At 67.9% G+C, this 57,671-nt stretch carries 48 protein-coding genes and 2 pseudogenes (1 of these 50 running past the window's edge); 25 read left to right on the forward strand and 25 right to left on the reverse strand.

The features are described 5' to 3' along the window. Positions 1-127: 127 nt before the first annotated feature. From K7396_RS00005 to K7396_RS00020, 4 genes are all read left to right on the forward strand, one after another. Positions 128-562 (forward strand): DUF6283 family protein, encoded by a 435-nt coding sequence (locus tag K7396_RS00005; RefSeq protein ID WP_086719981.1) that lies wholly within the window; start codon positions 128-130, stop codon positions 560-562. Between the two features lie 423 nt (positions 563-985). Next, on the forward strand, positions 986-4,636 hold the full coding sequence (locus tag K7396_RS00010; RefSeq protein ID WP_223659496.1) for a LamG domain-containing protein: 3,651 nt from the start codon (positions 986-988) through the stop codon (positions 4,634-4,636). Positions 4,637-4,788: 152 nt separating this feature from the next. Next, entirely contained in the window at positions 4,789-11,277 is a 6,489-nt protein-coding gene (locus K7396_RS00015; RefSeq protein WP_086719978.1) for an RHS repeat-associated core domain-containing protein, read from the forward strand. Then, positions 11,267-11,641 (forward strand): SCO4402 family protein, encoded by a 375-nt coding sequence (locus K7396_RS00020; protein WP_425275735.1) that lies wholly within the window; start codon positions 11,267-11,269, stop codon positions 11,639-11,641. The genes K7396_RS00015 and K7396_RS00020 overlap by 11 nt, the downstream gene beginning before the upstream one ends. A 258-nt stretch (positions 11,642-11,899) precedes the next feature. Here K7396_RS00020 and K7396_RS00025 read toward each other — a convergent pair whose 3' ends face one another. The 7 genes from K7396_RS00025 to K7396_RS00055 form a co-directional block, all read right to left on the reverse strand. After that, positions 11,900-12,514: a hypothetical protein gene (locus tag K7396_RS00025; RefSeq protein ID WP_086719976.1), complete on the reverse strand. Its 615-nt coding sequence runs from the start codon at positions 12,512-12,514 to the stop codon at positions 11,900-11,902. A 246-nt stretch (positions 12,515-12,760) separates the two neighbouring features. Beyond that, positions 12,761-13,633, reverse strand: a complete 873-nt coding sequence (locus K7396_RS00030; RefSeq protein ID WP_107421206.1) for an IS3 family transposase — start codon at positions 13,631-13,633, stop codon at positions 12,761-12,763. Then, positions 13,630-13,938 carry a transposase gene (locus tag K7396_RS00035; RefSeq protein ID WP_223659499.1) on the reverse strand — a complete coding sequence of 103 codons (309 nt, stop codon included), beginning with the start codon at positions 13,936-13,938 and terminating at the stop codon, positions 13,630-13,632. Before K7396_RS00035 ends, K7396_RS00030 begins: the two co-directional genes overlap by 4 nt. A gap of 1,805 nt (positions 13,939-15,743) precedes the next feature. Further along, complete coding sequence (locus tag K7396_RS00040; protein WP_086718981.1) at positions 15,744-16,244, reverse strand: hypothetical protein; 501 nt, start codon at positions 16,242-16,244, stop codon at positions 15,744-15,746. A 5-nt stretch (positions 16,245-16,249) separates the two neighbouring features. Then, positions 16,250-21,079, reverse strand: a complete 4,830-nt coding sequence (locus K7396_RS00045) for an RHS repeat-associated core domain-containing protein (RefSeq protein WP_158101145.1) — start codon at positions 21,077-21,079, stop codon at positions 16,250-16,252. Between the two features lie 189 nt (positions 21,080-21,268). Beyond that, a complete protein-coding gene (locus K7396_RS00050) occupies positions 21,269-21,535 on the reverse strand; it encodes a YrhB domain-containing protein (protein ID WP_086718979.1) in 267 nt (88 codons plus the stop codon). Further along, positions 21,532-21,903 carry a toxin glutamine deamidase domain-containing protein gene (locus K7396_RS00055; RefSeq protein WP_143589132.1) on the reverse strand — a complete coding sequence of 124 codons (372 nt, stop codon included), beginning with the start codon at positions 21,901-21,903 and terminating at the stop codon, positions 21,532-21,534. Before K7396_RS00055 ends, K7396_RS00050 begins: the two co-directional genes overlap by 4 nt. A gap of 766 nt (positions 21,904-22,669) precedes the next feature. Here K7396_RS00055 and K7396_RS00060 point away from each other — a divergent pair. Then, positions 22,670-22,936, forward strand: coding sequence for a hypothetical protein (locus K7396_RS00060; RefSeq protein ID WP_143589142.1), 267 nt, complete (start codon positions 22,670-22,672; stop codon positions 22,934-22,936). A 17-nt stretch (positions 22,937-22,953) separates the two neighbouring features. On the opposite strand, the gene K7396_RS00065 is transcribed toward K7396_RS00060, so the two are convergent. Further along, entirely contained in the window at positions 22,954-23,268 is a 315-nt protein-coding gene (locus K7396_RS00065; protein ID WP_223659500.1) for a hypothetical protein, read from the reverse strand. Positions 23,269-23,419: 151 nt separating this feature from the next. On the opposite strand from K7396_RS00065, the gene K7396_RS00070 reads away from it, so the two are divergent. After that, a complete protein-coding gene (locus K7396_RS00070) occupies positions 23,420-23,701 on the forward strand; it encodes a hypothetical protein (RefSeq protein WP_223659501.1) in 282 nt (93 codons plus the stop codon). Between the two features lie 271 nt (positions 23,702-23,972). Here the strand turns inward: K7396_RS00070 and K7396_RS00075 are convergent, their stop codons facing one another. From K7396_RS00075 to K7396_RS00095, 5 genes are all read right to left on the reverse strand, one after another. Beyond that, positions 23,973-24,605, reverse strand: a complete 633-nt coding sequence (locus K7396_RS00075) for a hypothetical protein (RefSeq protein ID WP_143589141.1) — start codon at positions 24,603-24,605, stop codon at positions 23,973-23,975. Next, positions 24,602-25,129: an RNA polymerase sigma factor gene (locus K7396_RS00080; RefSeq protein WP_086719069.1), complete on the reverse strand. Its 528-nt coding sequence runs from the start codon at positions 25,127-25,129 to the stop codon at positions 24,602-24,604. Before K7396_RS00080 ends, K7396_RS00075 begins: the two co-directional genes overlap by 4 nt. Then, on the reverse strand, positions 25,126-25,407 hold the full coding sequence (locus K7396_RS00085) for a hypothetical protein (protein ID WP_086719068.1): 282 nt from the start codon (positions 25,405-25,407) through the stop codon (positions 25,126-25,128). Before K7396_RS00085 ends, K7396_RS00080 begins: the two co-directional genes overlap by 4 nt. 393 nt (positions 25,408-25,800) lie before the next feature. After that, complete coding sequence (locus K7396_RS00090; RefSeq protein ID WP_143589140.1) at positions 25,801-26,013, reverse strand: hypothetical protein; 213 nt, start codon at positions 26,011-26,013, stop codon at positions 25,801-25,803. Further along, positions 26,010-26,225: a hypothetical protein gene (locus K7396_RS00095; RefSeq protein WP_143589139.1), complete on the reverse strand. Its 216-nt coding sequence runs from the start codon at positions 26,223-26,225 to the stop codon at positions 26,010-26,012. The genes K7396_RS00090 and K7396_RS00095 overlap by 4 nt, the downstream gene beginning before the upstream one ends. A gap of 623 nt (positions 26,226-26,848) precedes the next feature. Between K7396_RS00095 and K7396_RS00100 the strand changes: the two genes are divergently transcribed. Beyond that, positions 26,849-27,460 carry a hypothetical protein gene (locus tag K7396_RS00100; RefSeq protein ID WP_223659502.1) on the forward strand — a complete coding sequence of 204 codons (612 nt, stop codon included), beginning with the start codon at positions 26,849-26,851 and terminating at the stop codon, positions 27,458-27,460. Positions 27,461-27,691: 231 nt separating this feature from the next. Here the strand turns inward: K7396_RS00100 and K7396_RS00105 are convergent, their stop codons facing one another. Further along, the gene (locus K7396_RS00105) at positions 27,692-27,907 is read right to left on the reverse strand and encodes a hypothetical protein (RefSeq protein ID WP_143589138.1); all 216 of its coding nucleotides are present in this window, start codon (positions 27,905-27,907) and stop codon (positions 27,692-27,694) included. A 610-nt stretch (positions 27,908-28,517) separates the two neighbouring features. Between K7396_RS00105 and K7396_RS00110 the strand changes: the two genes are divergently transcribed. Next, positions 28,518-29,504, forward strand: a complete 987-nt coding sequence (locus K7396_RS00110) for an SDR family NAD(P)-dependent oxidoreductase (protein WP_086719065.1) — start codon at positions 28,518-28,520, stop codon at positions 29,502-29,504. 689 nt (positions 29,505-30,193) lie between these two features. On the opposite strand, the gene K7396_RS00115 is transcribed toward K7396_RS00110, so the two are convergent. After that, positions 30,194-31,090: a LysR family transcriptional regulator gene (locus tag K7396_RS00115; protein ID WP_086719064.1), complete on the reverse strand. Its 897-nt coding sequence runs from the start codon at positions 31,088-31,090 to the stop codon at positions 30,194-30,196. Between the two features lie 103 nt (positions 31,091-31,193). Between K7396_RS00115 and K7396_RS00120 the strand changes: the two genes are divergently transcribed. Beyond that, the gene (locus tag K7396_RS00120; RefSeq protein WP_086719063.1) at positions 31,194-32,117 is read left to right on the forward strand and encodes an EamA family transporter; all 924 of its coding nucleotides are present in this window, start codon (positions 31,194-31,196) and stop codon (positions 32,115-32,117) included. Positions 32,118-32,362: 245 nt separating this feature from the next. After that, complete coding sequence (locus K7396_RS00125) at positions 32,363-32,800, forward strand: VOC family protein (RefSeq protein WP_086719062.1); 438 nt, start codon at positions 32,363-32,365, stop codon at positions 32,798-32,800. A gap of 640 nt (positions 32,801-33,440) precedes the next feature. On the opposite strand, the gene K7396_RS00130 is transcribed toward K7396_RS00125, so the two are convergent. Beyond that, entirely contained in the window at positions 33,441-33,938 is a 498-nt protein-coding gene (locus K7396_RS00130) for a hypothetical protein (RefSeq protein ID WP_086719061.1), read from the reverse strand. Between the two features lie 230 nt (positions 33,939-34,168). After that, entirely contained in the window at positions 34,169-34,510 is a 342-nt protein-coding gene (locus tag K7396_RS00135) for a hypothetical protein (protein ID WP_143589137.1), read from the reverse strand. A 1,584-nt stretch (positions 34,511-36,094) separates the two neighbouring features. On the opposite strand from K7396_RS00135, the gene K7396_RS00140 reads away from it, so the two are divergent. Together K7396_RS00140 and K7396_RS00145 are read left to right on the forward strand one after the other, a co-directional pair. Further along, complete coding sequence (locus tag K7396_RS00140; RefSeq protein WP_086719059.1) at positions 36,095-36,535, forward strand: VOC family protein; 441 nt, start codon at positions 36,095-36,097, stop codon at positions 36,533-36,535. A gap of 326 nt (positions 36,536-36,861) precedes the next feature. Beyond that, positions 36,862-37,527, forward strand: coding sequence for a GNAT family N-acetyltransferase (locus K7396_RS00145; RefSeq protein WP_086719057.1), 666 nt, complete (start codon positions 36,862-36,864; stop codon positions 37,525-37,527). Between the two features lie 280 nt (positions 37,528-37,807). Here K7396_RS00145 and K7396_RS00150 read toward each other — a convergent pair whose 3' ends face one another. Next, a complete protein-coding gene (locus K7396_RS00150; RefSeq protein WP_174886819.1) occupies positions 37,808-38,821 on the reverse strand; it encodes an NADP-dependent oxidoreductase in 1,014 nt (337 codons plus the stop codon). Between the two features lie 114 nt (positions 38,822-38,935). Here K7396_RS00150 and K7396_RS00155 point away from each other — a divergent pair, with 114 nt between their 5' ends. Then, positions 38,936-39,520, forward strand: coding sequence for a TetR/AcrR family transcriptional regulator (locus tag K7396_RS00155; protein ID WP_086719493.1), 585 nt, complete (start codon positions 38,936-38,938; stop codon positions 39,518-39,520). A gap of 70 nt (positions 39,521-39,590) precedes the next feature. Here the strand turns inward: K7396_RS00155 and K7396_RS00160 are convergent. Both K7396_RS00160 and K7396_RS00165 read right to left on the reverse strand, forming a co-directional pair. Next, positions 39,591-39,834, reverse strand: a pseudogene (locus K7396_RS00160) (TetR/AcrR family transcriptional regulator); the annotation flags it as partial. Continuing rightward, positions 39,831-40,526 carry an SDR family oxidoreductase gene (locus tag K7396_RS00165; protein WP_233476758.1) on the reverse strand — a complete coding sequence of 232 codons (696 nt, stop codon included), beginning with the start codon at positions 40,524-40,526 and terminating at the stop codon, positions 39,831-39,833. The gene K7396_RS00165 and the pseudogene K7396_RS00160, both read right to left, overlap by 4 nt. A 364-nt stretch (positions 40,527-40,890) precedes the next feature. Between K7396_RS00165 and K7396_RS00170 the strand changes: the two genes are divergently transcribed. After that, positions 40,891-41,748: a calcium-binding protein gene (locus K7396_RS00170; RefSeq protein WP_086719495.1), complete on the forward strand. Its 858-nt coding sequence runs from the start codon at positions 40,891-40,893 to the stop codon at positions 41,746-41,748. Between the two features lie 193 nt (positions 41,749-41,941). On the opposite strand, the pseudogene K7396_RS35845 reads toward K7396_RS00170, so the two are convergent. Next, positions 41,942-42,056: pseudogene (locus K7396_RS35845) on the reverse strand (aldehyde dehydrogenase); the annotation flags it as partial. A 351-nt stretch (positions 42,057-42,407) separates the two neighbouring features. On the opposite strand from K7396_RS35845, the gene K7396_RS00175 reads away from it, so the two are divergent. The 7 genes from K7396_RS00175 (at position 42,408) to K7396_RS00205 (ending at position 49,660) form a co-directional block, all read left to right on the forward strand. Then, positions 42,408-44,276: a virginiamycin B lyase family protein gene (locus K7396_RS00175; RefSeq protein WP_152104256.1), complete on the forward strand. Its 1,869-nt coding sequence runs from the start codon at positions 42,408-42,410 to the stop codon at positions 44,274-44,276. 204 nt (positions 44,277-44,480) lie between these two features. Next, positions 44,481-45,377, forward strand: a complete 897-nt coding sequence (locus K7396_RS00180) for an aminoglycoside phosphotransferase family protein (protein ID WP_086716575.1) — start codon at positions 44,481-44,483, stop codon at positions 45,375-45,377. 103 nt (positions 45,378-45,480) lie between these two features. After that, positions 45,481-45,699, forward strand: a complete 219-nt coding sequence (locus K7396_RS00185) for an EF-hand domain-containing protein (RefSeq protein WP_086716574.1) — start codon at positions 45,481-45,483, stop codon at positions 45,697-45,699. Between the two features lie 205 nt (positions 45,700-45,904). Beyond that, on the forward strand, positions 45,905-46,567 hold the full coding sequence (locus tag K7396_RS00190; protein ID WP_086716573.1) for a chloramphenicol phosphotransferase CPT family protein: 663 nt from the start codon (positions 45,905-45,907) through the stop codon (positions 46,565-46,567). Positions 46,568-46,837: 270 nt separating this feature from the next. Next, positions 46,838-47,230: a hypothetical protein gene (locus K7396_RS00195; RefSeq protein ID WP_086716572.1), complete on the forward strand. Its 393-nt coding sequence runs from the start codon at positions 46,838-46,840 to the stop codon at positions 47,228-47,230. A 362-nt stretch (positions 47,231-47,592) separates the two neighbouring features. Then, a complete protein-coding gene (locus K7396_RS00200) occupies positions 47,593-48,720 on the forward strand; it encodes a glycosyltransferase (protein WP_223659503.1) in 1,128 nt (375 codons plus the stop codon). Between the two features lie 331 nt (positions 48,721-49,051). Then, positions 49,052-49,660, forward strand: coding sequence for a TetR/AcrR family transcriptional regulator (locus K7396_RS00205; RefSeq protein ID WP_086716570.1), 609 nt, complete (start codon positions 49,052-49,054; stop codon positions 49,658-49,660). 34 nt (positions 49,661-49,694) lie between these two features. Here the strand turns inward: K7396_RS00205 and K7396_RS00210 are convergent, their stop codons facing one another. Beyond that, positions 49,695-50,111, reverse strand: a complete 417-nt coding sequence (locus tag K7396_RS00210; RefSeq protein ID WP_086716569.1) for a Fur family transcriptional regulator — start codon at positions 50,109-50,111, stop codon at positions 49,695-49,697. 542 nt (positions 50,112-50,653) lie between these two features. Here K7396_RS00210 and katG point away from each other — a divergent pair. Further along, positions 50,654-52,885 (forward strand): catalase/peroxidase HPI, encoded by a 2,232-nt coding sequence (gene katG / locus K7396_RS00215; protein WP_086716568.1) that lies wholly within the window; start codon positions 50,654-50,656, stop codon positions 52,883-52,885. A 131-nt stretch (positions 52,886-53,016) separates the two neighbouring features. On the opposite strand, the gene K7396_RS00220 is transcribed toward katG, so the two are convergent. The 3 genes from K7396_RS00220 to K7396_RS00230 form a co-directional block, all read right to left on the reverse strand. After that, entirely contained in the window at positions 53,017-53,964 is a 948-nt protein-coding gene (locus K7396_RS00220) for a GNAT family N-acetyltransferase (RefSeq protein WP_223659504.1), read from the reverse strand. Between the two features lie 418 nt (positions 53,965-54,382). Then, complete coding sequence (locus K7396_RS00225) at positions 54,383-54,793, reverse strand: STAS domain-containing protein (protein WP_086716576.1); 411 nt, start codon at positions 54,791-54,793, stop codon at positions 54,383-54,385. Positions 54,794-54,985: 192 nt separating this feature from the next. Next, complete coding sequence (locus K7396_RS00230; protein WP_086716567.1) at positions 54,986-56,119, reverse strand: glutathione-independent formaldehyde dehydrogenase; 1,134 nt, start codon at positions 56,117-56,119, stop codon at positions 54,986-54,988. A 177-nt stretch (positions 56,120-56,296) separates the two neighbouring features. Here K7396_RS00230 and K7396_RS00235 point away from each other — a divergent pair, with 177 nt between their 5' ends. The 3 genes from K7396_RS00235 to K7396_RS00245 form a co-directional block, all read left to right on the forward strand. After that, positions 56,297-56,491 (forward strand): hypothetical protein, encoded by a 195-nt coding sequence (locus K7396_RS00235; RefSeq protein WP_086716566.1) that lies wholly within the window; start codon positions 56,297-56,299, stop codon positions 56,489-56,491. A gap of 160 nt (positions 56,492-56,651) precedes the next feature. Then, positions 56,652-56,882 (forward strand): DUF6480 family protein, encoded by a 231-nt coding sequence (locus K7396_RS00240; protein ID WP_086716565.1) that lies wholly within the window; start codon positions 56,652-56,654, stop codon positions 56,880-56,882. A gap of 589 nt (positions 56,883-57,471) precedes the next feature. Further along, on the forward strand, positions 57,472-57,671 hold the 5' portion of the coding sequence (locus K7396_RS00245; protein WP_373866873.1) for a carbohydrate-binding protein. The gene runs 931 nt beyond the window's last position; 200 of the gene's 1,131 nt are visible here — the first part of the coding sequence; the start codon lies at positions 57,472-57,474; the stop codon falls past the right edge of the window.

A 57,671-nucleotide genomic window follows, 5' to 3' on the forward strand; every position in this document is an offset into this window, starting at 1 on the left:
TATAGCAGGAAGGGAAGGTTGACGTACGAGGACGGCTCATTCGAGCATTGACTGAAGTTTGAGCTCGGCCGCCTGTTTGCTTTAGGGAGCAACTCCCCGATCATGTCCGCTTGGTCATACTGGCTGCATGTCATCGTCACTTCGTCCTCCGGCACCACGGCCTTGCGAGAGTTGTCCCTATCGACGTGATGTACCCGCGGGCATCTGGGCGAGTGAGGAGTACGAGAAGCTCCGACGCTACGACGCGGACACTCCCAACCAGCCCACAAGGCTTTTCCAGTGCCATCAAGCCGATGGCGACAGCGATAATCGGCGCATCTGTGGTGGCTGGGCTGGGTGCCACGAGGGGGAGGACCTGCTCGCTCTGCGGGTGGCATTGCTCGACGGCGGGATGGATCCCGCCACTTACCGGGCCGTGATCGAGTACGAGTCACCAGTGCCCTTGTTCCCTTCGGGCAGTGAAGCTGCCGCTCACGGCGAGGCGGGCATCGATGCGCCGGCCGATGAGGCCCGTCACATGATCAGCAAGATCTCTCAGACGCGCAGCGACCTTGTGCGATAGGGCCTCTCGCCTCGGGCGGGGCCGGTGCTGCCGCAGCACGGCGCACCGCACCACTGCCTGTGCTGACTGCGGCCACATTGCCCGGGGGATGTGGGCCCGAAGGTCTGGGGGCTGGTGGAGGCGCCATGGCGGTGCGGCTGGGGGCCGCGGGTGGCTGTGGCGCGTATCAGTCATGTGACGGGGGTCACGCTTGACGGTGGAACTTGGGGCGGGGTTAACTCGCGCAGCTGTGAAGTTTCTGTGAATGAACATGAACTCAGGGTGGGGACTGTGAGTTTGGGGTGGGGGCACCGGATTCACGGTGCACGAAGAAGCATGACCAGACGCGGCTTAGCCGGCGTCACAACCACGGCGTTACTGGCGTCGCTTCCGGTGCTCGCGCTCGGGCCACCGCAGGCCACGGCAGCCAGCAAGACCTCGACCATGGCGCAGTCCGCTCTGCAGCGAGCCGCCGCGACCGGCGAGCCGGTGGAGGTCACGTCAGAGCGCACCGAGTACTCGCAGACTGTCGCTAATCCTGACGGAACGTTCACGCTGACACAGTCCACGACGCCCCAGCGTGCAAAGGCACCTGACGGCTCGTGGCAGAACATCGACACCACGCTGGAACGCCGCGCCGACGGGACCGTAGGCCCGAAGTCCGCAGTGGTGAAGCTGGACTTCTCCGGCGGCGGCGCCGGGGCCAGCATGCTGCAGTTAGGCACGGGCGAGCAGTCCATGAAGTTCGGCTGGCCGGGCACGCTACCCACTCCGACGCTGAACGGGGCAACCGCCACGTACGCCAACGTCCTCAAGGACGTTGACCTGCAGCTCACGGCAACCGCCGAAGGATACCGCGAGGTCCTCGTCGTCAAGACAGCCGAAGCTGCGCACAGCCCCGAGCTGGAAAACATCAAACTCACCGCCTCAGCCAAGAGCCTCAGCGTCATCCCCGGTGCCGGCGGCGGCCTGCGCGCCGTCGACGCCGACGGCAACGCCGTCTTCACCGGACCGGCTGGTCAGATGTGGGACTCCGCAGGCGACACACTGCCTCCCGCACCCAAGTCCAAAGCTGCCAAACAGCGAGGCGGGAAGCCCTCACAGCCCACGGCCGCCGAGCAGCCAGGGACCGAAGCAGGCGACCCCACGCACCCAGGGGATGGAGCCGCCAGCGCCGAACTGCCCGTCACCGTCACCGGGGGCGCTGTCTCCGTCGCACCGGACCTGGACCTGCTGCGCGGCAAGGACACCGTCTACCCCGTCTACATCGACCCGCCCGTCGGCCTCGGAGTATCCGAGCGCACCAAACTCTCCTCCGACGGCGACAAGTTCTGGCAATTCGACAAACCCATGGGCGTCGGCAAATGCGGCAACGCCGACGGCTACTACTGCGGCTCCGGTTACACCGACCGCATGTACTTCGAGTTCGCCCCGACCAAGCTCAGCGGCAAGTACGTCATCGACGCCACCTTCCGCGCCCACGAGACCTGGTCGTTCAACTGCACCCCGTACTGGGTCGACCTCAAGCGCACCGACAACATCTCCGAAGGCACCCGCTGGCCCGGACCCAAGACGCTCGACCACATGGGCGACCGCTACATCTCCGCAGGCCGCGACAAGAACTGCTCGCCCGCGCAGCCGGACACCTGGGTGGAGTTCAACGACAACCCCCAGGAGAGCGACGAAAACCTGGCCTCCACGGTCCGCTCCTTCGCCGACGGCAAGATCCACCGCCTGACACTGATGCTGCGCGCAACGGACGAGAGCGAACCACGGGCATGGAAGCGATTCGACGACAACGCCGAGCTCAAAGTCAACTACGTGCCACGGCCAGGCATGCCGACCTCCGTCGGCGCCATCCCCGGAACGGGCACCACCGCCTACTGCCGCACCTCCTCCTCCGACCCGCTGACCGTCACCACCGCCACCCCCACCGTCCAGGCACGCGTCCAAACCAAGGTGCAGCCCAAGGGCGGCGAAGAAAAGGGCTCACTGCAGGCCGAGTTCTGGATGGAACGCAAGAACGGCAGCTCATGGGACAAGGTCTGGAGCGACTACAAGCCCGATAAGGGCTGGGACCCTGACGGCACCCTGGAAAAAGCCGTCACAAGCCAGCGCGCCGACGGCGGCCTCTACCGCTTCAAGTCCCGCACCCAGTCCCACTGGTACTACGGATCCAAGTCCGGCGACCTCTTCTCCGCCTACTCCTCCTGGTGCTACCTGAAGATCGACACCAGCGCCCCCAAGGCGCCACAGATCACCAGCACCGGCCCGTACACCGAATGCACCACCAACCTGTGCGAACCCAAGGGCGGCCCCGGCATCGCCGGCGCCTTCACCTTCAAGCCCCACAGTGGCGAATCCGGCGTCAAGGGCTACCGCTACCGCCTGCTGACCACATCGAAGAAGGGCGCAAAGACCGCCAGCGGAGCCACACCCACCGTCAAGGACGTCACCCCGTCACTGCCCGGTACCCAGGTCCTCTCCGTCGAAGCCACCGACCTCGACGCCGACGGCCGAGTCCGCTACGGACCACCCAACGAATACGTCTTCAAGGCCTCGCCCGCCGAAGGCAACACCGGCCGCTGGCACTTCGACGACGCCCCTCCCGGCTCGACCACCACCACCGCAGCCGACAAAGCCACTGTAGGCACCCGCCACAACGCCACCCTCTACACCACCGGTGCCGGCTGGTCCACACTCGCCCGCCGCGGCGCCCACGACTACTCCCTGTGGATGGACAGCGCCGACCCGAACAAGCAACACGGCTACGCAGCCACCAGCACACCAGCCCTCAACACCGGCGACTCGTTCACCGTCTCCGCCTGGGTCTACCTCACCGACACCACAGCGAACCACGTGGTGCTCACCGAACCGGGCGAACACGCCTCGGCCTTCACGCTGTACTACTCCGCCACCACCCGCAAGTGGGTGTTCAACCGCACCGACCAGGACAGCAAAACCGCCTCCTATATCCGCTCCCTGGCCGACAGCCCCAATCCCACAACGCGAGTCTGGACCCACCTGGCCGGCGTCTTCGACACCCAGCACGACGCCGACCCGAAAAACGACACCATCCAGCTCTTCGTCAACGGACGTCCCCAGGGCCAACCCATCGCCGCAAGCACCGTCAGCACCTACAAGCCGTGGACGGCCTCCGAAGGACTACAGTTCGGCCGCAGCAAGGTCGCCGACACCTACGGAGAGAACTGGCGCGGCCGCATCGACGAAGTTGCCCTGTGGCAACGCCCACTGAACGCCGACGAACTCCACCAGGAAGCCGCCCTAGAGCAGGACGGCATCCCTGCCAACGAACTCGTCGGGCACTGGGACGCCGCCATCTCCCAGGGCACAAGCATCCGCGAAAGCCCCGAAGACCCTGACGACCCCAACAGCACCGGCTTCCCCTACAGCCGCGGCCCGCTGAAGTTCTCCACCACGGGCGCATCCCTCAAGGACGAGGACGGCCAGGACCAGTCCCTGGTCCTCAACGGCTCCACCGGCTACGCCACCGCCACAGGACCCCTCGTCGACGAAACCGGCTCCTTCACCGTCTCCGCCCGCGTCCGCCTGGACTCAGCCGGCCTCGCCAAACAACCCATCGGCTACCGTGCTGCGGTCTTCTCCCAGGCCACGCCGACAGGCAAGGAGTCCTCCTGGGCCCTGTGGGTGGAAAAACCCGCAGCCGACACCTACCTGTGGAAGTTCGGCCGCACTGCCGTCGACACCGCCGGCAAGGTCACCGACACCGGCCTCGTCACAGCAGAACAACCCATCGGCCCCAAGGAACTCAACACCTGGGTGGATCTCACGGGAGTCTTCGACGCCGCCGAGACGTTCACCGATGACGACGGCCAGCAGCAGCTGGGAATGACCCACCTCTACATCGGCCAGTTCAAGCAACAGCCCGAAGGCGAAGCAGGCTTCTCCACCCCCCAGCAAGGCAGCGGAGACCTCACCGCAGGCAACGCTCCCCTGGCGGGCACCACCAGCCACCACCTCTCAGGAGCCCTGGCCGAACTGCGCGTGTGGACCGGAGCGATGACCGCCGACCAGGTCCGCTCCCAGGTCCTCGCAGCCCCGGACGACGCCTGAGCGACGCCACAGCGGTCGGCGGCCCCATAGACGCCGCCGACCGCCGCTGCACCACACGCAGCCCGCCCCACTACCTGACGCTGTCCCGGCCTGCTTCACCACCCGGGGCTGATGACCTGCGCCCAATACAGGCGAGCGCAAGGAGAACCCGCATGCACACCACTGAAATGCCACGTCCCTCGACACACAGAGGACGACGCTGGACGCGGCGCATCGCCGCCACGCTCAGCTTCACGCTCCTGCCGGGCCTGATCTCGCCTGTCGCCTTCGCCGCCGACCCCGACCCACTCGGCCGCCCGAGCCTCACAGCCCCACGCGCCACCAACGTCAAACGCCTCACCGCCAAAGCCGACCCCCACACAGCCGCCCAGATACGCAAAGCAGCAGCAGCTGACACAGCAGCCCAACGACGCGCCCGCACCGACCAGCAACGCACCACCACCTGGCCGACAGCCGGATCCGCCCGCCTCACCGCCACGGCCGCACGCTCCAAGGCCGACCCCGGCCACCTGCCCGTAGCCCTGACCAAACCAGCCAGCCGCAGCTCCAGCACCATCGACGTCACCGTCCTGGGACAGGACACCTCACACAAACTCGGCCTCAAGGGAGTAGTCCTCACCGCCACCGGGCCCGCCCACGGAGGCAGCACTGAAGTCGGCATCAACTACTCCGCCTTCGCTTCCGCCTACGGCGGCGACTACGCCGGCCGACTGCAACTGATGCGCCTGCCGTCATGTGCACTCACCACGCCGGACAAAGCAGCGTGCCGCCACCTGAGCCCGCAGCGCTTCACCAACCGGCGCGCCCGCCAGCAGATCACCGCCCCCCTGACCTTCAAGACAGCACCCGGCGGACAGAAGATGGTGCTCGCTCTCGCGGCCGGCGCAAAGTCCGGGGCGGGTGACTACAAAGCCACCCCGCTCGCAGCCTCCTCCACCTGGGAAGCAGGCGGCTCCTCCGGCTCCTTCACCTGGTCCTACCCCCTGCGCACACCACCTGCCGCAGCCGGCCCGCAACCGGACCTGAACATCTCCTACGACTCCGGCAGCGTCGACGGCCGCACCGCCAGCACCAACAACCAGGGCACCACGATCGGCGAAGGCTTCGACCTCACCTCCTCCTACATCGAACGCAAGTACGGATCCTGCGACGACGATGGCCAGGACGACAAGTTCGACCAATGCTGGAAGTACGACAACGCCTCACTGGTGCTGAACGGCACATCCACCGAACTCGTCAAAGACGACACCACTGGCACCTGGCACCTGAAAAGCGATGACGCCTCCCTCGTCACCCACCACACGGGCGCCGACAACGGAGACGACGACGGCGAATACTGGACAGTCACCACCGGCGACGGCATTACCTACACCTTCGGCCTCAGCAAACTACCCGGAGCCGGAACAGACGACCGCACCGACTCGGTATGGACAGTCCCCGTCTTTGGAGACGACAAAGGCGAACCCGGTTACGACAACGGCACTGACTTCGCCAAGCGCGACAAGAAGCAAGCCTGGCGCTGGAACCTGGACCTCGTCCAGGACACCCACGCCAACGCCATGACCTACTGGTACAAGGCCGAAACCAACAACTACGACAAACTCGGCGACGACAACACCGGCACCCCCTACACCCGCGGTGGCTACCTCCAAGAGATCCGCTACGGCCAGCGCGCCGGCTCTCTGTTCTCCGCCACCCCTGCCGCATCCAACAAGGTTGTCCTCCACTACGCCGAACGCTGCACCGCGGCCGGAGACGGCTGCGACTCCCTGACCAAGGACACTCGCGACAACTGGCCCGACGTGCCCTTCGACGCCGTATGCAAAGACGACGACAAGTGCACCGGAAACGTCGCCCCCACCTTCTTCACACGCAAACGCCTCACCAGCCTTACCACTTACGCGTGGGACGCCACCGCCACCACCCCTGCCTATTCGCCGATCGACGCCTGGGCGCTCAAGCAGCAGTACCTCGACCCCGGCGACACCGGCGACTCCTCTGACCAATCCCTGTGGCTGGACGAAATCAGGCACACCGGCAAGCGCGGCAGCGACATCACCCTCGACCCGGTCAGGTTCGACCACGAATTCCGGCCCAACCGCGTCGACGGAACCAGCGACGACATCCTCTCCCTCGAAAAGCCACGCCTGAAGACCGTCACCTCTGAAGCCGGCGCCCAGACCATCGTCAGCTACGACGAAGCCGACTGCGTCGCAGGCCAGGCCATGCCCAAGGCCGACCAGAACACCCGCAGCTGCTATCCCGTCTACTGGAAGCCCAACGCCGGCTCCGGTGACCCAGAACTGGACTGGTTCCAGAAATACCCTGTCACCTCCGTCTCCACCACCGACCCCCACGGCGGCTCCGTCGCTGTCCAACACACCTACACCTACTCAGGCGGCGGAGCCTGGCACTACGACGAAGACCCCCTCACCCCCGCCAAAGAACGCACCTGGTCCCTCTGGCGCGGCTACGGAAAAGTCACCCACCTCACCGGCGACCCCTCAGGCACCCAGTCCAAAACCGTCACCGTCTACATGCGCGGTATGAACGGAGACCGTCTCCTCGCCTCGGACGGCAAGACCGTCGATCCCGACCGACACCGCACCGCGACCGTCACCGGCATCAAAGCCAACGACATCACCGACAGCGAGCAATACGCCGGCCTCACCCGCGAAACAGCGACCTACAACAACGCTGCCTACATCTCCGGCACCGTCAACGACCCCTGGTCCAAGCGCACCGCAACCCAGCACAAGTCCTACGCCGACACCGAGGCCTACTTCACCCGCACCAGCGCCACCCACGCCCGCACCACCATCACCAGCGGTATCACCCCCACCGACCGCGTGCGCACCACCGCAACCACCTACGACGACCTGGGCATGCCCCAGACCGTCGAAGACCGCGGCGACGACGCGAAAAACGGCGACGAAACATGCACCCGCACCTGGTACGCACGAAACGATGACGGCCTCACCTCCCTCGTCTCCCGCACGCGCACCACGGCCAAGCCCTGCACCACAGCAGAAGCCGACCTAGACCTCCCCGCGGACAGCAACCGGGCAGGCGACGTCATCTCCGACACCGCCACCGCCTACGACACCACCACCTGGACCGCCAACCAGAAACCCTCCAAGGGCGATGCCCAGTGGACCGGCCGCGCCAAGGGCTACGACACTTCCCACGCCCCCCTCTGGCAAAAGACAGCCACCACGGCCTACGACGCCCTCGGCCGCCCCACCTTCGTCAAGGACGCCCAGGACCACACCAAAGCCACCACGACCTACGCACCCGCAAACAACGGGCCCCTACTGTCCAAGGTCACCGGCGACGCGAAGGGCTACGAGACCACCACCACGCTCGACCCAGGAACCGGCTCGCCCCTCAAAGTAAGCGACCCTAACGCCCGTCTCACCGAGAGCGAATACGACTCACTCGGCCGCATCACCAAAGTCTGGCTTCCCAACCGCTCCCACCTGGCGCAGAAGACACCCAACTACATTTACAGCTACCACCTCGCCAGCAACGACCTGCCCTGGATCGCTACCGGCACCCTGCGAGGCGACGGGAACGGCTACAACACCACCTACGAGATCTACGACTCCCTCCTTCGCACCCGCCAGGTCCAAACCCCCTCGACAAGCGGCGGCCGCCTAATCGCCTTGACGCTCTACGATTCCCGCGGACTCGCGACCAGCGCACAGTCAGATATCTGGGACGAGAAGAACGAACCGTCCGGAACCCCGGTACAGACCGAAGGCAGCCAGGCGCCCACCCAGACCGACACCGCCTACGACGGGGCAGCACGCCCCATCAAAGCCGTCACGCGCAACTACGGCGTAGCCCGCTGGACCACGGAGACCACCTACACCGGCGACACCACCTCCGCGACCGCACCCAACGGCGGCCAAGCCCTCACCACCGTGACCGACGTACGCGGAAAGACCACCCAGCGTCTCGACTACGCAGGGCCCAAGCCAACCGGCACCGACTACGTCGCCACCAACTACTCCTACACCCCGGGTGGGCTGCCCGAAACGGTCACCGGCCCCGTCACAGAGGCCGACTCGAACAAAGCAACGTGGACCTACACCTACGACCTGTTCGGCCGGCAAACAAAGACAGCTGACCCGGACAAGGGCACAACCAGCACCACATACAACGAACTCGACCAGGTAACCCGCACCGAAGATGCCGAGAAAAGAACCCTGCTCCACGCCTACGACGAACTCGGACGGAAAACCGGCACCTGGCAGGCCACCAAGACCGACGCCAACAAACTCACCGCATGGACGTTCGACACCCTCGCAAAGGGGCAGCCGGACGCCTCCATCCGCTACGAAGGCGGCGTCGCTGGCAAGGCGTACATCCAAAAGGTCACCCGCTACGACAGCCTCTACCAGGCCACCGAAAACCAGCTCGTGCTGCCGGAAGACGACCCCCTGGTAGAGGCAGGCGTCCCCAAAACCCTGGCCACCACCACCGGCTACCGCCTCGACGGAACCGTCAGCCAGACCTCCCAACCGGCAGTAGCCGGCTTGCCCGCCGAGACCGTCTCCTACACCTACAACACCACAGGTCAGCAGCTCACAGCCAAGGGAGCCACCGGCTACCTGCAAGGCGCTGACTATGCACCCGTCGGCGACCTGCGTCGACTCTCCCTGGGTACCAGCTCAGGCACCTCAGCCAAGAATGCCTACCTCAGCTATGACTACGAACCGGGCACCCGGCGCCTCACACGCTCCTACATCACAGACGACGTTCACCCCTACAAACTGCAGGACCTGATCTACCGCCAGGACGACGCAGGCAACCTCACTTCAGTCTCTGACGCCAGCACCCTCGGCGGCACAAGCAAAAACGACAACCAGTGCTTCACCTACGACGGATACCGCCGCCTCACCGAAGCCTGGACCCCAAAAGCCGACGACTGCGCCACAAGCGGACGCAACACCGCCAACCTCGCCGGCGCCGCGCCGTACTGGACCAGCTACGCCTACAACAGCGCAGGCCAACGCACGCAGCAGACACAACACGCCACCTCAGGCGACACCACAACCACCTACGCCTACGGCACGCCCAGCAAACAGCCCCACCCCCTGAGCAGCACCAAGACCAACGGCACAACCCAGAACTACGAATACGACAAGACCGGCAACACCATCCACCGCCCTGGCGTCGAAAGTCCCCAAACACTCGCCTGGAACAGCGAAGGGAACCTGGCCACCACGACTGAATCAGCTACCAAGAACACCCCCGCCACCGACAGTAGTTACCTCTACGACGCCGACGGCGAAATCCTCATCCGCCGCGCCAACAATGATGGTGAAACCGTCCTCTACCTCGGTGCCACAGAAGTTCACCTCAAGGTGAAGGGCACAACAAGGTCACTCTCCGGCACCCGCTACTACACTGCAGCCGGCCAAACCATCGCCGTACGCACAGCGACCAACGGAACTTCAAACACTCAGCTCTCATTCATGGCGGGCGACCACCACGGCACTGCAAGCCTGGCCATCGAACCCACCACGCTGGCCTTCACCAAGCGCTACACCACCCCCTTCGGCTCTCCACGGGGGGCCAAACCCAGCGCATGGCCGGATGACAAAACCTTCCTCAGCAAGCCTGCCGACAGCGCCACCGGCCTCATTCAAGTGGGCGCCCGCCAATATGATCCTGCCACCTCTACTTTCCTCAGCGTTGACCCGCTGTTGGAGTTCGACAAAGCTCAGACACTCAATGGCTACAGCTACGGTGCGAATAATCCCCTTACCTTTAGCGACCCCAGTGGTATGGGCTTGGCTTGCGGCGGTGAAGGAGACTCAACACCCTGCCCTCACGGTGGAATCATCACTGCAGATGGCCATCTCGGAAACGCTCATGGCGGCAGAGACGGAGGAGGAGTTGCTACCTGGTGGAGGCTTCCTGGAAGCTCCTACAACTACGGAGGCGGCTACGGCGGAACGGCGAACACCAACAGCCGTGGGCAAACTATGTTCGACGGTAGCGGTGGCCTTTCCTGCGCTGTGGGTCGTTGCATCTCCTTCAACCTTGGCCCCTCCGACTTTGAGCAGAATGTCGGCAATGCTGGCGCGAACTTCCTTTTCGGCGCCGGGAAGCCATTTGTGATCGCTCTGGATATCGCGAGTGTGCTTTTCACTCCAGCGTGTGCCGTCGAGAGTAAGTGCCTGAGCCCTGAGTACGATGCTTGGGGTGCGCGGCATGGGATCGACCCTGATTCGACAGCTGCCGCCCTGGGTATGTCCGCTGCTCTGGGGCGCCCGGGGAGGCGGCCCGGACCTGAAGTCGGCCCTAGCTGGTTCCCGCGCGGCAGCGGGAAAATCCCCAGTGGCTGGTCCAGCCCTGAGATGACGAGAAAGTTCAGGAGAGACCCAGCCAAGGAGGGCTTCGTGTGGCGTGCCCCCAAGGGTCAGGACAGCGTACGCATTGACAGGGGAGACCCGAACTCTCAGTGGGCTACCCAACAGGTTGATCACGTAGTGATCAATTCAGGCGGTAGGATCGTCGGTCGAGGTGGAGAAAAGCTGCCACCTAATTCTAGAGTTCAGGACTACCCGGTCGAGGCCCACATCCCATTGAGTGAGTGGCAGAATTGGAGGGCCTGGAATGCGCCCTAGGGATAGCGATCTTCAAACCCCGTGGATTCGAACTCAGTTGATCGATTGGTTAGTCAAACTGAGTGACAGGAGTTGGCAAGAGGAAAATTGGGTGGCGCATCCATCGAGTTCATCGCGCTTCGACGACGCGTTGGATTTCTTTGATGACTCCGGCGTCCTTGATGAGCCCAGGGGAAGGCTGGGTTACGTGCTCGTTGATGAAGCGGAAGTAGCTGCGATGGCCGCGCTGAACTCCGCCCTCGACTCCGTCTTGACCAAAGATTCGTCAGGCGACGAGGAGCGAATTCACTCGCAGGAATGGGGAGGAGTTGTCAAAGCAGCCAACGAAGCACTGCGAACGCTGAGGAGTTCCTTGGGCGAGTGAAAGAGGTGCAGTGCCTCCCGTGTGGCTGTTGCTCCCACGAGCCAGCCATACGGGTACCGCGCTGCGCTGGCCGGACTTGGGGCGCGCGCCGACGCCCGATAACGGTCAGTATCATGAATGGCCTTCTTTAGCTCGTCAGGCTGTGCCCGATGCAGTGGGTCCCGCAGCTCGGTGTTCTGTGCCGCCGGATCTTCGGGTTCCGATCCATCTCAATGGATAGCAGGGACCTTTGGCGGCGGACACCATCAGAGGTACACATCACTCAGCCGAAGAGGCGCATTGGGGGGCCATGCTCGTATACCGCTTGGCCAACATGGGAGCGATCGCCCAGGTGATGTCTTCCGATCCATGGGCATACGACCACCAATCCGCTGCTCGGATGGCAACCAGGCGGTCGAGCGTGGCCGCCAGGCCAGTGAGCGTCATCGCGCACACGTGTCCGAGTCGGTCTGCCTCGATGATGCCGTGCATGGCGCCGGGGGCGAGGTGGGCGGCCAATGCCAGTGCTGCCAGTTGATCTGGGGCTGGCAGGCCGCGAAGTGGCCGGCAGGACGTCAGGCGTAGAGCCTTGTCGGCGGCATACATGCGGCCCATCCGTCCGGGAGCTTGTGCGAGGAAGGCGGCATCGAGCAACTGCGCCGAAGTCCCGCTGCGCACCGCCAGTGGTGAGGCTGCGGGAAGGCGGATGAGCCAGCCGGTCTGCTCCAGCTCCCACCATGGGTATGGATTTTGATGCATGCGCATGTCCCGCAGGAGGCCTGCTGGCATCCAGAGCCGGCCTGAGGCGGTGGTACGCAGCGCGCCCTGGATGGCCAGCAGTCGGGCGGCAGCGCTGGTCTCGGGTGGAAGGGCGGCGGCGAGGTAGCTGAGCATCTCGCGGACCCGAGTTGCTGCCTCCGGCGCCCGAGCCCGCCGCCTCCTCCGCTCCGTGCTCGGCGGGGGAGAGGGCTTGGCCGGGACCCTGAGCGTGTTCTCGGGGACGATGGCGCTGTGTGCGGTGGCCCCCGCGCAGGCGGTGCAAGCATCGGCTAGTCGCCACAAACGCCCACCGCGTTCGCAGGTCAGCACCAGCGCGATGGTGAGCTTGTTCCGCTTTGACGGACACCCTTGGTGTGGTGGTCAGGCCGCGAGGGCGGTCTCGTAGTCGGCGGGACTGCGGTAACCAAGGCTGCTGTGCAGTCGGTGCAAGTTGTACCAGCCCTCGATGAAGTCGAAGATCGCGGTGTGGGCAGAGGCCCGACTGGGCCAGGCGGCGGTGCCGAGCAACTCACGTTTGATGGTGGCGAAGAAGGACTCGGCAAGGGCGTTGTCCCAGCATTGTCCGGTGCGTCCGACAGAGAGACGGACGTCCAACTCATATGCCAGGGCGGCGAATTGCTGACTGGTGTATTGGCAGCCGCGATCCGAGTGGAAGATCACCGGATGGGCAGGGCGACGCTGCTGGCAGGCAGATCGCAGAGCATCGGCGACCAGATCGGTCCGCAGGTGGTCGGCGGTGGCCCAGCCCACCACCCGCCGCGAGGCGATGTCGATGACCGTGGCCAGATAGAGCCAGCCCTCGTCGGTCGGGACGTAGGTGATGTCGCCGCACCAGCGGGTATCGAGTCCCGCGGCGTCGGGGGCGAAGTCGCGGACCACGAGGTCGGGCCGGAGGGCGGATCGAGGATCAGGAATCGTGGTGGTGTGCCGTCGCCTGCGGTGCCGGCCCTCCAAACCGGCCGCCCGCATCAGCCGGGCAACCCGGCGGCGGCCGCAGCCGGCGCCTTCCTGCTTGAGTACCGCATGAACGCGCGGGGCCCCATAGGTACCGCGTGAATGCTCGTGGACTGCGGCGATCCGCCGGGTCAGCTCGGCGTCCTGGACGGTGCGGGGACCGGGCTTGCCGCTACGGCGGGCGTAGAAGGCGGTTCGGGAGACCTTGAGCAGTTCACATGCGCGCTTGACGCTGTGACCAGCGCGTTTCTCCGCCTCGATGAACGGGTGCACCGTCACCGGGTCTCCTTCGCGAAGAAAGCCGTGGCTCGCTTGAGGATGTCGACGTCCTCGCGCAGTCGGCGATTCTCCCGCCGCAAGGCGGCCAGTTCCTCGCGTTCGCTGCTGGTCAGCCCATCCTTCTCACCGGCGTCGACCTCAGCCTGGCTGACCCACAGCCGCACCGCGGTCTCTGTCAGGTCGAAGTCCTTGGCCACCTGGCCGACCGAGCGGTCACCGCGTCGGCACAGCTCGACGATCTCGGCCTTGAACTCCGGCGTGAACGAGCGGCGAGGGCGTGGCTTCTTCTTCCCCATGCTCTCCATGATGGACATCCTTCCGGGGCAGGGCCCCTGATCTCGGATGTCCGTCAAAGCGGATCAAACCCACGGATGCAGAGCCCGTGCGAGCGGGAGTGACGCGGCCCGGTAGCGGACGATGTCCTCGCTGGCCGGGTAAAGCCTGCGCGAGCGGGAGTGGCCCGTAGTTGTCCGTCACCCGTTCGATGACGGAGGCGTATGAGCTCGCGCGAGCGGGAATGACTCGGCCCACCTTCGGTCCGCGCCCAAAAGCGAGGAGTAGAGCCTGCGTGAGCGGGAGTGACGCGCTCTTCCGCACCCATCGCTTCGGCCACCATCGACTGGAGCCCGCACAAGCGGGAGTGCCCCAGACTTCCTGTCCAGGACGGTGACCGCCGCGTAGCAGAGCCCGCGCGAGCGGGGGACACGGAACTCCAATCTTCGTCGTCGCAGGACTAGCGCGCGGGGCTGACGCGGGTTCGGCAACGACCTGGCCAAGTTCGCCGAGGCCATCCCTATCCGCCAGCTCAGCATGCCGACCGATAGGGAGCCTCACAGCGGGGCGGCACCCACAGCCCGGCGCGAAATCGAGTGGAGGCCATACTTGAAGACCACCTCTAGAGCAAAGACGCAGGTCACAGCCGCTCTCGTATTGTGATTCTCCGGGAGCTGAACAGGCAATTCTCATAGCCATGCGTCCGTCATTCTCGTCCAATGTCAGGAGCAACTCCCCCGCTTCCCCTGCATACAGACGCTCCTGGTGCTCATGGAGCATGACACCTGGGTGAGAACTTCACGAGACAGGACCGTGAGAGTCAGCAGCCAGGAACACATCGTGCTTGCGCGCCGCCCGCTCGCCACCGGCGAGTCCGGCCCGCTCCCCCGGCGTCAGATCACGGCGGATCGCCCGGTGCAACGTCGTCAGGCACGGTGCGTCCACGGGCCGGGGCTGACGGGCGGCACGCAAGACCAGCTCGCGGTGAACCGCCCGCACGTTCCCCTTCCACAGCGCCAACAGGCGCCGGACTTCAGGCGTGATCGTGAACCTCGCACCGGCCCGGGACCGTGCGCCAGGGCAGGCGGCTGCAGTCTCATCAGCTTCAGCGGCGGCCAGCCAGCGCCACACCGTGCGCTCCGACACCCCCGCGCGTCCGCAGCCACTCGCACATGCCCTGCTGTCAGCTTCTTCCCCGCCCGCAGTGCTAGCAGCCGCCGCACGGCCGGACCACGCAGCGCCGTCCTCGACGCTGAGCCTCATCAACCACCAGCACCCCCCAGACGGCCCCGGGGCGCCTCGTCAGCCAGGGCGCGGAGACGGACGGCGTTGCGGGTCGTCCATTCAGCGGGGAGAGCGGATGACTGGAGCCCATCATCGCGGCCCTGACGGCCGGCTCCACGCCAAGATCCTCGCCGACGTGACGCAGACTCGGCCACCGCCTCCGCCGAACAAGCAGGCCAAAGGCCGATGGAAGCGCGGCGAGCCCGCCTCGGTACGGCCGCGGCGGCAATCCGCCTGGTGCGCGGGGGGGGGTATCCGCCCCATGAGCAACGTTCCCGGCCCGCACGATGCCGCGGCCCCGCCCTGGCCGACCTCCCTGGCGCCCAGGAGGGTCTGCGCCTCCTGGAGAAGGCGGTGACGCTGCTCCACGAAGCGCGCGAGCCGTCGGCACCGCCAAGACCGCCGCCGGCGCAACCTATGCGCTGCGCCGTCGTACGGGACCGGCACCGGCATGTTTCGTCTCTCGGTGTGACTTCCCACTGTCCGAGTGCAGATCTGCCGGCGCAGGGGTGATCGATGGGTTCTGTTGCCTTGGGGTTTCGCGGGTGTGGGTTCAGCTGGTTCTGTCGAGTTTGTAGTCGTAGTAGTCGGTCGGTCCGGTGAGGACGGCCTGGAAGTAGAGCGGTTCGCCGTCTGTGTCGAGCGGTACCTCGTGTCCGGCTGTGCGGGTGAAGCCGAGCGAGAGACGGGGCACGACCCAGTAGCTGGGCTCGTCGTGCAGGACAGTGAAGCCCATTTCTTCGATCTGCTGGATCAGCTGGAGGGCCGGGGTGCGGAAGACGTCGATGCCACGGAAGCGGACCGTGATCTCCTCGGGGCCGGGACGGGGGATCCACAGTTCGGCGTACTCGAGGGTTTTGGCGTCTTCCATGACGAAGTTGATCTCGAACTGGGGGTGCAGAGTGAGGATCCGCATGGGGTGGAAGAAGTCCGGGGCATCCTCGTCTCGGACTTTGATCTCGCCCAGTTCCGCGGCTGCCGTTTTGACGGCTTCGGCAGGCATGCCCAGGGGGAAGCCTGTGATGCCGTTCGGCGGGTCCAGTTCGATTTCCATGGTGGTCATTGTAGGAGGCAGGTCCTGATCTTCCAGCCGTTGTCTGCCAGGTACTTTTGGAACTTACGGTTGTGCGGCAGGGAGTCGACCATCTCCTTGATGGCTGCGTCGTACTTGGTGCCGTGCTTCCTTCGGATCTCGTCGATGTCCTTCTTCATCGCCTCATCGAACTTGCCCTGTCTGATAAGGGCCTCTTGGTCTCTTCGCCACTTGTCGTTGATCTTGCCGGACCCGGTGCTGATGAAGTCGCGGTGGTCGTCGTACTCCATTCGGATGGCGGGCCCGGTGGACTCCTTGAGGTCAGTGGGGAGTCCGAGGCTGAGGTAGCAATCCTTGGCCGGGAGATGGTTGATCTCGTAGCGGGTGTTATCGCTTCCGTCGGTCCAGTTCGCGGGCTGAAGTTTGCCATACCAGCCGCCCATGCCCGAAGGCTGCTTCTTGGCCAGACCGAGGGGGTCGATCCAGTACAGGGGGTTGGGAACGTATGCGTGTGGGTTGGGGCCGGCCTGCACGCCGAGAGGGTCGGTGCTCAGGTAGCGCCCGGTGGCCGGGTCGTAGTAGCGGTAGAGGTTGTACTCGAGGCCCGTCTCGTCGTCGTGGTACTGCCCGGGCCTGCCCAGGGGGCACGCCCGTTGGGCGCCGCGCCCCGCTCCCCAGAGGTCTTCCTCGGCGGTCCACACGACGCGCCCGTCTGTGGTGACCAGTTCGCTGGGGGTGTCAGCGAGGTCTGTGACGATGGCGAAGAAGCGCTCATCGATGTCGCTGTGGGCGTTGTTCGCATCCTCGGCCCATGTGCGCTCGGTTTGTGAAAGGGGCCGCCACGAGCCAGGTTCCCAGTCCCAGGTGACCGTGCGGCGGCTTCCGTCGTCGTCTGTGCTGAACTGTTCGATCAGCTTTGCGCCTTCCCAGGTGAAGACGACGGTCGCGACGGCGATGGTCCGGCCGTCGCGCTGTGCGAGACGGCGCTTGGCTATGCGACGGCCCAGCGGGTCGTAGTCGTAGACCCATGAGCCGCAGCTGGGGGTGTCGACCCTGACCAGCCGGTCCTCTGGGCCCCACCAGTAGCGCCACTCCCGGCGCTTTCCGGAAAGGGTGCGCACCAGCATGCGTACCAGGCGGCCCTGGTCGTCGTAGTCGTACGAGGTGCGTCCCGCGGTGCGCAGCAGCGATCCGGTGTAGGCGCGTTCACCTGCGGTGGTGGCGTCGGGTTCGCGGGTGTCGTGGGCCTGTGTGATGTTGCCGAGGGCGTCGTAGGCGTAGGTCTCGGTCCAGGTGTCGGCTGTGACGCGAGTGATGCGGCCTGCGGGTGTCAGCTCGAATTGGCGGCGGCCTCGGCGGCGGTCGGTGACGGTGCTGGGCAGGCCGTCGGTGCGGTAGGCGTAGGTGCGTTCCTGGACGCTGGTGTAGGCAAGGTCGGCGGATTGCGTGGTGTGGTCGAGGGCCCACAGGGCCTGGGCACTCAGGCGGTGGCAGGCGTCCCAGGTCTGAGTGAGGGCTGCGCCGTTGCCGAGGAAGCGGGTGGTTTCCTGTCCGGCGGGGTCGTATGCGAAGGCCAGGGAGCCGAGGGTGCCGGCGAGGTTGATGGGCTGGTTGTTGGCGTTGTAGGACCAGCTCGAGGTGATGCCGGTGGGGGTGGTGCGGCTGGTGCGTCGGCCGAGCTGGTCGTAAGTGTAGGTGGTGGAGCGGCCGTTGACGGTCTCGGTCAGGACGCGGCCGAGTTTGTCGTAGTCGTAGTGGAGGGCAATGCCGTGGCTTGCGATCTGCTTGAGCAGGCCGCGGGTGTCGTAGCTGAGGGTGGTGGTCGAGTCGTCGGGGTTGCGGCGCTCGACGAGCTGGCCGAGGACATCGTAGGCAAAGGTGGTGGTGCGGCCGGCTGCGTCGGTGGTTTCCAGAAGTTGGTCGGCGCCGTCGAGGCGGTAGGTGAGGCTGTTGCCGTTGAAGTCCGATTCGCTGACGAGGTGTCCGGCTTCGTCGTAGCGGTAGTTCCAGGAGGCGCCGTTGGTGCTGACTGAGAGGAGTCGTTGCTCGGTGTCGTAGGTGAAGTGCTGTTCTTCGCCGTCGGGGAGGGTGCGGCCGGCGAGCCGGCCGAAGGGGCCGATGGTGAAGCGGGTGAGAGCTCCGGATTGGTCGCGCTGCTCGGTGACGTTGCCTTCGGGGTCGTAGGTCCAGGTCTCGGTCGTGCCGTCGGGGTGGCGACGTTCGGTGATCTCGCCTTCGGGGCGCCGTGTGAGGTGAGTGGTGGCTCCGAGCGGGTCGGTGAAGGCGATGGTGCGGCCGAAGGCGTCGTAGGTGAGACGGGCGGTGTTTCCCAGAGCGTCGGTGACGGCCGTGATGAGGCCGGCGGTGTTGGTTTCGAAGTGCCGGCGCTGGCCGAGGGGGTCGGTGACCGTTGTCAGGCGGCCGTGGGGGTCGTACTGGCGGTGCGTGCGGGCGCCGGTGGCGTCGGTGGTGGTGAGCAGGTTGCCGTTGCGGTCGTAGGTGAACGCGGCGAGTTGTTCGCCGTCCTGGCGGATGGCTGCGACCTGGCGCAGTTCGGTGTAGTCGAGTTCGACGGTGCCCCCGGCGGGATCGGTGATGCGGACCGGGTCTCCGTGCTGGTTCAGGGCGAAGCCGGTGGTCCGGCTGATCTCGTCGGTACGGGAGACGATGTGGCCCAAGGCGTCGTAGCCGGTGTAGGTGGTGTTGCCGAGCGGGTCGACGGTAGTGGTGACGCGGTGCTGGTCGTCGTAGTGGTATTCGGTGCGATGGCCGAGGCTGTCGGTGACGGTGGTGATGCGGCGGGCGGGGTCGTAGTGGAACTGGGCGGAGAGTTCGCCGTTCTCCCCTGTGCCGCGGATGACCCGGCCGGATTCGTCGTAGACGTAGGCGTAGGTCTGGCCGTTGCGATCGGTCCAGGTGGTGATGCGGTCCGCGTCGTCGTATTCGTACTCGTAGGGCAGGCCGGAGGAGTTGACGATTCCGGCCAGGCGGCCGTCCGGGTAGTACTCGTAGCCGACGATCGTGATGCCGGGGCCGGTTCCGGTGCTGCTGAGGAGTCGCAGGCTCTCGATGCGCAGGCCGGCCGAGGTGGGGATGGTGTCGACGGCGATGCGGTAGCCGCCGCTGTGGCGCACCTCGGTGGGTGTCCCTGTCTCGTCGCGGACGAAGGTGATGGTGTGGCCGTTGCGGTCGGTGATCGCGGTGATCGCGCGGGTGGTGGGCTGCAAGCCGGCCACTGTTCCCGAGGCGGCGAAGTGACGGGTCCAGCCGCGGTCGGGGTCCTCTATGCGGATGGTGTCGCTGTGCTGCTCCCAGGTGAGCGGCCAGCGTGCGCCGGCTTCTGGGTGGACTTGTTCGCCCGTGTGGGCGGGCTGGGGGTAGTGCAGGATCTGTGCGTCGTCGCCGGCGTAGTGGATGCCCTTGGTGTCGATCTCGATGCGCTGGTCGATGGTGGAAGACCAACCCGGGCCGTGGAGGCGGCCTCCTGTGTAGCCGGATGCGTAGGCGCGGCGTAGGACCAGGGGCAACAGGCCAGGGAGTTCAAGGTCTCGGGCGTTGGTGATCATCTGGCCGGAGACCACATCGACCGGGTCGCCGGCGGTGTGGCAGCCGATGTTGCCGTTCGAGGGCTGGCCGGTCCTGCTCGGTCCTGCGAGGGATGGATTCCTCTTGCCTGGTCGGCCGGCGCCCTTGCCTGCGGAGTTGAGGGAAGTGTGGGGAGCCTTCGGATCGGGCTTGCTGTCCTTGCCCAGGCCGGCGAAGTGATCGGAAAGCGCGCGATCGTTGTCGTGATGGTTCTTGGCCATCTGCTTGATGCCGCGGGTCATGTTGTCGTCGAGGTGTTTGGCGGTCTTTTTCACGCCTTCCTCGATGCCGTCGATGACCTTGTCGAGCATCGCGTTCGCCGCGTCGGCGATGGCGTCCTTGCCTCGGGTACGCCCGTGGTGGCTCTTGGCCCGGCCTATCTTCCCGCCGGCCTTGTTACGGAACGTTCCGCCGGCGCTCTGCAAGCCCGTTACCGCCCGGTCGTGCTCGTCCGGGTCGAAGCTGAAGCCGCCGCTGGCGCCTCCACCGCCGGCTCCTCCTCCGCCACTTCCGCCGCCGGCGCTCAGCAGCTGCATAGGGTTGGCGGCAGCGGATTTGGCGGAGCCCTTGGCATCCTGGATGCCCTGGCCGAAGCCTTCCTTGCCCGCTTGGGCGGCGTGGCTCACGTCGATGCCGTTCTGGACGCCGAGGGCGTTGGCGCCGAGCTGGACGACCAGGTCGCCCACCATCGCGCCGAGGGCCTCCTCGACGGGTGTGAGGGCGATGCTGATGACCTGCTCGGCGACCTGCTGGCAGACCTCTTTGAAGATCCGCCGCACCGCGAGGCGTGTGGCTTGCGTTCCGGCGAGCGCGCCGAGTTCGGAGAGTCCGAAGGTGAAGGGAGCGGCGGCCTGAGCGGCGATCACCTCTGCCGCCAGGATGGCGAGCTGGGCGATTGCGCCGATCTTGGCGCCTTCGATGAGGAGGGCGACGCCGTCAAGCGCCGTGCCGGCCAGACGCCCGCACTCCCCCAGGTTCTTCAGGTGAGTGCCGTTGATCTTGCCCCAGTGGGCGTTGAGCGCTTCGACGGCCAGGGAGCCGCCCGCCGAACCCACCAGACCCTGGACGGCCTGGTGGGCCTCGTTCGCGCCGCCGTCGATATCGTCGGCGAACTCCCGCATGGCGTCTGCCATTTCGCGGTCGCGTACGACCAAGAGCTGGCCCGCATCCGCCACCACCAACACGAGGCCACGAGCGTGCAGTTCACGGTTTTCCAGGCCCTGGCCGCCGTCGGAGTCGGACACGAGCAGGCCGACGACATCGTGTTGCACGGAGGCTGGGGCGGCGGCCGGGGCCCGCGCCTGGAGGACGGCTGACCGCGCTGTTCGCCACGCTGCCGGTTTGGGCGATGACCTAATGCACAGCTCCGTCGCGCATCGCGCGACGGAGCTGTGCATTACATGACGTGGATCTGGCAACCCAAAAAGCGCCTGCCTGATCGGCTGCTACGCGGAGGGGGCCTATTCGCTCCACAGCTGCATTTCAGCAATTTCGCCCATGCGGGCCTGCCCGGTAGAAAGGTCCACAAGAATCGGCCAGCAGTCGAGGAGCATGTGGCGCGGGTTGCGGGTTTTCAGGTATTGCTCGGAGTTGAAGGGGGCGATTAGCAGCCCATTCTTTTCTCGTACTCGATCGTAATCGATTTTAAGAACCGGGTCGTACGGACCCGTCTCTCGCACAAGAAGTTCCTCTGCCGCCTTCAAAGCTTCGGGTTGACTCAGCGTCATTTCGTCCCCAGGAACTTGTAACTCAGGTAGGGCGTCGGGTTTGCGTGACCAGTCTGTCCGTCCAAAAATACTACATCGCCATCACGGTTGACCACATTGAAGACATGACCACCATCCTTATTGGCGCCATAGACAATACCCCGAGAACCGTCACCTGCCTCCTTGATGTCCTTCACGATATTGGACAACGATCTATTTCTGAACCGCTTTCCATAATACTTCTCCAGCGGCTCGAAGGGGCCACGTCCTAAATCAGGGAGAGCGGAGGTTGGTGCACCATCCAGGGTTCTATCAACGGCCAGTACACATGCACGGCAGTTTTTCTTACCCCCACCGGGGTTGACCATGTTCATCAGGTCTTCAGTCACGGGCGTCTTGTACCCGTCTCCCAGCACGGTCTTGCCACCGCCGCCTTCCCCCCAGCGGACATTCCCGACCCTGTTGAACGCTTTTTCATTCTTAACGGCCTTGACAAGATCTGTGGCATTGATGGCTGTCTTTCCCGCCTTGACCCAACGCAGGAATATGACCCCACCAAGGCGACCAGCTCTCCGCAGGGGCTCGTGCCCTTGTGCTTGTCGGGCTGGTCACTGGTCAGCCCTTCGTCGCGCTCCTCGGCTGGTGAGGGACTGAACAACGCGTCGGGCCCGGTCCGCTGAAGGTGACCGGGCCCCGAGCATCTCGGCTGTGGCTTCGGCAGTGCGTGTTTCTAAGCCCCGCTTGTGAGTAGCCTGGAGTCCTACGCTGGCGAAGTGTCCGAGGACGCAGGGCGGGCTGGGGAGAAGACCTGCCGGGGCTGCGGTGGACGGCTGAGGCCGGATGTGGCCCGCTGGGCGGCCGTCGGTCGTCGGTGCGTGCCGGCGCGGGTTCCTCGTAGTGGCCTGACCCTTGATCAGCCGCGCTGAACCTGTGGGAGCCGCTTCGACTAACTGAGCAGCTTCGCAGTGCGCTCCACGTAGAAGGCGGCGACGTAGTGCATGCCGTCCTCTCTCGTAGCGCCGAGCGTTTCGCATCAGCGCGCGAGACGAAAGTGGACTTGCACGCCCCGAACACCGATCACTCAACCTTCAAGGGCACACACTCAAGGTCCGCTGGCACAGGACACGGTGTGACTGAGCGCGGTATTTGGTCCCGATGGACAACTCCGATGCTCAGAATCGGCCCGGCAGTGACGCCGAGCCCAAGCTGGCCCGCCTGCTCGTGCCGAGCAGTGGAACCCCCGCCTCGCCCCGTGGGTCCCGCCCCGGCGTGAAAGGATCAGCGCGGCAGAAGAGCGACGGGCACCTGCTCGTCGAAGGTTTCGGTCAACCGGTCAAAGAGCGTCTGCCGCACGCTGGCACGCGCCGCGGCAAGCTCCTTGCGGGACTGGCCGTCGAATGGCTGGCGACCGGATCGAAATAGTCCTCCAGCGATGGGTATCAGCTGCTGAGGTCGAACACGCCCCACGCGGTGTACGGCTCGGCCTGGACGTAGATCCTGCTTCCTCGGCCGACGACCCGCCGGCGGCCGGGGGCGGGGCCCTCGGGCAGGGTGAGCAGGCCAACGTCCTTTGGTTCGACGGATGTTTCGGTCAGCGTTCCGTGGGCGAGTCGGTCGCTCTCCTCGCCGTAGCCGCCGTACAAGGCGACCCGATCGCCGTGGACGGCCACCGCATAAGCGCCCCGTACACGGTTCGCCCACACCGTCACGGGCCGGTCGGGGCGTAGCAGTCGAAGAGACCGGGGTGCGGGCATCGTCTGACGTCCAGGCCAGCCGGCCCGTGGCGCTCCAGCGGCGGATACCGACCGGGTTCTCGTCGAAGTGCCCGACCCAGATATGGCCGGCCTCGTCCACGAGCAGGTGCGCAATGGCGTCCCCGACGGAGAAGGACGAGGTCCGGCGGCCTTGCGCGTCGAAGACCTGGACCTGGTTCGCGTCCTCGTACCGGCGGGCGCGAGAAGCGGCGACGGCGAACCCGCCGTCGGGCAAGCGGTCCAGGTGCGGCGAGCGGGCCCGCACGGCGCTCAGCTCGGTGAGTTCGACGTTGCCGCCCGGATGGACGGTGACGACCAGGGCGTCGAAGGGCAGGACATCGCCGCCGGGACGCGGAGCGCGTTCGGCAAGCAGCCAGTGGGCGGCGCCGAAGACGTCGACGGTACTGGTCAGGACGTGGCGGTCGTGGAGTGATCGAGGGAGGTGAGCGTAAGGAACGAGGCGGTCTTCTGCACGGGCGGGCTCTCCTGGGTGGGCGGTCACGGCCATCGGCGTTGGGGTGAGCGGCGGCTGGCGGCGTGCGAGCGGTCGTGTGCGGGATGATCCCGCACATGGCAGCGGCCGCCCGGTCGCCGGACGGCCGCTGCCTCAACGAGTCGCTGTGCCTCAGCGTGAGGCACTCATGATGGGTCTGCCTACAGAGCTGCTCCCGTTTCCTTAGGGCATGTCAGAAGGATGTGATGCATCAGCGTCGCCTTCCGTCTGTCATGCGATCGGGGTGCTGCAAGTACTCTTCGATTTCCCTCACGAGCTGCTTCGCCTCTTCGCTCAGCTCTGGGTTCGCTGCGGCATTCAGTGCTAGTTGAACGGCTGCGAACGTGTGTGATCCGGCGCTTGTTCCGCTGACTTCACACACGAAAAGCGCTGCGTTCGCTGGCAGTTGCGGGGAGGTTGGCGAGTCATCTTTTGGCGGGCTTTCTTGTTCCTGCCTTTCGGCATAGAGCATTTCTAGATAGTCCCGTGCGTCTTCGTCACCTCGTTCCGCTGCCCACTGCCACCAGCGCAATGCCTCCTCATCGCGGTCCAGATATTCTAGAAGTTCCGCGATTCGGCGTGTTTCTTCTGCAGTGGCTTTGTACGCGCACTCGCGTGCCAGCAGCAGTACGAGTTCGCCCTTGGCCTCGGTGTGCTCCGAGGCATCGTCCGGGCAGGGGGCGGGGGCCGGGGGCCAGCCGGCGAGCTGGCCCCCCTCCGCCTGTACCGAGTCCTCGGGTGTCCGTGGACTCTTTGAAAGTGCCTGCTCGGAGCGTTCGAGCAGGGCCCATACGGCGAGGAGTCGAATGGCGCTCTGCTCGCTTTCCCGGTCCCAGGTGCTCATGCGGTTCCCTCCTCGCCGGTCTCGTTGACGAACTTCTTCAGATTGTTGATCGCTACGCGGATGATGCGCTTCACCGACTCCTCCTTAAGGCGCAGGCGCTTCCCGGCGTCTTCAGGGCTGATGTCCTGGAGAACGCACAGGGTGATGACCTGCCGCTGCCGGTCGGGAAGTTTGGCAACTAGTTCATCAATACCCTCTTTAATCATTTCGTAGGCGGCATCGGGGATGCCGATCTGCGATTCCTGTTCGGGCATTTCCTGTACCGGTGCGGGAGTCATGTGCTGGTTACGCCGGAACTGGTCGATCACCGCGTGCTTGACCGCGGTGCGGCCGTAGGCGACCGGGTTACCGGGCCGCGCAATGATCTTTTCCCATGACGTGAACATGCGCATGTAGGCGACCTGCACAGCGTCTTCTGCGCGGTGCAGGTCGCCGCCTGTCTCGGCCCGGGCCACGCGAGTGAACGCCTCGCTGGTCTCGAGGACGAACGCCTCGAAATCCGTGCCCCGGTCGGGCTCGGTCACGCAGCCTCCCGGGTGACGATCGCCGGCTGGCCCTGCTCCGCGTGCTTGTAGAACAGCCAGGCCGGCTGCCCTTCCTCGAAACGGGCCGCGGCCCCGCCCTCCGGCAGCGCCGCCGCCATCGCGATCATCGTCGCGCGCTGCTCGCGCTCCGCGCACGCCTGCAGATACGCCTTCAGGCACATCTCCACCACGCTCTTGGTGCGGCGCAGCGCGTAGTACGCCAGGAACATCAGCGGGACCGAGATCCCACTCGTCCCCATCCACTCGAGCCAGGTCACCAGACCGGCCTCCCATCATCGACTCGTTGGTGAGGGCCCTTACGCCCTCACCTCTTACACGCGCCGAGGGGCCGGAATCCGGATGCCGGAGACCAACCTTTTTCCCACGCACCCCAGTTACCTCATCAAAACCCCTCTGACCAGCGAAAACACGAGTCTTCATGCAGGACGGGCAGCCCGCCCATCGGGACTCCCGCCGATTGCCGGCACCGGTCAACAAGGGGGCGGGCTGCGCATCCGGCGGCTGGCAGGCCCTTGAGGCGCCGGCTCATCTCGGCGGCCCGGACGATTGGACGGGTGATGCTGCATCACCTCGATGAGGCAACAACATCAACTTCCCGGCGTTCCCGTCCCGAGCCAAGGGAGATCTGGGCCGGACGGCGACCTCAACAGCTACGACCGAGCTCCGGCGCCCTCCCGCCAGCCGACCAGCGTCACCAATGCGGCGGCTGCGCTGGCAACGGCGGCGACGTAGCCGGCCACTTGCCACACCCGTACCAGCGACGGGTAGGTCACCGCCAGCATTCCGCAGCCCAGCACCGTCACGGCCAGGGCCGCCGTACGCCAGGAGCGCCGTGCCATCGGCGCATCCGGCTGCAGGGTCACCGGTCCGACCACGGCGTCGAAGCGACCGCGTACGCCGTTGCCGAGCTTCCGTGGGCGATCGCGTAGGCGGTCACCCGGTCCGTGGGCGGCGGGCCGTCCACGGGCGGCTGGAGGGTGGGCGGTGTGAACGGCGCCGGTACCGGTGCGGGGACCGGCGGGCGCACCAGGGTGGCCGGTGCGGGCGCCTGATGGCATGTCGGGGTTGTCGTCATGTCGGGCTCTCTGGGGCGGGGTGCGCTGTGCGCCGGTGCCGCGCCCCTTTGGCGCGGTCGGGTGCCACCATCCGGCGTCGGTTCCCCGGATCCAGTTTTCGCGAATCCGCCAAACCCCCATGTCAGAACGCGGTTTGGGGAGAATTCGCGAGCGGTGGATCACAGGGTGCAGCGGTGCTAAGTGCAGTGGCGAGCAGCACCATGCAGGGGGCGCGGGTTAGCCGCGCAAGCGCAGTGGCGCCGAGAGATTCACCGATCCCACCTCTTCATTCGATGGCTACAGCCCTCTTGAGCCCCCGGCAGACGCCGGGGCTGCGTCGTGCTGCCCGAAGGAGACCACCGTGTCCACCTTCGAGACCCTCCCCCGCTTCACCACCGGCCTCCAGCGCTTCACCCCCGCCAGCGCCGCCGCTTCCACCGCGTCGTCCTCGACTCCTTCGTCCCCGATCTGCGTACCGGACTGTTCCGCCCCGGCCTGCGCATCAAGGGCGTGCGCGCCACATCCGGCGTCTACGAACTCACCTGGGCACAGAACGGCCGCGCGACATGGCAATACGGCCAGGAGAAGGCGTTCGGCATCTTCTCTGAGCTACGAGTGGACGAGCGCCGGCACGCTCCTGCATATGGTCGACAATGAGCGCATGGACGTCCCTGAGCTGCTCGAATCAGCCTCCCTGCTGGTCCCGGAAGAGACCGCCACCGAGAACGACATCACAGTGCGAGACGTCTGGGACTACCTCGCCCATGACGAGTGGGAGATCGCTCTGGGTCTGCTGGAGGAACTCGGGGACGGTCGCTCGATCCCTCTGGCGTTCTGGGAGAAGCTCGCCGAAGCGGCTGAGCAGCTCCGACTGGAGCGGAGCGCGGCCTGGTGCCATTGGCGGTGCGCCGAGATCCGCAACGGTGTGATCCGGGCAGAGCTGACGCTGAGCCCTGCCGGTGAGGGCCGACGCACGACACCAACCTCCGGCGCCGGGGTTCTGCGACCCATGTGGGACATCGGACACCTCTCGCCCACCGGTGAACGTGCGGTCAGCATCGCCGCGCTCTGGGTTGAGAACATGCCCACTCTGGAGCCCGGCGGGCAGGCCACGGTTCGCCTCGTACCCCTCACCCCCTCCCACTGGACGCACGTTCAACCCGGCCAGCAGATCACCATGCACGAGGACCCGACCATCGCCGGGACCGCAGTCGTTCTGGAGGTTCATCGCCCTGCACCCGTGCCCAGACAGTGACGTGGCCGGGCACTCGCGGCACGACGCCGATAGGTGTCCCCCAAAAGCTCCAGGGGCGGCTACTTGGTGGTTTCGCTGGTGCGCGCGGTGAGCTGGGAGAGGCCGGGTAGGCACAGGAAGACGTTGGTTCAGTCAACACGCCCGCCACATCGTCCGGCGCCGATCGGCACCCACACCATCCTCACCGGCCCCTGACCGGGCCACCCTGTGGGTCACGGGTGACGAGCACCGTCAGTCCGTCGTGCGGGAGTTGCGGCGGTCGATGCCGACCCAGGTCGCGGCCGTGGCCGCAGTGGTGACCACGGCAAAAGTGCCGAGGTTGCCGCCGGAGAACATCTGCTCGTCGTAGAGGCCGGCCCGGACGGGCACGGAGACGGCGAAGGAGAGGGCTCCCCAGCCCAGGCCTGCTAAGACTGCTTTCGTCACAGTGGCTGATCGCCCGTTCATGTCAGTTCCTTTCGCGTAGTGGTGCTCTGCTGCGGCAGGCGCAGGTCCGGGTCCGGCAGGCCGGTGAGCAGGTCCGTTCGACCTCGGCCTGGCACTCTTTTCTGGCCGCCTTCACGAGGACGGTTCCCAGGCGGGCCGGGGTGTATCCGGAAGGCGTCGGAAGCCGGTGTCGCCCGTGTTGTTCGGGGCGCGCGGCTTTCGTCGGCGGTCCGCCCACCGGACGCCGTTCGCCATGGGGCCGGAAGGTGATCGGCCCTCCGGGGCGCGGCTCCGTGACTGTGACGTCGGCTGCGCCGGGCGGTGCTTCGCGAGTGGCGCAGCGGCTTTGACGAGGTGCGGCCCGGCTTCGCGACGCAGCACGGCGCGCGGTGCGGCGCGGTGCCGGTGCGGCACGGCGCTGGGGTGCGCGCCGGTTGCGCTGCGGTGTGGCGCGGCAGGGTCCGCTGCGGTGTGGCGGGGTGTGGCGACGGTCGGCATCGTGTCGGGGAAGGGCGGGCGTTGGTGGGACTGTCGGTGGTCCATAGGTGAGGTGTCGGTGGCCGCTGGAACTGTGGGCCGTGCTGCCCAGCCGGGCAGCCGCACGTCCTTCAGCGCAAGGGAGCTCATCGCCATGGTGTCCACCTCCACCGCCCCGTCCTGGGATGTCCGACGGTTGCCGCGCGCCGACGGCCGTGTCGTCCTGGTCACCGGCGGCAACGCCGGCATCGGGTACTTCGTCGCGGAGCAGTTGTCGGCCACCGGGGCGACCGTCGTACTCGGCAGCCGCAACGGCGCCAAGGCCGAGGCCGCCATGGCCTCGATCCGGACGCGGGTCCCCGGCGCACGGGTGCGGGCCGTACGGCTCGACCTCGCCGGCCTCTCCTCGCTCGCCGCGACGGTGGCATCCCTGGACGTGGCGTGCCTCGACGCGGTGGTCCTCAACGCCGGCGTCGCCCTCGACAACCCACCGCGCAGGGAGACCGGAGACGGTCACGAGCTCATGTTCGCCACGAACCACCTCGGGCACTTCGCGCTGACCCAGCGGCTGATGCCCCTGCTCTCAGCCGCGCCGGCCGCCCGCGTGGTGACCATGGGCAGCTTCGCGGCGAAGTCGGAGCGGCTCGACCCGGACGACCTTCACTCCCGCCTGGACTACCGGCCCAAGCGCACCTACGCGCGCTCCAAGCTGGCGCAGATGCACTTCGGGCTCGAACTCGACCGCCGCCTGCGCGCCGTCGGCAGCACCGTGGCCAGCGTGGTGGTCCATCCCGGCGGCGCGCTGGACTCCCTCACCCCCTCACGGCCACCGCTGCCTGTGCGGACCACCGGCGCGCGACTGCGCGCCGCGCCGGCGGCCTTCCTCGTCCAGGGCAAGCATGCCGGCGCATGGCCCGCGGTCCGGGCGGTCCTCGACCCGGCGGTGAGGGGTGGCCAGTTGTGGGGACCGCGTGTCTTCGGCCTGCGTGGAGCACCTCGACGTGAACCGGTGTGGAAGCACCTCACCGATACCTCCACCGCGGCACGCTTGTGGGACACAAGCTGTCATCTGACCGGCCTCGACCTCCACCTCGACCATGACCTCGGGACCACGACACCCGGACAGCCCCGTAGCGGATGACTGCCGCACAACAGCCCGGCCGGTCAGCCGACAACGGCCCACGAACGCAACCACCCTGCCTTCAGCACCCCGGCCGGTCACCTCCGCACACTCGCCACAGCCCCTGCACCGGGACCGGGCAGGCAAGAAGGCAGGCAGGCAGGCAGCGACAGACCAGCCGGCGAACACCACATCGGCGAACGCAGCGCCGAGGAAGACAGGCAGCCACGCCGGCGATGATGCTCACGAGCATGTCGGCCACGTCACCGTGCCCCACACCGGGCTCCATTCCGACGGACAAGGCACCTGGCGGTGTCGGCGCAGGAGGGCGGAGCGCCACGGCCGCCCCCGGGATACCGCCTCAACCAGCGCCGGACCGGCAGCGGACGACAGCAGTCACCCGCGACAGGCACAGCGCCGCTCGCAGCCCGAACGCGTCAGGGAGCTGCTCCAGGCGGTCCGGCGAGGGGTGCAGCGGGATCGGGCTAACCCTGCGGGACCGTGCTCAGACGCTGGCCCCTGCACCCTCGCCCTCCCTGCGCCGCGTCCAAGACGTACGTGTCAGCCGCATCCTGACAGGCACTCCGGGCACTTCGCCTTGCATCCCACGAGACGTAGCACACCGTCGTTCGACGCACCGAGGACTTACTCGCAGCTTCCACAGCCGACGCCCTTCACCGAGTCACTCCCGACAGCGACGCCAGACCCCATCATCCGGGCCAGTGCTCCTGCAAGGTGCGGACGGTCTCGGCGATCGCCGGGCGCCGGCCTGCCCTGGCTCGCCACAACGCGTACAGCCGCCGTACCGGCGCCGGTTCCAGCGCAACCTCCACCACCCCGGCGGGCAGCGGGCCGCGGCCCAGACGGGGAACGAGGCAGATGCCCAGGCCGGCGGCGACGAGCGCCACCAACGTGGGGTTCTCGTCCGCCTGGTGGACGATCTGGGGCTCGTGTCCGGCCGTCCGCAGCGTCCGCACCAGCCATTCGTGGCACACCCGTCCCGGTGGCTGGCACACCCACCGCTCACCGCCGAGGTCCTCGCGCCGCACCGACTCCCGCCCCGCGAAGGGGTGCCCCTGCGGCAGCAGCAGCGTGCACCGGTCCTGCCCGATCAGCGCATGCTCCACCCCCGGCGGCAGCGTCAGCGGCGCGATGTCCCAGTCATGGACCACGCTCACGTCGACCGCGCCCTTGGCCACCATGTCGACAGACATGTGTGGGTCCACCTCCCTGAGCCGCGCGTCCATCGCCGGATGCCGTAGAGCCAGGTCGGCGAGGACCTCGGGCAACAGTCCCCGCGCCGCCGACGCGAAGGCGGCGACGGTGAGCCGCCCGGCCGGTTTCCCGCGCCGCTGGTCCAACTCGGTCTCCGCCCGCTCCAGGCAGGCCAGCACCTCGTCCGCGAGGGCGACGAGGTGATGCGCCTCGGGGGTCAGCCGGACGCCACGTCCCGCACGCTCGAGCAGCACGGCCCTGGTCTCCCGCTCCAGCTTGGAGATCTGCTGGGACACCGCGGACGGCGTGAAGCCCAGAGCGGAGGCGGCGGCGCCGACGCTGCCGTGCACGGAGACGGCGTGCAGGGCTCGCAGGCGCTGAAGGTCGAGCACGGGAGCCTCCCTCACGAGCGAAGCGACTGATGAGCGTTGCTTCATCCCACCATGCAGCAATCATCGCTGGTGCTTCATGGTCTGCGGCTGTGATCCTCGACCCATGCGACCTGCACACCTCGCCCTCGCCGTCCTCGTCGCCGCCGTCTGGGGCGTCAACTTCACCGTCGTCGAGATCGGCCTCAGCCACTTCCCGCCCCTGCTCTTCTCCGCCCTGCGCTTCCTCACGGCCGCGATCCCCGCGGTGTTCCTGGTACGCCGCCCGGTCGCGTGGAAGTGGATCGTGGGGGTCGGACTGGTCCTGGGCGTGGCCAAGTTCGGGCTGCTGTTCGTCGCGATGGACACCGGGATGCCGGCCGGCCTCTCCTCCTTGGTCCTCCAGGCACAGGCGGTGTTCACGGCCGTCATCGCCTTCGTCGTCCTGGGAGAACGCCCCTCACTGCTGGGCGGGTTGGGCATGGCCGTGGCCCTGGCCGGGATCGCCGTCGCGGCGGTCGACGAGGACACGTCCGGCGGACCGCTCGGTGCGTTCGCCCTGTGCGTCGCAGCCGCGGCCTGCTGGGGTGCCTCGAACGTCTTGACCCGCAAGGCCGCCCCGCCGGACGCGTTGGGCTTCATGGTCTGGGTCAGCACGATCCCGGTACTGCCGCTGCTGGCCCTCTCGGTTCTGTTCGAGGGCCCATCGCGCGACGTGGCGGCGCTGCGCACCCTCGACTGGCAAGGCGCGGGCACCGTCCTCTACGTCGCCTGGATCACGACCGTCTTCGGCTTCGGCGCCTGGGGCTGGCTGCTACGCCGCCACCCGGCGTCCACGGTGGCCCCCTTCTCCCTCCTCGTCCCGGTCTTCGGAATGTCGTCGGCGGCGCTCTTCCTGGGCGAGCCCGTCAGCGCACTGCGCTGGTGTGCGGCGGTTCTGCTCGTCGGCGGCGTCGCCCTGACCTCGCTGGCACCCCGCCATACGCCGCCGGCACCCGCAGCGCGCCCCGCGAACCACCCGGCGCAGAAGGCCGCCGTCAGCCGACCATGAGGCGGGACCCGCCCCGCTCCAGGCCCCGGCCAGCCCTAGCCACGCCGACGACAGCGACGGCGACGGCGACGGCGACGGCGACGGCGACAACAGCAACTGCAGGCCACGCGCCACCGCGAGGCGGCCGCGACATCCGCCGGCATCTGACCCGGCACCCGGCCAACGGCTCAGCAGCGCGGCGTCGGTCTCCGGTCGTAGGTCCGAAGCCCGTTTCGGCACCTGGGGGCGTGTGCCAGCATCGCTCCATGTCTCACTCCTGGCCCAGCCACCTTGAGGTGGGAGCGGTCCGCTTCGCCCGGCCGACCGCGAAGTACGACGATGTTCTGGTCTTCTACCGAGACGTCCTCGGGTTGCCGGTACTCGCCCAATGGCGTGGCCACCACGGCTACGACGGCGTCGTCATCGGTCTGCCGGACACCTCGGTGCACATGGAGCTCCTGCAGCACGGCGACCCGCCCCTCATCCCCGAGCGGCATCCGGAGAACCAGTTGGTGCTCTACCTCCGCGGCCCCGAAGCCGTCGCCGTCGCCGCCCGGCGGCTCGCCGAGCACGGGCACAGCCCAGTGCCCGCCGCGAACCCCTACTGGCCGGAACGCGGCGCCGTCCTCTTCGAGGACCCGGACGGCTGGCTGGTCGTACTGGCCCCCTGGGTCTTCGGCGAACAATCCCCACCCGCCGGCTGAACGAAGAAGCACAAGCCCCCGCCCGAATACCACGCCACGACGCCGGACCGACCACGACACGCAGCGGCTGCCACACTCCGACACCCCATCCAACGACGGCCAATCGACAGCTCCCTGCCGCGCGCCGGCTCGCACCGACAAAATCGGCGCGCGCAACGCCCCTCGATCGTCGAGCCCTCTCCTCCGGCCCCCGCAGCAGACCAGTCCGGTCCGCCACTGTCCGGCGTGGGGTAGCCCTTCCGCCCGGGTGTTGGAACAGGACGGCGGCGGGAGCAAGGCCACCGACCGGCGGTGGGCACTCAGCATGACCGACCGGCCCGCGGCAAAGTCCCCCCGCCGGCCAGGGATCCGGAACGGGCAACTGTGCCCTGGATGTGCGCAGCACACAGCGATCCAGGTCCGCTTCCGCCTGCTCCACCGGAGTGTTGTCGGGACGTCGGGCGAAGGCACGGTGTCACTGATCACCCTCTGGCCGCACACCACCCAGATCAGCGCCGGCGAGTTCACCGGCAAGACGACCATGGACCTACTGGTGCGGTGGCCGGACGGCGAAGCCCCCTCGCTCCGGGTGTCGACACAGCCGGACCCCACGGCGAGAGCAACGTCCGTCCGCAGAAGTCCTACTCGCCGCTCTCCGCGGTCATTGCGGTAGGCCAAACGCGGCCGCCCGGCGGAAGGCGTCGCCGCATGTGTGGCAGGACATGGGCGTGTGTTCGGCGAGGACGATCAGTGCATGGCGCACTTCCCTGCTCAGCTGGAAGAGCTTGCGGGCGGCGTGCCCGCCCTCGTAGACGGACAAGCGGAAGAGGCTGACAGCCTGTTCGTCGTGGTCGTCGGTGAAGGTGTGCGGGAGCCCGGCGAGCAGTTCGAAGTCACGCTTGCCGGTGGCCGCGTCGGCTACAGTCCGCAGCGGCAGGGCGTCGAGTTCCGTGGCCGGCATGGAGGCATCGGTCGCGACGGCATGGACGGCCAGGGACGCGAAGACCTCGATCAGCCGTTCGCCCGCCACCGTGGTGATGCCCCAGGTCCGCAGGTTCTCGTGGCGATCGGCCTGCCGACCCGGTTCCTGGTCCACCAGCGGCAACAGAACACGGCCCAGATGAGCACAACGACGCCACAGCAAGTCGGAATCCAGCATCAAGGTCGTTCCTCTCTCCGGAGAGTGGAGGGCTGCGGCCGAGACGCCATCGGACAGCCCTTTAAGGGGGCGCCCGGGACAGGTTGAATACCGTCCTTGCCAACGCCTACGCCAACGCCTACGTGAATTCGCGAACGGCCACGTTGCCGCTCCGCATAGCCGGTCGGCCTGAGGGCCGCGGTGAGGCAGATTCGTGCCGTACTTTTCCGCACTCGCTCGCCATCTCACGTCTAACATCCCGGCAGTGGCTTGGCGTTCGCCACCTGCGCCTGTAAAGGGGTATGAAAACTGTTGCTCCGTGTTCTGACGTCGCCCAGGTCGGGATGGTCCTTGAGCAAGGTGGGATAGCTGGCGGTTCGGTGCTTCCACCGCTTCCCACGGCCATCGGAAAACCAGATCATGTCGACTCTCATGTCGGTGTCCGGCGTCCATGAGCGGCCGAGTTCGTCCCGCATCATCTTGGCCGGGAAGGTGATCTTGGAGCACGGACCGACGGTGGCGATCTGCAGCACATAGGGCACCCCCGGAGCTGAGGCTCCTTTGCGGTGCGGGCCAGGGATCACGCTGATCACGACGTTTACGCTCGTCACAGGGTCCTTGGAACGGTTCGAGATGACCCCGGTACTCCCGCCGCCCTTCTCCCGATAGGACCAGGCGGAGACGAGATCCGCTTGCCTGCGGGCTTTCGCTTCGGCGTCCTCTCGGGACTGGTCCAGCTGATCCTTTGAAACTTGCGCAGAGTAGTAGGTGCTGATTCCAGTGAAGAGGAGTCCTCCGGCTGCGGTAATTATCGTGAATGCCGTGGCGATCTTGGCCCAGTCTGTGTGATGCCGCGGGGATTCCTGTGCCCCTTCCTGGCTTGCGCGGGCCGAGGCTCGTTCCCGCCCAATACGCCTACGCGCGCGTCTGAGAAGTGCACGCTGGTCTCCACCACGACCCACTTGATCCCCCCGGCCCTACCGAGATGCCGCCGCTTGGAGGATACGTACCCATCGAACGGCGACAGCATCGGGAAATCTCACTGGACGCCGCGCCTCGCCCCGACGACGAACGGCTGGTCCCTCTCAGCGCCGCCTGCGGCAAGAGAGGGACGGTCGCCCTGATCGGCGCTTTCGTACCCAGCCCGTGCATCGCCATTCCGGCGATGCACGAGGGTGGCGCGCGCGTCGTCTACCGGAGGTCTCCCTTCATGGCGGGGAAGCCCTGTACTTCGTGCCCGGCGCGCCCGCCGGGAACCGGCGGCAGCAGACAGGCGATCTCGTTCCCAAGGAGAAAGACAGTGCGCGCCCCGGGGGCCGGTCGGCCAGTTCCTGGGCGCGGACGGTGAGTTCGCTGAAGGGCAAGGGAGAGGCGCCGAACACCCCCTGACGGGCAAGCCCTGGACGTGCTCGTCGTCGCACGGACCCGCATGTCTGACGGCCGCTGGTGGTTCGCGGGCCGGGCAGTACTCGGCGCCCGCGTAGCTCCGGAGGACGGTCGGATCGCCGCCGAGTCCATACTCTGATCACGCGGGGCCGGTCCGTGCGTCTCATCCCGACCGGCCCCCACTGGGCCGGCGGCCCTGCACCCTGCCCACTCCTGGAGCGTGCGGCGGGCACAGGGCCGCACCCTGTTGACCGGTGGCGATGATGAGAGCCTCGGGCACGGTTGCTTCGTAACGGACGGCGAGCTTGTCGTATCTCGTGGCGACGGCGCGGTGGCGCTTGCGGTGGGTGGCGATCTGGTCGCGCTTCTCCCGGAGGGTGCAGCCGATCCCACGGTGACGCAGGTAGGGGCGGTTCGCTCGCGAGCCGTACGCCCTGTCGGCGCAGGTCTTGTCCAGGCGCCTGCGAGGCCCGGGGCTCCTTCTGCAGTTCCCCCCTTCTCCCGCTCCGGCGGCGTGCTGGTGACCTCGGGCAATCGCGGAGTCCGCCGACATGTCCCACGTGATCAGCCCGTCGGTGTCGGCCTGGCCTGAAGCTGTTCCAGGATCCGAATCCAGGTCCCGACGCGCAGCCAGCGCCGGGACAGCCCGTGCACGCGGTCTGCCAGTGTTGAGGCCGGATCCAATTTTTCGGAGTTCGGCGGTCTGAGCATGTCGAGAACGTGCCACCGGCTCCGTCCCAGGAACATCAGCGGCCACCCACCGGCCGCACGAGGAAGAAGGAGAAACCAGCATGGCGATTCAGCGGATGGACAACGTCGGCATCGTCGTCGAGGACATGGACGCCGCCATCGCGTTCTTCGTGGAACTCGGAATGGAGCTGGAGGGCAGGGCGGAGGTCGAGGGTCTCGTCGCCGACCAGTGCACCGGACTCGACGGCGTCCACTGTGACATCGCGATGCTCCGGACCCCGGACGGTCACAGCCGGCTAGAGCTGGCGAAGTACCGCAGCCCCGCGGCGATCAGCGCCGGGCCACGCAACCGGCCGCACAACATCCTGGGCACGCACCGCGTCATGTTCGCCGTCGACGACATCGAGGACACCGTGGCCCGCCTGCGCCCTCACGGCGCCGAACTCGTCGGCGAGATCGCCCGGTTCGAGGACAGCTATCTGCTCTGCTACCTCCGCGGCCCGGAGGGCATCATCGTCGGACTGGCCGAACAACTGCATTGAGAAGCTCCACCAGCTCGCGGAACCGAACCATGCAGCCGAGCGGCGGTCAGCGCCACCAGCGCGAAGACCACGACCAGCCGCAGCCGCAGACTGGTCCAGCGCAGCAGCCCCGAGGGGCGGCCCAGTATCCGCAGCATCGCCGCAGGAACACATCAGGACACCAAGATCGTCGAATGAGCCGGTGCCATGTGACGCGGCAGGGAGAATCTCCCCCGTCGTGTCACGCGGCACCGGCGACACCATTGCGGTCCGGCCCGCCTTCCCCACGCCGGCATCTCAACGGAAATCCGTTGGGCTGCCCGGCCTGCTTCAGGCAGGATCGGCTCGTGGACACCTACCTGGAGACCCAGCGCCTGGCCCTGCGCCGCTTCACTGCCGACGACGCAGACCTGCTGATCGAGCTGGACAGCGACCCGGCAGTAATGCGCTACCTGACCGGCGGCCATCCCACCCCGCCGGAGACGGTCCGCGAGCGCCACCTGCCCAACATCCTCGCCGGCTACGAGAAGTGGGGCGGCGACCTCGGAGTGTTCGCCGCGCACGAGAAGGACGGCGGGGCGTTCGTCGGCTGGTTCATCCTGCGTCCCGAGCCGGAGGGCCCGCCGGACGAGGTCGAACTCGGCTACCGGCTGCGGCAGGCGGCTTGGGGCAAGGGCTATGCCACCGAGGGCTCGCGGGCCCTGCTGGGCAAGGCGTTCACGGAGCTCGGTGTGCGCAGGGTCTGGGCGGAGACGATGTCCGTGAACCACGGTTCGCGCAACATCATGGCCAAGCTCCACATGACGCTCGCGGACACGATCCCCACGCCCCCCGATATGGAGAGGGCCGAGGGCTCCGAGCACGGAGGTGTACGGTACGAGATCACCAAGGAGCAGTGGGAGCAGCGCGCCCTGATCCAGCGCCTTGGTCCGGCGCACTGTCCTCGTCCCAGCCATGCGCCGCCGGCCTTTCGTCCACCATCGCAGCCCGCTTGTCCCGCGGCTTCACGCTGAGATTGCAACGGTGCCCCTGACGGGCCGTGGAATCCGCAGGCGCGGGCATGACCGGTTCCTGCCCGCCGATCGCCAGCGCCGGTGCGGGAGGCAGCGGTCCCTTGGATCCGTTTCCCCCGATCGGTCTGCCCACCACCACAGCGGTTCGGTCAGCCAGCCTTGCCGGGAGCACAGGCACAGGTCTCCTCGGAGATCACGGCGCGCCGCAACTCCATGATCACGGGATCTGTGTCTGTGCTGTTTGTGTTCACGAAATCCGGCATCGTCCGGGCGACGGGCTCTACGCGACCGTGAGCACGATCTTTCCCTGGATGTGCCCTTGGGCGGCGCGCTCGTGCGCTGCCTGTGCGTCCGCGAGCGGAAACGTGCTGTCGATCGCGGTACGGACCGTGCCCGCGTCGAGCAAGTGCCCCAGTTCGGCGAGCTGAGCGCCGTTCGCGCGCACCTGCGTGCCGGTGACGGTGACACCCAGTTGCGTGTTCTCCTCGTCGTCGAACTCCCCGAAGTACACCGGGTGAAGGGCGCCGCCGCGCTTGAGGGTGGGCAGGAAGCGGCGGCTGGCGGGGCCTCCGACGGCGTCCAGGACGAGGTCGATGTCGCGGACGGTGTCCTCGGGACGCTGCTTGGTGTAGTCGATGAACTCGTCGGCGCCGAGCTCGCGCAGGAACGTCTCGTGGGTTCCGGAGGCCACGGCGATGACGCGGGCCCCCTTCCACTTGGCCAGTTGCAGGGCAAGGTGGCCCACGCCGCCGGCGGCGCCGTTGATCAGCACTGTGGTGTCGCTGTTCAGCGCCGTGGGGCGGTGCTTGGCCTGCTGGAAGGGGGAGGGGTGATCGTGTCCGACCTCGATCAAGTACTGCCATGCCGTCAGCCCCGACATGGGCAGTGCCGCGGCGTGCGCATGGCCGACAGTGGCCGGCTTGGGGGCGAGGTCGGATGCCGGAGCGGTGACGTACTCGGCGTACGCCCCGCTCTGCATCAGCTCGGGGAAGCGCAGCAGGCCGACCACCTCATCCCCGGCCGTGAAGTCCTGGATGTCGTCGGCGACGGCTTCCACGACACCGGAGATGTCGGTCCCCGGAATCAGGGGCAGGTCGAACGGGGGCCTGAACTCGGGAGGGATGCCGGGCATGCCCTCGCGTACGTACCAGTCGGGCGGGTTGAGGCCGACCGCGTGCACGCGGACGAGCACCTCGCCCGGCGCCGGCTCGGGAACCGGCACCTCCTCGTAGCGCAGCACCCCGGGGCCGCCGAACTCGTGCAGCCGGATCGCCTTCATCGTGTGGGTCGGCATCGTTTCTCCCCTGCCCATAGCGCGGGATACGCTTATTCGGATCAGCGATCCACATAAGTGGACCAGTGATCCGAATATACGGATCACTGAACCGTTTAGTCAAGCGAGGGACCGATGCGGGCCGACGCCAAGAGGAACCGCGACCACCTGCTCGCCGTAGCGGGCACCACCATCACCGAGCAAGGCATCGACGTATCGATGCGCGACATCGCCCGCAGGGCCGATGTCGGGCTCGCGACACTGCTGCGGCACTTCCCGACCCGCGAGGCACTCCTGGAAGCCCTGCTCCACACGAGCTTCGACGAACTCACAGCCAAAGCGACCGCGCTCGAGGCATCGGAGGCAGCCGAAAGCGCTCTCGTCTCATGGGTCCGCGACTGCGTCGCGTGGACCACCGAGTACCGCGGGGTGACCGTGCTGATGGCGGCCGCCATCGAGGACCCCGAATCCGCACTCCACGCCGCGTGCGTCACGCTGCGCGCGGCCGGCGCCCGGCTCCTCGCCCGGGCTCAGGCCACAGGTACGGCGCGCAGCGACATCGACGGCGACGACCTGTTCGCGCTGATCTCCATGCTCGCCTGGACCGGCGATCAACCCGCGCTTGCGCCTCGCGCCCCTCGCCTCTTCGACATCGTGGCAAGCGCCATTCTGGCGAGCGCAGGCAGGAGCCAGGGCAGGGGCGTACACGACGAACAGTGAAAACGCCGATCACCGGCACACCGGCCCGCAGCACCACAACCACCCACCCGCCGAACGCCATCGCTGCGACCGCCCGCCCGGCGATCGCCTCGGCGATACGGATCGTCGTCTCGTCCGCTGCCGGCAGCGCTACGCGCCCGCGCAGATCCTCCAGGCTCCGGACGTGCGCGGAACGGCTTGCCTCCTGCACGCCCAGTTGCCGTGCCACCTGCGACATGGCCACCTGGTCGAGTACCACCTCGATCAGCCGGCTCAGCACCCGCGACCGTCACCCGTTCCGCCGTCAACCCGGCCCGCGCGGACCGCGACGTCAGCGCAGGGTGTAACCACCGTCCGGATACAGCGTCGACCCGGTCGTGAAGCCGTTGCCGAAGAGGAACAAGACAGCTTGGGCAATCTCGTCCTCCGTGCCGAGCCGGTGCAGGACGGTGTCCCTGCGGTACTGGGCGAACGCCGCCTCCCGGTCCTCCTCCGGGCGGTGCGCCCAGAGGTTTCCGTCGATGGTGCCGGGCGAGACGACATTGACCCGAACCGGCGCCAGCTCCACGGCCAGGCCCCGGCCCAGCCCCTCGACCGCGGCATTGCAGGCCGCATAGGCGGGCGCTGCGGCCGGCGGACGGGCACCGGCGGCGCCTGCCATCAGAACGATGGAACCGTCCTCCGCGAGCTTGGGCACGGCCGCCTTCACCGCGTGATACTGGCCCCAGAACTTGGAGACGAAGGGGCTCTCGGCGTCCTGGTCGCTCAACTGCATCATGGGCCCGACCCGGTAGGAGGCCGCGGAGGTGAACAGGTGGTCCACGCGGTCGAGTTCCGTGAAGAACGAGGCGAGCGACGTGCCGTCCGTGATGTCCACGGTCCGCCATGTCGCCCGGTCGCCCAGCTCTTCGGCGGCCACGGCGAGGCGCGCGGAGCTGCGCCCGCCGAGGACGACCTGGGCGCCGGCCGTAACCGCCTGGTGAGCGACGCGTAAGCCGATGCCCGAGCCACCCCCGATCAGGACCACGGTGCGCCCTCGAAGAGGACGATCCGCGTCGGGCAAATGACCGTTGCGGAAAGACAGTTCATGCATACCGGCGGACTCCGGAGGGTGTGGACATTCTGCGGGCAGTCTTCTCGATGCCGACAGCGCGCCGGCCGGTCACGGTATTCCCCACCGCTGCCCGGATGCCGGATGTGACGGCGGCCGGCGGGCTGACTGACTGACCGACCGACCGACCGACGGATGTTCACGAAAGCTCCATATAGACGTACAACCATTCACATCTGCCGGAGGTCTGGTGTGCGGAGTCAGCGGACTCCAGACCGATTCGGGTCCCGGCGGCCGTGTCCCATCCATGCCGCGGGCCCCCTTCCCTTTCGAGGAATAGATGCGCACTCGAGCCACTGTTGCCGCACTGTCCGGCGCCCTGGCCCTTACCGCCCTCACGGTCCCGACCGCCCAGGCCGCGGATGCCCCGGGCGCCCGCGCCGCGGCGGCGCGGATCTCGTCCTTCGCCGCGAAGGCGCCCGCCAAAGTCTCCGCGAACGACGGTCGGGGCGACACCAGGATCACGAACGTCACCGTCAACGGCGGCAAGGACATCGTCGTCGGCACCAGCCTGAAGAAGACGTACACCGTCTCCGTGACCGCCACCGACCCGGCCGGCATCTACGACGGCTATGCGTTCCTGTGGCACGGCACCGACCTGAAGAACGGTGTCGACGGCGCCATGACGCCGAGCGCCAAACACGGCACCTGCAAGGCGGTCAACGCCACGACCGCCACCTGCTCGGTCACCCTTGTCGCGGACCCGAAGTCCACCGTCTACGGCAACATCCTCGCCGGCCGCTGGCATGTGTTCGCGTCCGCCGTCGGCAAGGACGGTGACTACATCACCAAAGACACCTACAAGTCCTCCTGGGTCAAGCGGGCCTCGCAGCTGACCACCAATGCCGCACCGGAGCCCGTGGCCAAGGGCAAGACCGTCACGGTCACCGGCGCCCTGACCCGCGCCAACTGGGACACCCACGCCTACGCGGGCTACACCCAGCAGTCCGTACAGCTGCAGTTCCGCAAGAAGGGCGCCGCCGGCTACAGCACCGTCAAGACCGTCACCTCCGACAGCCGCGGCAACCTCAAGGCGACCGTGAAGGCGTCCGCCGACGGCTCCTGGCGCTACGCCTTCGCCGGTACCTCGACGACCGCGACGGCGACCTCGACGGGCGACTTCCTCGACGTGAAGTAACGGGCGCCCGCGCACTACCGAAAAGGGGCCTGCCGACACGGTGTCGGCAGGCCCCCGCCCGTGGCCGTCCGTTGGTGGAGAGCACCTCGCCGCCGTCCGGCCAGGCGACGGACCTACCCGGACTCCGGGAAAACCTCATGGGCACGGCATCCCTGTCTCCGCACCGCGTCGCCGACCGCGGCTCCCGTGAGTTCTACGGATGCAGCACGACCTTCGTACGGCCCTCGATGCGCGTGTCGAACTTCTCGCATGCCGACGGAGCTTGGTCGGGCCGGGTCGTGCGAGACGACGAAACTCGGCTCGGCCCGGACTGCGTATTGGTCTGTCCGGGTGATAGTCACGTCAAGACGGTGGTGTTCTCTTGGTCATTTCGGGTTAATGGTGGTGACCGTTATCCGGTGGGTTGCCCATCTCTCCGGGGAGAGAGGTAACCCCTGTGGTGCGCGGATGCGTGGTACGTGTCGGCGGTCTCTCTCTGTCCCGGTGTGCAAGCGGTGATCCGGCGCGCGTATACCGGCGCCGCGCGACGCGGGCCCCGGTGGGAATTCTCGGGTGGCCCTCTCAGCTGAGAGAGGCTTGTCATGGAATCAACTACGGGTTGGTGGGGAGCTCCGGCGGTAGCCGGGGCCCGGCCGGTTGTACCTGCCGGTGGATCTGAGGTGGCCACTGTACGGGGGCTTGCGGCCGCGCCGTTCAGTGCGGCGTTCTCCACGGTGACGATCCCGGCGGGCACGACCCCGCTGGCGGTGGCCGTGGCGCAGAACGGCAACGTCTACGTCGGCAACGCCAATTCGGCCAACGTGACGGTGATCAACAGCACCACGAACACCGTCCTGGCCACCGTCCCCGCCGGCTCGGACCCGGCCATGATCGCGGTGGCGCAGAACGGCAACGTCTACGTCACCAACCAGAGCTCGAACAACGTGACGGTGATCAGCAGCGCCACCAACACCGTCCTGGCCACCGTCCCCACCGGCGGGGGCCCGTTCGCGCTGGCGGTGGCGCCGAACGGCAACGTCTACGTCGCCAACAGCACGTCCAACAACGTGACGGTGATCAGCAGCGTCACGAACACCGTCCTGGCCACCGTCCCCGTCGGCGCGGTCCCGGACGCGGTGGCGGTGGCGCAGAACGGCAACGTCTACGTCGCCAACCGGAACGCGAACACCGTGACGGTGATCAGCAGCGCCACGAACACCGTCCTGACCACCCTCCCCACCGGTGGTTTCCCGGGCTATGCGGCGGTGGCGCAGAACGGCAACGTCTACATCGCCAACCAGACCTCGAACAACGTGACGGTGATCGACAGCGCCACGAACACCGTCGTGGCCACCGTCCCCGCCGGCTCGGTCCCGGGGGTGATCGCGGTGGCGCAGAACGGCAACGTCTACGTCACCAACACCGTGTCGAACAACGTGACGGTGATCGACAGCGCCACGAACACCGTCCTGGCCACCGTCCCCACCGGCGGGGGCCCGTTCGGGGTGGCGGTGGCGCCGACCGGCAACGTCTACGTCGGCAACAGCAATGCCAACAACGTGACGGTGATCAGCAGCACCACGAACACGGTCGTGGCCACCGTCCCCGTCGGCGCGTTCCCGTTCTCGGTGGCGGCGGCGCAGAACAGCAACGTCTACGTCACCAACGCCAACTCGGCCAACGTCACGGAGATCTCGCCGTTGACGGTGACGACCTCGCCTGCGGCGCCGGGGTGCGGGCAACCGGTGACGTTCAGCATCTCCGGAGGGACTCCGAACGGAACCGCGGTGGTGGACTTCGGGGACGCCAGCCCCACGGTCACCGTCCCCCTGGACGCCACCGGGAGCGGGCAGACCACCCACACCTACACCGCCGGTATGTTCACCGCGACCGTGAACGGCAACCCCACCCCCGTCACCGTGAGCACCACCCCCACCACGACGACGCTGTCGGTGACGCCGAACCCCTCCGCCTGCGGGCAGAGCGTGACCGTGTGCGCCACCATCACCCCGACCGCCGCCACCACCACAGTGCCGACCGGCACGGTCACTTTCACTCTCCCCAACGGCCAGACCCAGATGGTCCCCGTCGACGCCTCGGGGCAGGCCTGCTTCACCACCACCGCCCTGACCACCGGCACCCTCACCGCCACGTACAGCGGTGACAGCTGCTTCACCGGGTCCACCACCAGCACGCCCGTCACCGTGAACCCCACCCCCACAAAGCTGACCGCGCAGCCAGGCACGATCCGGCTCCGGCTGACCCCGCTGCCCGAGTTCTACATCCCCACCCTCAGCGCCACCCTCACGACCACCTCGGGGATGCCGGTGGCCGGTCAGCCGGTGACCTTCACCGCCACCACGCTCTTCGGCCCGGTCAACCTCGGCACCGCCATCACCGACGCCAACGGCACCGCCACCATCCACAACGCCGTCGTCCCCGTCTTCGCCGTCGCCACTCCCTTCTACGCCGCCACCTTCCCCGGCACTTCCTGCTACACCGCCGCCACCGCCCACGGCATCCTGCTGTTCATCCCCCTCCCGGGCTGACCTCATGGCTCCGCAAGCCCCAGGTTCCCTGGTCTGCTGCGACGGGAGGAAGACTTCGTGGACCAACTGCACGAGTCGGCCGTCCAGTCGTGGGAATGGCGGCCTGTGTGGGGGTTCCAGGGGCTGCGGAGCCCTGCGTGCGGTCAGGCGGTTCCAGCATCGGCTGTCCCCGATCCGCCTGCCGCCTCAGTACTGTGGCTTCGTATGACCGACACCGAGAACGAGATCACCGCGGACCTGGTCCGTGACCTGCTGCTGGAGCAACATCCAGACCTTGCAGGGTTGGCCGTCCGCGAGGTGGCGGGCGGCTGGGGCAACCACATGTGGCGGCTCGGGGACGAGTTGGCCGTGCGCATGCAGCGGATGGACCCCACCCCGGAGCTCCAGCTCAAGGAGCGGCGGTGGCTACCCGTGCTGGCCCCGCGCCTGCCGCTCCCGGTGCCGATCCCGGTGCGATTCGGCGAACCGTCCGAGCGTTTCCCCAAGCACTGGACCGTGATGACGTGGGTTCCTGGGGAGCCGCTGGACCACAGCTCGATCAGCCGCGGCGCCGACGCGGCCGACACGCTGGCGGACTTCCTCCAGGCGCTCCATCTGGAGGCGCCCGCCGAGGCGCCGATCGCTACGGACCGCGGTGCCCATCCCAGGAACTGCGCGGACGGCTTCGAGAACTTCTTGCAGGCCGTTGGTCCCGACGACATCGCTGCCGACGTCCGGGCCGTCTGGGACGACGCCGTTGCGGCCCCCGCGTGGGAGGGCCCGCCGGTGTGGGTGCACGGCGACCTCCATCCCGCGAACGTCGTCGTCTCGGACGGAACGCTCTCGGGCGTCGTCGACTTCGGTGACCTGTTCGCCGGCGATCCCGCGTGGGACCTCGCCGCCGCATGGGTGCTGCTGCCCGCGGGCACGGCCTCACGGTTCTTCGACATGTACGCGCATGCAGACGAGGCGGCGATCCGGCGCGCCCGCGGGCTGGCCGCCTTGAAGAGCCTCTTCCTGATGCTCATGGGGCAGAACGGAGATCGCGGCCTTCCCGGCGGCAAGCCGAACTGGGGTCCTGTAGGCCGGGCGGCACTTGATCGTGTTCTGAAGGGCGTTTGACCCACGCTTCGCGGTTTTTTTGGGGGGTGGGGCGGGCCCGCGGCCCTTTCCCCGGGCCGGATAGTCTGGGCCGGTCAGCGAAGATCACGGAAAGGTGAAGCACATGGCGGACATCATGGAGACGGCGGCTCGGAAGGTCTTCGAGCGCTACGACCTCAACGGGGACGGTCTCGTCACCGCGGATGAATACCGCAAGGTCGTGGCGGAGTTGGAGGGCTCGGAGATCACCGAGGCTCAGGCCCAGGAGCTGATCGACTCGCTCGACACCAACGGCGACCGCCAGATGTCCTTCGAGGAGTTCTGGGCGGCCATGAAGGGCTGAGACCGCAGAATCCGGTATGTGACCTCCGGATGCACCAGCACGCGGATACCCCGGGGCCTCGTGCGCCCGGGGTCTCGTGCGTCTCAGGGCTCGTACACCCTGGGTCCCGTGCGTCCGGGTCCTCGTGCTGTCGGCCGTCGCGCACGGGAAGGCAGCGTGATGCGCCGGACGCAACGCCAGGGCCGCACCGTGCAACTATGCCGATATGACATCCGGTCGGATCATCTTCCTCAATGGCACCTCCAGTTCAGGGAAGTCGAGCATCGCGCGGGAGCTCGTGGAGATCCTGGACGACGGCGTCTTCTTCCATCTGGCGGTGGATGGGTTCAACGCGATGCGCAGCAAGCGGGAGCTCGGGGCGGAGGAGCTCGATGCTGCGTTGCGGCGGACCAGGATGGGGTTTCACCGCTCGATCGCGGCCATGTCCGAGGTGGGCAACGACATCGTGGTCGACCATGTCCTCAGTGAACCGTGGCGGTTGCTCGACTGCCTGACGGTGCTGCGGCCCGAGGACGTCCTGTTCGTCGGCGTCCACTGCCCGCTGGACGAACTGACCCGCCGCGAGCAGGCCCGGGGCGACCGCCCGCCAGGTCTCGCAGCGCACCAGTACGGCCTCGTTCACGTCCACGGCGACTACGACCTGGAGTGCGACACCAGCACGGCGAGCCCACGTGAATGCGCCCAGCGGATCAAGGAGTTCCTCCCGAACCGCCCGAGTCCCACCGCCTTCTCTCGCCTCCGCCGGCGCTACCCAGCGGATGGTCAGGGGCACGCGACAGCCAGGCACAGTCTCGACGGGACCGACGATCCCGTTCATGCGCCCGGGGCCTCGGAGATGCGATGCGTCGCGGACGCGGCTTCCCTCTGATGGCATCCTTCGCCTCCCTGTGAGGCCCGAGGGATCACCGACCGGCGGACGCCTGGCCGGCCAACGGTTCCCAGGAACCCCGATCCCGCGTCCCCCGATTTCCCGCTGCGGGCGGAATCTCCGCAGGTCACGGCACGGGACATCCCAAAGAGTCTCAAGGGTCATCTCCTCCGTGGCGATGGGCTGCTGACCACGACACGGTGTTCACCGACCGGCGGCGCGAGGCGTCCGGCCAGGGAACGAGCCGCCGATGGATGAAGGAGGACTCACATGAAGGTACGCAGGATGGTCATGCGGCGCGGCGCGGCCGCCGCGGCTATGAGCATCGCGCTTCTCGGCGGGATGACCGTCGCCGCCCCCGCCCACGCCGGCACCACAGCCGCGGCCCGAGGAGCCGTACCGGCAGCCGCCGGGGCGGACCGGATCGCCGCCGGCCCGCCGTGCAAGGTCTACCACCATGGTGTCGTCCGTCTGGGCGTGCACACCTACTGCTCGAACCAGCCCTCTTGGCGCAGGCACCGTGCGCGTGCCACCTGCGTCAACCACAGCAACCCCCGGATCACGTATACGCGGTGGGGTCCCTGGCGCAAGCCCGGCCAGAAGTCCTCGATGAGCTGCAACTTCGAAGACGGTTACGACTACCCCTGGGTGGATCTGCGGTAGCGGGCGGCGCGGGGCACGACGTGGGACGGCGGGCCGGTTCAGTGCAACCGGGCCGTCGCCCTCCCGCGCTTCCCCTCGCGGGCGCCCGGTAGCGAGGAGGCCGGCCGACGTCACGGAGTGCGGCCGACGAGAGCCCGCGTAAGCGAACAGGTGCGAACGCGGACGAAAGTCAAGGGGTGAGGAGAGGATCTGGCGGCGAGTGATAGATTCTCAACAAGCGTTTAGTTTTGAGCAGTCGGCCGTGAAGTCCGCGGTGGGGCCCACACCTTGGGGTCCGCACCGCATCGTGGAGAGCGAGCACCATGCGCATCCTCATCACCGCACAGGCAATCTATTCACACCTCGCACCTCTGGTTCTGCCGGTGGCGGAACGAGCCCAGGCGGCGGGCCATGAGGTGGCCGTCGCCACGGGGGCCGGGGTGGTCCAGCACATCGAGAAGCGCGGGCTCACCGCGCTGACGCTGCCCCACCTCCTGTCGATGGGGGAAGCACTCCAGGGCGGCAAGGTCCAGCCCCCGCCGGGTATGGACAAGGTCGGGTCGGTCACCGTCGAGCTGGCGCCGGAGTTCTTCGCGGCGGCGTTCGTCGGGACCCTCGCCGGGCCCAGCGCCCTCGACCTCCTCGACGTGGCGAAGGACTGGCGGCCGGACCTGATCCTCCACGAGTCGACCGAGTACGGCGGCTATCTGGCGGCGGAGCGCCTCGGCATACCCCATGGCGTGCTGGACATCGCGCCGATGGCCCCTTACGCCCACCCCGCCGTGCAGGAGGAGCTGAACCGGCAGCGGGAGAAGCTCGGACTGGCGCCGGTCAGCGACCCCTGGCACCCGTTCCGCGCCTTCCGTGCCGGAGTCGTTCCGGAGGACTTCTACCCCGCGGACAGCCGGCTGCCCGGTGCCCGCTACTACCAGGTCCCCGCCCAGACGACAGCGGGTGGCCTCGACCCGGAGATCGCTCAACTCCCCACGGAGCGGCCGCTCGTCCTCGCCACCCTCGGCTCGAACGCTCCCCGTCTCCCCGGCGGCGCGCTCGCGCTGCTGGAGACCATCATCGAGACGCTCGGAGATCTGCCGGTCACCGGTGTCGTGGCGCTGGGAGCCGACCGCGACCCGGGGCAGTGGGACGGTGCGCGGCCCGACAACGTCCATCTGACGTCGTTCGTACAGCAGGAACTGTTGCTGCGGTCCAGCGATCTGTTCCTCACGCATGCCGGTTTCAACGGGACCCGGGAGGCGCTGGCGTCCGGAGTCCCCATGGTGGCCGTGCCGTTGTTCGCCGAGCAGTCGTACAACGCCGGCCGGCTGCAGGAGTTGGGTGTCGGGACGCGGATCGACGTCCAGGACGTCACGCGTGAGGCGCTGGCGGCAGCGGTGCGCAACGTACTGGAGGACCGTTCCTACCGGTCCCGTGCCCAAGGACTCCAGCGCCGGGCCCACGCGCTGCCGGACCTCGGACGGCTGGTGGAGGACGCGGCGGCCCTGGCCGCCTGAGCCCGGACGGCTGCCGCCCGTACACCGCCCGCGTGAACGGTTGACCGGACCGTTCCGCCGCGCTCCGGCCGTGGGGACTCCATCGGCCGGAGCGCGGTGGTGGTGAGGTCGATCCCCTGTCCGGCAGCAGCATGAGGTACTCCTCGGCGGTGTCGTTGTGGTCATCCGTCCGCCCAAGGCACTGGCGACGCGCGGAGGTGCTTGTAGCATCGGGGCCGGCACCGGAAAGGGGACCGACTTGACCTGCGCCGATGCAGTGACACATGCGCCGCCCGGACAGGGCGTACAGGGGACTTCCGGTGCAGCGGACCCGGAGAAGGGCTCCGATGCAGTGGCCCCGGGGAGAGAATCGGGTTCCGCGGGCTCGGGCCAGGACGCAGCGACCTGCGAGCGCAAGGGCGAGCGCACACGTCGGCGCATTCTGACGGCCGCACGGCGCAAGTTCGCGGAGGTCGGCTACGAGCGTGCCACCATCCGCGCCATTGCGACCGAAGCGGACGTGGACAAGTCGTCCGTGATCCAGTACTTCGGCAGCAAGCAGGACCTGTTCCGGGAGGCCGTCCGCTGGCAGATCCCCCATGACGAGCTCACCACCGGCGATCCGGGCCATACGGTGGAGAACCGCCTGCGGGGCATGCTGGGCACCTGGGCGGCGGATCCGGACGGCCCCATGGCGGTGCTCCTGCGGACCAGCATGACGAGCGACGAAGCGGCCGAGCTGCTGCGCCGGCACCTCACCGCGGAGGTCACCGATCACATCGCCGGCACCATCGATGCCCCCGACGCGCGACTGCGGGCCGCACTGTTCAGCTCGATCATGATGGGCATCGCCGCCCAGCGCTTTCTGCTGCACATGCCCGACCTGGCCGAGGCGGACGTGGAGGACATCGTGCGGATCGCCACTCCCCTGCTCCGCGACCTCGTCGCTCCGGAGGCGTGAGCCCCTCGCGCACCGCCTCGGCCCGCGAGGCGGTTCACGCCGGTGCGCAGCCGGGGCAGAGGCCCCGGTAGGTCACCTCGGCGGCGGAGATGGTGAAGCCGTAGCGTTCGGAGGCGGGCAGGGCGGCCAGGGGGTCGCCGTCGGGGTGGACGTCCCGGATGGTGCCGCAGGTCGAGCAGACCAGGTGCTGGTGGGGACGGTGGGCGTTCGGGTCGTAGCGCTTGGCGCGGCCGTCGGTGGCCACCTCCATCACTTCGCCGAGTGAGACGAGTTCGCCGAGGGTGTTGTAGACGGTCGCGCGGGAGATCTCCGGCAGCCGCGCGGCGGCGCGGGCGAGCACCTCGTCCGCGGTGAGGTGGACGTGTTCGCCGTCGAGTACCTCGGCGACCACGCGACGCTGAACGGTCATCCGCCAGCCACGTCCGCGAAGCCGGCCCAGCAGGTCGCTCATGCCCACCAGTCCTCACTGTGCGTTGTTCGGTGAACGAAGATGAATGAATCCGTACGGGTCTGGTTGTTGTATTGACTTGGATTTCGTCCATCGTAGGATCGGCCCCGTCGACAGCCAAGGGACGGAACGACAGCAGGGGAAGCCCGTGACGGTTCAGGAGACGGGTCCGCCAACGACCGAATCCGGCCCTGGCCGCGGACAGGCGCAGCGGCGAGCAGTAGGGCGCCTGCGACCAGGCACGGATCCGGCAGCGGGTACGGCCGGGGAAGCCCGGCCGCGCCCTTCGGCTCCTTCGGCTCCTTCGCCTCCTCCGTCTCCCCCGCCCTTCGTGCCTCCTCCGCCCTTCGCACCACTTCCGCGGATGCCCCGTCCCCGTGCGAAGTGGTGGCGTCCGGACGGTTTTGGCTGCCGTTTGGATGTCGAAGGATCGGCTGCGGGGTGTGCCATCGTGGCTGTCTCCCGGGGCTTGTGCCCCGACGGCTCCACCGCTCCACCGCCCGCAGTTTCTGAGCACGTGATCCGCCCAGTTCGGAAGGATTCCCATGTCTGAGAACCACGACGCACTCGTCACAGACCCGAAGCCCGAGGAGGCAGGTGGCTGCCCGGTCGCGCACGGTCGCGCCCTCCACCCGACCCAGGGTGGCGGAAACCGCCAGTGGTGGCCGGAGCGGCTCAATCTGAAGATCCTTGCCAAGAATCCCGCGGTGGCGAACCCGCTGGGCGAGGAGTTCGACTATGCCGAGGCGTTCCAGAGCCTCGACCTTCCGACCGTGAAGCAGGACATCGCCGAGGTGCTGACGACCTCGCAGGACTGGTGGCCGGCGGACTTCGGGCACTACGGCCCGTTCATCATCCGGATGGCGTGGCACAGCGCGGGCACGTACCGCATCAGCGACGGCCGCGGCGGCGCCGGGGCCGGCCAGCAGCGTTTCGCCCCGCTGAACAGCTGGCCGGACAACGCCAACCTCGACAAGGCCCGCCGTCTGCTGTGGCCGGTCAAGAAGAAGTACGGCCAGAGCCTGTCGTGGGCCGACCTGCTGGTCCTGGCCGGCAATGTCGCGCTGGAGACGATGGGCTTCGCGACCTTCGGCTTCGGCGGCGGGCGTGAGGACGTCTGGGAGCCGGAGGAGGACGTCTACTGGGGTCCCGAGACCACCTGGCTCGACGACCGGCGCTACAGCGGCGACCGGGAGCTGGAGAACCCGCTCGGCGCGGTCCAGATGGGCCTGATCTACGTCAACCCGGAGGGCCCGAACGGCAACCCGGACCCGCTGGCCGCGGCCCGCGACATCCGGGAGACGTTCCGCCGGATGGCGATGAACGACGAGGAGACGGTCGCCCTGGTCGCGGGCGGTCACACCTTCGGCAAGACCCATGGCGCGGGCCCGGCCGACAGCGTCGGCCCCGACCCCGAGGCCGCCACGCTGGAGGAGCAGGGCCTGGGCTGGAAGAGCACCTTCGGCACCGGCAAGGGCGGGGACGCGATCACCAGCGGTCTTGAGGGGACGTGGACGAACACCCCGACGACCTGGGACAACAGCTTCTTCGACATCCTCTTCGGGTATGAGTGGGAGCTGTTCAAGAGCCCCGCGGGCGCGCACCAGTGGCGGCCGAAGGACGGCGCGGGGGCCGGCACGGTCCCCGACGCCCACGACCCGTCGAAGAGCCACGCCCCCACGATGCTGACGACCGACCTGTCGCTGCGCTTCGACCCGGCGTACGAGCAGATCTCCCGTCGCTTCCAGGAGAACCCCGAGGCGTTCGCGGACGCCTTCGCCCGCGCGTGGTTCAAGCTGACCCACCGCGACATGGGGCCGGTCGTGCGCTACCTCGGCCCGGAGGTCCCGGCCGAGGCCCAGCTGTGGCAGGACCCGCTGCCCGCGGTGTCGCACGAGCTCGTCGACGCCGGGGACGTCGCCGCCCTCAAGAGCCGGATCCTCGCCTCGGACCTGTCCGTCTCCCAGCTGGTGTCGGCCGCGTGGGCGTCGGCCTCGTCCTTCCGCGGCAGCGACAAGCGCGGCGGCGCCAACGGTGCGCGCATCCGTCTGGAGCCGCAGAGCGGGTGGGAGGTCAACGACCCCGACCAGCTGGCGACGGTCCTGCGCACCCTGGAGGGGATCCAGGAGTCCTTCCACGCGGACCAGAAGGGCGGCAAGCGGATCTCGCTCGCCGACCTGATCGTGCTCGCCGGCGGCGCGGCCGTCGAGCAGGCCGCCAAGGACGCCGGCTTCGACATCGAGGTCCCCTTCACCCCCGGCCGCGCGGACGCGTCGCAGGAGCAGACGGACGTGGAGTCGTTCGCCGCGCTCGAACCGGCTGCCGACGGCTTCCGCAACTACGTCGGCAAGGGCAACCGGCTGCCGGCCGAGCACCTGCTGCTCGACAAGGCGAACCTGCTGACCCTGAGCGCGCCCGAGCTGACGGTCCTCGTCGGCGGCCTCCGTGTCCTGGGCGCGAACCACCAGCAGTCGGCGCACGGCGTCCTCACCACCACCCCGGGGTCCCTGACGAACGACTTCTTCGTCAACCTCCTCGACCTCGGCACCACCTGGACGGCGACGTCGAAGGACGGGAACACCTTCGAGGGCCGTGACGCCGCCACGGGCGAGGTCAAGTGGACCGGCACCCGCGCCGACCTCGTCTTCGGCTCGAACTCCGAGCTGCGCGCGCTGGCCGAGGTCTACGCGAGTGACGACGCGAAGGAGAAGTTCGTGCACGACTTCGTCGCGGCGTGGGACAAGGTGATGAACCTGGACCGGTACGACCTGGTCTGAGCATGAGGTCCGGGCCGGCCGGCGCACAGCGGTCCGCGCCGGCCGGCCCGGATCGGGTGACGGCCGGACCCGCCCGTCCCGGGTGGCAGCCGGACCCCGTCCCGGGTGGCGTCCGGGCCCCGCCCGGGTGATCAGCTCCAGTCGAAGTGGATCTCGCGCTGGAAGTTGGCGTAGCCCGCCCGTGAGAAGGCGGCCGCCATGGGGGTGTTGCCGAGGTCCGTCGTGGCGCGGATACGCGGGACGCCGGCTCCGGCGAGGATGCGGGTGCCCTCGGCGAGCAGCGCGTCGATGTAGCCGTGGCCGCGGTGGGCGGGGCGTACGCCGATGTAGGCGATGATCGCGTGGTAGCTGTTCTTCGCCGCGATGACGAAGCCCACCGGTTCGCCGTCGGGGAGGACGGCGACGCGCCACCAGTCACGGGGAGTGGCGTACTTCTCCAGCTCGTCCCGGTACTGCTCCTCCGCGGCCCGGCGAGGGGTCATGGTCTGCAGATCACGATGACTGTGCGCGTCCAGCGTGCCGTCGAGGACCTCGGTCATCAGGCCGACCAGCTCCTCGCGGTCAGCGACCGCCCGGAGCGTCAGCCGTGGGTCCGGGGTGGCGAGCGGTGTGCCCGGGGTCCACTGGAAGCGCAGGCGCTCCACGAAGGGCCTGGCTCCCTCGCCCTCGACCAGTGCGATCAGGGTGTCGATGCCCGGCCGTGCCGCCGGGTCCTCCCGCCAGTCGCCGGGGACGAGCCGTACGTACTGCGGCGGCTTGGCGTCCTTGGTGACGACGGCGGCCAGGGCCGTCCTCAGCAGTTGGCGGCCCGTGACCCCGTGGCCTTCGGCGCAGTCGAGGATGTCGAAGAGGAAGGGCTGCTCGTCGCCGCTTCGGCACCACCAGCCGGCCCGGGCCACGGTCCGTCCCTCGTGCAGGGCGACCCAGAGCCACTCGGGGCGGCGGCGACCGGTACGGAGGTCGTCGGCGATCTCGTGGTTGAAGGGGTAGGGAAGCTGGTTGAAGAGCTCGACCTCATCCGGGCCGGTGATCGGGCGGATCGTCGGGTCGAGAGGGTGCTGCGGTGCTGCTGCGGTCAAGACGCGCTCCTGGAGGATGGCGCCCGGGCCGCCCCGGGTCAGCGGTTCAGGTCCGCCCGGGAGGGCCGGCGCACAACGGACTTGCGGTTCATCGGCGTGCCCTCCTTTCGTGCTCGGTGCGTGCCGTGACGCACGAACTGTCGTGTCGATGACGAGTTCTACCGGTGGGGCGGCCGGCCCGCAACGGATTTCGGGTCGGTGGCCGGGCACAGGGCACCCGGCTGGGCGGCGGGGTACAGGTCTGGGCCACCGATCCTCAGCGGGCCGCACGGCTGTGGCGGCTGTCGGCCGAACTCACCGGGGTCGACGCGTTCGGCGGACGAGGTATCCGTCCGGACGGTCCGGCAGGCCGAACGGATACCTCACGGCCAGGTGGCGGGGCTGGGTCCAGGTGCGGGGAGCAGCCGGCCGGCGGGGGTCACCGCTGTGCGGCACGGACGCTTTCTGCCCGGCCGGGCTCGTCCGCGCGCTGTGACGCGATCACGGCGAGGGCGTCCTCGGGGCTCGCGTGGACCGGGGTGGTGACGCTGATGCCCGTCAGGTCGAGCAGGCGCAGTACGACATCGGACACCGCTGCCAGGTGCAGGCTCCCGTCGAGGCGCTTGGCCTCGTTGGAGGCACGGATGAGGATGTTCAGCCCCGAGGAGTCCATGAACGGCACGGCCCGCAGGTCCAGCACGAGAAACCGCCTGCCGTGCACGATCTGATTGGCCAGCTGGTGGTGAAGCGAGGTGCCGGTCGCACCGTCGAGATCCCCCGACACGGTCACCACCGCGACCTCCGGCTCGGTGACGTTCACTTCGACGTTCAGCTCGTACGGTTCGGACACGGTCTCCACCCTTCCATCGATCGGTGGAGCCCGGGTACCCCGTCATCCTCCCTTCAGACCATGCCGCGGCAGATGGCCGCAGAATGCCTCGCCGGCCCCTCGCGGACCGGCCGGAACAGGTGCAGGGCGCGGCACCGGCCGACGGCCATGGCCTCGGCTTCCGGCGCCGGCGGGGCCGCGCGGCCGCCAGGTCTACGGATGCAGGATGACCTTGGTGTAGCCCTCGATGCGCTTGTCGAACTTGTCGTACGCCGAGGGGGCCTGATCGAGGGGGAGTTCGTGCGAGACGACGAAGCTCGGCTTCGCCCGGCCCTCGATGATCATGTCGCGCAGGCGCCGGTTGTAGCGCTTCACGTTGCACTGCCCCGTCCCCATCCGCAGCCCCTTCTCGAAGAGCTTGCCGATCGAGACGACGAGCATGCCCTTCTTGGCCTGTTCGTCGGGACCGCCCGGATCGGCCGGAACGTACAGGCCCGGCACACCGAGGGCACCGGTGGCCCGCACCGTTTCGACGAGCGAGTTCAGGACGGTCGCCGGTTCCTCGCGGGCCTCGCCGTGCGCCATGGCCTGGTAGCCGACGGCGTCCACGCCCTTGTCGGTGCCGGCCCCCTGCGTCTGGTCCTTGATCTGCTGGACCGGGTCGCCCTCGGCGAAGTTGACCGGGACCGCACCGATCTCACGGGCCTTGTCCAGCCGCTCGGGTATCCGGTCGACGACGAAGACCTTGCTCGCCCCGCGCAGGAGAGCGGAGTAGGCGGCCATGAGCCCGACCGGCCCGCCGCCGTACACCGCGACGCTCTCGCCCGGGCGTACCTGGGCGAGTTCACAGCCGTGGTATCCGGTGGGGAAGATGTCGGCGAGCAGCATGAAGTCGGACTCGTGCTCGTTTCCCGGCGGAAGTTTCAGGCAGTTGAAGTCGGCGTAGGGAACGAGCAGATATTCCGCCTGGCCGCCCGACCAGGGCCCCATGGCGACATATCCGTAAGCGCCACCCGCAAATCCCGGATTGACGGTCTGACAGAATCCGGTGTACCCCTCAAGGCAATTGGTGCAGAACCCGCAGGCGACATTGAAGGGCATCACCACACGGTCGCCCGCCATGAGCGAGGTGACGCCCGGGCCTACTTCCTCGATGATCCCCATGTTCTCGTGGCCGAAGACGATGCCGGGCTCGGCTGCCGTGCGACCTTCGTACATGTGCAGGTCCGAGCCGCAGATCGCGGTGGAGGTGACCTTGACGACCACCTCGTTGGGGTGCTGGATGCCGGGCTTGGCGACGTCCTCGACCTCGACGGAGTACGGCCCTTTGTAGACGACGGCTTTCATTCGCTGCCACCTCCCGGTGGATAGCACGCAGAATTCCCCCACCTTTTCGACGTGACCTATCCCTCATGATTCTCCGGTCGATCGGATGCGGCAAGCCAGTAATGTGAGTCGGGATATCCACTCGCGGTATCGCAAAGTCGCACCGCACCGAGAAACGAAAGAGGGAGGGCGACACACGTGGCAGCACAGCGGCTCGGGACCCTGCTCGTCCCCGTGCTCGGCCTGTCCGGCACTTCGTACCCGCCCGGCACGACGGTCACCGTCCGCGGTCGCGGCGCGACTGTCGATGCATTTATCAACGGCGACTGGCTCCCCCTGTCGTGGTGGGAGTTCTCCGACGGGCTCCGCGAGGACATCGCCGTCGACCGCTGAGGTGCGTCCGGCCCCCGTACGGCACGAGGCGGGGGTGTCATGGCCATCGCCGCAGCCCTATCCCGGGCCCGGTAGCCCCGCTCCCCCGTCGCGCCCCAGCTCGGCCGCCCAGGACCCCCGCCCGTCATTTATTTCGGGCAAAACGGGGCAAGCTACCGGTATGAGTTCTCCATCTTCCGATCAGGATCCACGCCGCTCCCCCGGCCTCGCCCCTGGAGTCGGGGTACCGCCCGGGGAAACCCCGCAGGGCGAGGGCAGCACCGGCGCGGAGACCGGCCCCCGTGACAGCCAGACCCGTGGATGGGCCACAGGCCCCGTCATCATCCTGGGCATCATCGTGGTGCTCTGCGCCGCGTTCTTCATCGCCTACGCCGTGATCGTGACCGTGTGACCACTGGGGGGTCCCGCACGCACGGTGGCGGCCTGAGCGCTGAAGGTCGCGGGTGCCGACGGCCCCGTGCGCCGAGAGTTTCCGCGTGCTGACAGCCGAGCGCTGTCGGCTCCGGAGTGCGCAACGCACCAGCCGGTCCAGTAGTGGTAGCCACACACCTCAGCGAAGCCCGAGCCCACAGAGCCGGAGAGCCGCGGGGTTGTCACGTTCGGCCTGGGGATACATCCGGTCGACGGCGTGCGTGCCGGCCTAATTCACCCGACCCCGAAGCACCAGTGCGGCAGCGCCGCACCCGCCCACCAGGGGCACCCGCCCCCTGATCGCGATCAGGCCACACCAAGCCCCGCCGACGAATCAGCCACCGGCGGCCCCACGGAGAGTTGAGCACCGGCACCAGTCCAGCCCGAAGCGTTGACGCGCTCATGGCGAGCGAGCACCCTATGAGGCGATTGGTCTGGACCATCTGGGCCAACTTCGTTTCGTGGGAGGGCATGTGCCACCTCGTCACGTCAGAACTCTCGCCGCCGTCCTCTCGGCGGCCTGCCTCGCACTCGCGGCCACCGGTACGGCTCTCGCCGGCGACGACGGCATGGCCGCAGCGGCCCCGCAGTCCGTGGGCAGCAACTGGTACGCCGCGGCGCCCTACCTCATGCCGCTGGACAACGACCCGCCGGACGCCGCATCGGTGATGGACGCCACCGGCCTCAAGGCGTTCCAGCTCGCCTTTGTCCTGGCCCCGAACGGCGGTGGCTGCGCGCCGACATGGGGCGGGACCGACCCGGTCGGCTC

The organism is Streptomyces angustmyceticus (genome assembly GCF_019933235.1).
In the GTDB taxonomy this organism is placed as follows: Bacteria; Actinomycetota; Actinomycetes; order Streptomycetales; family Streptomycetaceae; genus Streptomyces; species Streptomyces angustmyceticus.

Bases quoted from the DNA above. Each gene is read 5' to 3' on its own strand.
- K7396_RS00190 (WP_086716573.1), top strand. From the start codon at position 45,905: ATGACATCCGGTCGGATCATCTTCCTCAATGGCACCTCCAGTTCAGGG.
- K7396_RS00170 (WP_086719495.1), top strand. From the start codon at position 40,891: ATGCGCACTCGAGCCACTGTTGCCGCACTGTCCGGCGCCCTGGCCCTT.
- K7396_RS00095 (WP_143589139.1), bottom strand. From the start codon at position 26,225: ATGACGACAACCCCGACATGCCATCAGGCGCCCGCACCGGCCACCCTG.
- K7396_RS00105 (WP_143589138.1), bottom strand. From the start codon at position 27,907: ATGAACGGGCGATCAGCCACTGTGACGAAAGCAGTCTTAGCAGGCCTG.
- K7396_RS00155 (WP_086719493.1), top strand. From the start codon at position 38,936: ATGCGGGCCGACGCCAAGAGGAACCGCGACCACCTGCTCGCCGTAGCG.
- K7396_RS00010 (WP_223659496.1), top strand. From the start codon at position 986: ATGGCGCAGTCCGCTCTGCAGCGAGCCGCCGCGACCGGCGAGCCGGTG.
- K7396_RS00065 (WP_223659500.1), bottom strand. From the start codon at position 23,268: ATGCCCGCACCCCGGTCTCTTCGACTGCTACGCCCCGACCGGCCCGTG.
- K7396_RS00040 (WP_086718981.1), bottom strand. From the start codon at position 16,244: ATGGAAATCGAACTGGACCCGCCGAACGGCATCACAGGCTTCCCCCTG.
- K7396_RS00110 (WP_086719065.1), top strand. From the start codon at position 28,518: ATGGTGTCCACCTCCACCGCCCCGTCCTGGGATGTCCGACGGTTGCCG.
- K7396_RS00025 (WP_086719976.1), bottom strand. From the start codon at position 12,514: ATGCTCAGCTACCTCGCCGCCGCCCTTCCACCCGAGACCAGCGCTGCC.
- K7396_RS00035 (WP_223659499.1), bottom strand. From the start codon at position 13,938: ATGGAGAGCATGGGGAAGAAGAAGCCACGCCCTCGCCGCTCGTTCACG.
- K7396_RS00060 (WP_143589142.1), top strand. From the start codon at position 22,670: ATGGACAACTCCGATGCTCAGAATCGGCCCGGCAGTGACGCCGAGCCC.
- K7396_RS00240 (WP_086716565.1), top strand. From the start codon at position 56,652: ATGAGTTCTCCATCTTCCGATCAGGATCCACGCCGCTCCCCCGGCCTC.
- K7396_RS00075 (WP_143589141.1), bottom strand. From the start codon at position 24,605: ATGAGCACCTGGGACCGGGAAAGCGAGCAGAGCGCCATTCGACTCCTC.
- K7396_RS00120 (WP_086719063.1), top strand. From the start codon at position 31,194: ATGCGACCTGCACACCTCGCCCTCGCCGTCCTCGTCGCCGCCGTCTGG.
- K7396_RS00150 (WP_174886819.1), bottom strand. From the start codon at position 38,821: ATGCCGACCCACACGATGAAGGCGATCCGGCTGCACGAGTTCGGCGGC.
- K7396_RS00100 (WP_223659502.1), top strand. From the start codon at position 26,849: ATGGTCGACAATGAGCGCATGGACGTCCCTGAGCTGCTCGAATCAGCC.
- K7396_RS00130 (WP_086719061.1), bottom strand. From the start codon at position 33,938: ATGCTGGATTCCGACTTGCTGTGGCGTCGTTGTGCTCATCTGGGCCGT.
- katG (WP_086716568.1), top strand. From the start codon at position 50,654: ATGTCTGAGAACCACGACGCACTCGTCACAGACCCGAAGCCCGAGGAG.
- K7396_RS00050 (WP_086718979.1), bottom strand. From the start codon at position 21,535: ATGACGCTGAGTCAACCCGAAGCTTTGAAGGCGGCAGAGGAACTTCTT.
- K7396_RS00185 (WP_086716574.1), top strand. From the start codon at position 45,481: ATGGCGGACATCATGGAGACGGCGGCTCGGAAGGTCTTCGAGCGCTAC.
- K7396_RS00020 (WP_425275735.1), top strand. From the start codon at position 11,267: ATGCGCCCTAGGGATAGCGATCTTCAAACCCCGTGGATTCGAACTCAG.
- K7396_RS00140 (WP_086719059.1), top strand. From the start codon at position 36,095: ATGGCGATTCAGCGGATGGACAACGTCGGCATCGTCGTCGAGGACATG.
- K7396_RS00125 (WP_086719062.1), top strand. From the start codon at position 32,363: ATGTCTCACTCCTGGCCCAGCCACCTTGAGGTGGGAGCGGTCCGCTTC.
- K7396_RS00230 (WP_086716567.1), bottom strand. From the start codon at position 56,119: ATGAAAGCCGTCGTCTACAAAGGGCCGTACTCCGTCGAGGTCGAGGAC.
- K7396_RS00195 (WP_086716572.1), top strand. From the start codon at position 46,838: ATGAAGGTACGCAGGATGGTCATGCGGCGCGGCGCGGCCGCCGCGGCT.
- K7396_RS00210 (WP_086716569.1), bottom strand. From the start codon at position 50,111: ATGAGCGACCTGCTGGGCCGGCTTCGCGGACGTGGCTGGCGGATGACC.
- K7396_RS00005 (WP_086719981.1), top strand. From the start codon at position 128: ATGTCATCGTCACTTCGTCCTCCGGCACCACGGCCTTGCGAGAGTTGT.
- K7396_RS00015 (WP_086719978.1), top strand. From the start codon at position 4,789: ATGCACACCACTGAAATGCCACGTCCCTCGACACACAGAGGACGACGC.
- K7396_RS00180 (WP_086716575.1), top strand. From the start codon at position 44,481: ATGACCGACACCGAGAACGAGATCACCGCGGACCTGGTCCGTGACCTG.